General features: G+C 67.5%; 42 protein-coding genes and 1 tRNA gene (1 of these 43 cut by a window edge). 32 read left to right on the top strand and 11 right to left on the bottom strand.

Translation table 11 applies throughout. The features are described 5' to 3' along the window. Positions 1-572, bottom strand: the 5' portion of a protein-coding gene (locus G6N27_RS07130) for a hypothetical protein (protein WP_163775708.1). The gene continues 358 nt to the left of window position 1, outside the view; 572 of the gene's 930 nt are visible here — the first part of the coding sequence; the start codon lies at positions 570-572; the stop codon falls past the left edge of the window. 204 nt (positions 573-776) lie between these two features. Here G6N27_RS07130 and G6N27_RS07125 point away from each other — a divergent pair, with 204 nt between their 5' ends. The 11 genes from G6N27_RS07125 to G6N27_RS07075 all read left to right on the top strand — a co-directional run bounded on the left by G6N27_RS07125 (position 777) and on the right by G6N27_RS07075 (position 26,575). Further along, positions 777-4,283 carry a non-ribosomal peptide synthetase gene (locus G6N27_RS07125; RefSeq protein ID WP_232064907.1) on the top strand — a complete coding sequence of 1,169 codons (3,507 nt, stop codon included), beginning with the start codon at positions 777-779 and terminating at the stop codon, positions 4,281-4,283. Further along, the gene (locus tag G6N27_RS07120) at positions 4,280-5,047 is read left to right on the top strand and encodes a thioesterase II family protein (protein ID WP_163775707.1); all 768 of its coding nucleotides are present in this window, start codon (positions 4,280-4,282) and stop codon (positions 5,045-5,047) included. The genes G6N27_RS07125 and G6N27_RS07120 overlap by 4 nt, the downstream gene beginning before the upstream one ends. A 37-nt stretch (positions 5,048-5,084) precedes the next feature. After that, entirely contained in the window at positions 5,085-6,350 is a 1,266-nt protein-coding gene (locus tag G6N27_RS07115) for a beta-ketoacyl [acyl carrier protein] synthase domain-containing protein (protein WP_408632613.1), read from the top strand. Beyond that, complete coding sequence (mbtD, locus tag G6N27_RS07110) at positions 6,350-9,295, top strand: mycobactin polyketide synthase MbtD (protein ID WP_163775705.1); 2,946 nt, start codon at positions 6,350-6,352, stop codon at positions 9,293-9,295. Before G6N27_RS07115 ends, mbtD begins: the two co-directional genes overlap by 1 nt. Then, complete coding sequence (locus tag G6N27_RS07105) at positions 9,288-15,785, top strand: non-ribosomal peptide synthetase (RefSeq protein ID WP_163775704.1); 6,498 nt, start codon at positions 9,288-9,290, stop codon at positions 15,783-15,785. Before mbtD ends, G6N27_RS07105 begins: the two co-directional genes overlap by 8 nt. Then, positions 15,782-20,188 carry a non-ribosomal peptide synthetase gene (locus G6N27_RS07100; RefSeq protein ID WP_163775703.1) on the top strand — a complete coding sequence of 1,469 codons (4,407 nt, stop codon included), beginning with the start codon at positions 15,782-15,784 and terminating at the stop codon, positions 20,186-20,188. The genes G6N27_RS07105 and G6N27_RS07100 overlap by 4 nt, the downstream gene beginning before the upstream one ends. Further along, on the top strand, positions 20,185-21,471 hold the full coding sequence (gene mbtG / locus G6N27_RS07095) for an NADPH-dependent L-lysine N(6)-monooxygenase MbtG (protein ID WP_163775702.1): 1,287 nt from the start codon (positions 20,185-20,187) through the stop codon (positions 21,469-21,471). The genes G6N27_RS07100 and mbtG overlap by 4 nt, the downstream gene beginning before the upstream one ends. Continuing rightward, positions 21,452-21,664, top strand: a complete 213-nt coding sequence (locus tag G6N27_RS07090; RefSeq protein WP_163775701.1) for an MbtH family protein — start codon at positions 21,452-21,454, stop codon at positions 21,662-21,664. Before mbtG ends, G6N27_RS07090 begins: the two co-directional genes overlap by 20 nt. Then, entirely contained in the window at positions 21,664-24,231 is a 2,568-nt protein-coding gene (locus tag G6N27_RS07085; protein ID WP_163775700.1) for an ABC transporter ATP-binding protein/permease, read from the top strand. The genes G6N27_RS07090 and G6N27_RS07085 overlap by 1 nt, the downstream gene beginning before the upstream one ends. After that, positions 24,228-25,964, top strand: coding sequence for an ABC transporter ATP-binding protein (locus G6N27_RS07080; RefSeq protein ID WP_163775699.1), 1,737 nt, complete (start codon positions 24,228-24,230; stop codon positions 25,962-25,964). Before G6N27_RS07085 ends, G6N27_RS07080 begins: the two co-directional genes overlap by 4 nt. 95 nt (positions 25,965-26,059) lie before the next feature. Further along, the gene (locus G6N27_RS07075; RefSeq protein WP_163775698.1) at positions 26,060-26,575 is read left to right on the top strand and encodes a hypothetical protein; all 516 of its coding nucleotides are present in this window, start codon (positions 26,060-26,062) and stop codon (positions 26,573-26,575) included. 7 nt (positions 26,576-26,582) lie between these two features. Here G6N27_RS07075 and G6N27_RS07070 read toward each other — a convergent pair whose 3' ends face one another. Continuing rightward, complete coding sequence (locus G6N27_RS07070) at positions 26,583-26,894, bottom strand: type II toxin-antitoxin system VapB family antitoxin (protein ID WP_163775697.1); 312 nt, start codon at positions 26,892-26,894, stop codon at positions 26,583-26,585. Positions 26,895-27,134: 240 nt separating this feature from the next. Between G6N27_RS07070 and hrcA the strand changes: the two genes are divergently transcribed. The 7 genes from hrcA to era all read left to right on the top strand — a co-directional run bounded on the left by hrcA (position 27,135) and on the right by era (position 34,067). Beyond that, entirely contained in the window at positions 27,135-28,178 is a 1,044-nt protein-coding gene (hrcA, locus tag G6N27_RS07065; protein ID WP_163775696.1) for a heat-inducible transcriptional repressor HrcA, read from the top strand. 79 nt (positions 28,179-28,257) lie between these two features. Beyond that, a complete protein-coding gene (gene dnaJ, locus G6N27_RS07060) occupies positions 28,258-29,400 on the top strand; it encodes a molecular chaperone DnaJ (protein WP_163775695.1) in 1,143 nt (380 codons plus the stop codon). Positions 29,401-29,409: 9 nt separating this feature from the next. Next, complete coding sequence (locus tag G6N27_RS07055) at positions 29,410-30,168, top strand: 16S rRNA (uracil(1498)-N(3))-methyltransferase (RefSeq protein ID WP_163775694.1); 759 nt, start codon at positions 29,410-29,412, stop codon at positions 30,166-30,168. Between the two features lie 86 nt (positions 30,169-30,254). Beyond that, positions 30,255-31,295, top strand: coding sequence for a PhoH family protein (locus G6N27_RS07050; protein WP_163775693.1), 1,041 nt, complete (start codon positions 30,255-30,257; stop codon positions 31,293-31,295). 63 nt (positions 31,296-31,358) lie between these two features. Beyond that, the gene (ybeY, locus tag G6N27_RS07045; protein WP_163775692.1) at positions 31,359-31,892 is read left to right on the top strand and encodes an rRNA maturation RNase YbeY; all 534 of its coding nucleotides are present in this window, start codon (positions 31,359-31,361) and stop codon (positions 31,890-31,892) included. Further along, positions 31,889-33,178, top strand: coding sequence for a hemolysin family protein (locus G6N27_RS07040; RefSeq protein ID WP_163775691.1), 1,290 nt, complete (start codon positions 31,889-31,891; stop codon positions 33,176-33,178). Before ybeY ends, G6N27_RS07040 begins: the two co-directional genes overlap by 4 nt. Next, positions 33,171-34,067: a GTPase Era gene (gene era / locus G6N27_RS07035; RefSeq protein WP_163775690.1), complete on the top strand. Its 897-nt coding sequence runs from the start codon at positions 33,171-33,173 to the stop codon at positions 34,065-34,067. Before G6N27_RS07040 ends, era begins: the two co-directional genes overlap by 8 nt. Here the strand turns inward: era and G6N27_RS07030 are convergent. Further along, entirely contained in the window at positions 34,056-35,525 is a 1,470-nt protein-coding gene (locus tag G6N27_RS07030; RefSeq protein WP_163775689.1) for an amidase, read from the bottom strand. The two genes, era and G6N27_RS07030, sit on opposite strands and share 12 nt — an antisense overlap. Before the next feature lie 51 nt (positions 35,526-35,576). On the opposite strand from G6N27_RS07030, the gene recO reads away from it, so the two are divergent. Genes recO through G6N27_RS07015 form a run of 3 tightly spaced genes read left to right on the top strand, consistent with a single transcriptional unit; the run spans position 35,577 to position 37,723 of the window. Next, complete coding sequence (gene recO / locus G6N27_RS07025) at positions 35,577-36,416, top strand: DNA repair protein RecO (RefSeq protein WP_163775688.1); 840 nt, start codon at positions 35,577-35,579, stop codon at positions 36,414-36,416. Then, positions 36,376-37,290 (top strand): decaprenyl diphosphate synthase, encoded by a 915-nt coding sequence (locus G6N27_RS07020; RefSeq protein ID WP_163775687.1) that lies wholly within the window; start codon positions 36,376-36,378, stop codon positions 37,288-37,290. Before recO ends, G6N27_RS07020 begins: the two co-directional genes overlap by 41 nt. A gap of 16 nt (positions 37,291-37,306) precedes the next feature. After that, complete coding sequence (locus tag G6N27_RS07015; RefSeq protein ID WP_163775686.1) at positions 37,307-37,723, top strand: hypothetical protein; 417 nt, start codon at positions 37,307-37,309, stop codon at positions 37,721-37,723. Position 37,724: 1 nt separating this feature from the next. Here the strand turns inward: G6N27_RS07015 and G6N27_RS07010 are convergent, their stop codons facing one another. Beyond that, positions 37,725-38,126: a Fur family transcriptional regulator gene (locus G6N27_RS07010; RefSeq protein ID WP_163775685.1), complete on the bottom strand. Its 402-nt coding sequence runs from the start codon at positions 38,124-38,126 to the stop codon at positions 37,725-37,727. Then, positions 38,123-38,533 (bottom strand): ArsR/SmtB family transcription factor, encoded by a 411-nt coding sequence (locus G6N27_RS07005; protein WP_372512932.1) that lies wholly within the window; start codon positions 38,531-38,533, stop codon positions 38,123-38,125. The genes G6N27_RS07010 and G6N27_RS07005 overlap by 4 nt, the downstream gene beginning before the upstream one ends. Positions 38,534-38,587: 54 nt before the next feature. On the opposite strand from G6N27_RS07005, the gene G6N27_RS07000 reads away from it, so the two are divergent. Then, positions 38,588-39,988 carry a glycine--tRNA ligase gene (locus G6N27_RS07000; RefSeq protein WP_372512936.1) on the top strand — a complete coding sequence of 467 codons (1,401 nt, stop codon included), beginning with the start codon at positions 38,588-38,590 and terminating at the stop codon, positions 39,986-39,988. A gap of 161 nt (positions 39,989-40,149) precedes the next feature. On the opposite strand, the gene G6N27_RS06995 is transcribed toward G6N27_RS07000, so the two are convergent. Next, positions 40,150-42,135, bottom strand: coding sequence for a TPM domain-containing protein (locus G6N27_RS06995; RefSeq protein WP_163775682.1), 1,986 nt, complete (start codon positions 42,133-42,135; stop codon positions 40,150-40,152). A 114-nt stretch (positions 42,136-42,249) separates the two neighbouring features. Between G6N27_RS06995 and G6N27_RS06990 the strand changes: the two genes are divergently transcribed. Next, positions 42,250-43,503, top strand: coding sequence for a deoxyguanosinetriphosphate triphosphohydrolase (locus G6N27_RS06990; RefSeq protein ID WP_163775681.1), 1,254 nt, complete (start codon positions 42,250-42,252; stop codon positions 43,501-43,503). A 20-nt stretch (positions 43,504-43,523) separates the two neighbouring features. After that, the gene (gene dnaG, locus G6N27_RS06985; RefSeq protein WP_163775680.1) at positions 43,524-45,428 is read left to right on the top strand and encodes a DNA primase; all 1,905 of its coding nucleotides are present in this window, start codon (positions 43,524-43,526) and stop codon (positions 45,426-45,428) included. Here the strand turns inward: dnaG and G6N27_RS06980 are convergent. Then, positions 45,425-45,673, bottom strand: coding sequence for a hypothetical protein (locus G6N27_RS06980; protein WP_163781466.1), 249 nt, complete (start codon positions 45,671-45,673; stop codon positions 45,425-45,427). The two genes, dnaG and G6N27_RS06980, sit on opposite strands and share 4 nt — an antisense overlap. A 135-nt stretch (positions 45,674-45,808) precedes the next feature. Between G6N27_RS06980 and G6N27_RS06975 the strand changes: the two genes are divergently transcribed. Both G6N27_RS06975 and G6N27_RS06970 read left to right on the top strand, forming a co-directional pair. Beyond that, positions 45,809-45,881 (top strand) — tRNA-Asn (locus G6N27_RS06975). Between the two features lie 45 nt (positions 45,882-45,926). Beyond that, a complete protein-coding gene (locus tag G6N27_RS06970) occupies positions 45,927-46,484 on the top strand; it encodes an NUDIX domain-containing protein (RefSeq protein WP_163775679.1) in 558 nt (185 codons plus the stop codon). On the opposite strand, the gene G6N27_RS06965 is transcribed toward G6N27_RS06970, so the two are convergent. Beyond that, complete coding sequence (locus G6N27_RS06965) at positions 46,449-46,838, bottom strand: DUF732 domain-containing protein (protein WP_163775678.1); 390 nt, start codon at positions 46,836-46,838, stop codon at positions 46,449-46,451. The genes G6N27_RS06970 and G6N27_RS06965 overlap by 36 nt on opposite strands. Before the next feature lie 103 nt (positions 46,839-46,941). Here G6N27_RS06965 and mtnA point away from each other — a divergent pair, with 103 nt between their 5' ends. The 4 genes from mtnA (at position 46,942) to G6N27_RS06945 (ending at position 51,303) form a co-directional block, all read left to right on the top strand. Then, entirely contained in the window at positions 46,942-48,534 is a 1,593-nt protein-coding gene (gene mtnA / locus G6N27_RS06960) for an S-methyl-5-thioribose-1-phosphate isomerase (protein WP_163775677.1), read from the top strand. After that, positions 48,535-49,110, top strand: a complete 576-nt coding sequence (locus G6N27_RS06955) for a 1,2-dihydroxy-3-keto-5-methylthiopentene dioxygenase (RefSeq protein WP_163775676.1) — start codon at positions 48,535-48,537, stop codon at positions 49,108-49,110. Next, complete coding sequence (gene mtnC / locus G6N27_RS06950; RefSeq protein ID WP_163775675.1) at positions 49,107-49,796, top strand: acireductone synthase; 690 nt, start codon at positions 49,107-49,109, stop codon at positions 49,794-49,796. Before G6N27_RS06955 ends, mtnC begins: the two co-directional genes overlap by 4 nt. Before the next feature lie 127 nt (positions 49,797-49,923). Beyond that, positions 49,924-51,303 carry an MBL fold metallo-hydrolase gene (locus tag G6N27_RS06945; RefSeq protein WP_163775674.1) on the top strand — a complete coding sequence of 460 codons (1,380 nt, stop codon included), beginning with the start codon at positions 49,924-49,926 and terminating at the stop codon, positions 51,301-51,303. Here G6N27_RS06945 and cysE read toward each other — a convergent pair. From cysE to G6N27_RS06930, 3 genes are read right to left on the bottom strand one after another with little or no spacing between them, the layout of a single operon-like run. Further along, positions 51,296-51,979 carry a serine O-acetyltransferase gene (cysE, locus tag G6N27_RS06940; RefSeq protein WP_163775673.1) on the bottom strand — a complete coding sequence of 228 codons (684 nt, stop codon included), beginning with the start codon at positions 51,977-51,979 and terminating at the stop codon, positions 51,296-51,298. The genes G6N27_RS06945 and cysE overlap by 8 nt on opposite strands. A gap of 2 nt (positions 51,980-51,981) precedes the next feature. After that, the gene (gene cysK, locus G6N27_RS06935; protein ID WP_163775672.1) at positions 51,982-52,911 is read right to left on the bottom strand and encodes a cysteine synthase A; all 930 of its coding nucleotides are present in this window, start codon (positions 52,909-52,911) and stop codon (positions 51,982-51,984) included. 4 nt (positions 52,912-52,915) lie between these two features. Then, a complete protein-coding gene (locus G6N27_RS06930; protein WP_163775671.1) occupies positions 52,916-54,160 on the bottom strand; it encodes a TQXA domain-containing protein in 1,245 nt (414 codons plus the stop codon). A 365-nt stretch (positions 54,161-54,525) separates the two neighbouring features. Between G6N27_RS06930 and G6N27_RS06925 the strand changes: the two genes are divergently transcribed. After that, positions 54,526-55,449, top strand: coding sequence for a family 2A encapsulin nanocompartment shell protein (locus G6N27_RS06925; RefSeq protein WP_163775670.1), 924 nt, complete (start codon positions 54,526-54,528; stop codon positions 55,447-55,449). Continuing rightward, the gene (locus tag G6N27_RS06920; protein ID WP_163775669.1) at positions 55,436-57,322 is read left to right on the top strand and encodes a family 2A encapsulin nanocompartment cargo protein cysteine desulfurase; all 1,887 of its coding nucleotides are present in this window, start codon (positions 55,436-55,438) and stop codon (positions 57,320-57,322) included. Before G6N27_RS06925 ends, G6N27_RS06920 begins: the two co-directional genes overlap by 14 nt. The last annotated feature ends 349 nt before the right edge of the window (positions 57,323-57,671 follow it).

The raw sequence follows: 57,671 nt of genomic DNA, 5'->3' as shown, positions 1-57,671 counted from the left end.
GACAGCGTGGTCGCTCCCTTGCTGGTCTCGTCGAGAAGCGGGCTCAGCAGTGGTTTCAGCGTGTGGTCCACCGACTCCAACGACCACGCGTCGAAGTAGCTGAAGGCGTTGAGCAGGTTGCCTTGTTCCAGCGCGGCCGAGATCTCCTGCAGCGTGCTGCCGGTCTCGATACCGTCCGGACCCGACACCGATCCGCCGAACAGCCCGAAGACGTAGCCGTCGTCGCTGCCGTACCACCCGCCGTCGAGCGAGTTCTGGATGCCGGACTCGACGCCGGTCAGCGCGCTGCTGAACTGGCCGCCGAACTCCGTCGACAGCGCGCTGAACGCCGACGACAGGTCGGAACTCGACGCTGTCGCGTTGGCTTCCAGGGTCTGCACGTTGGCTTCCGCTGCCGCGACGACCTGTGACCAGGTTTCTTCGCCGGCGACCAGCCTGACTGTCCGGTGCTCGACGTTGGACATCCCGGTGCCCGGGTTGAGCGCCAAGAGGCCGACGCCTATCGCTGAGAAGCCGGCGAACAGCAGCCGGTTCTTGTGAAAGATGTTCTGCGGCGGGGGGATTGACTGCACGGCTGCTCCTTGTGTGACCGTCGATGAAATGTGGCGCCATCGCCAGGCGCGACGGGACGCTACCTGAGATTTGACTGAGTGACAATAGGTAAGCCTAACCTAATTAAGGCGTGGAGCCGCAGCGCGGTAGCGTCCCGGGTACCCAGCAATTAAAGTAGCCAGCAATTTAGGCTAGCCTCCACTAAGTAGTAGGAGGGTTGGGTTGTGTTGACCGGTGGAGTCGGGGCTTCCGTTGCAGGCAGCCCGGGTGCGGTGCGCGCTGAGGTTGCCGACTTGCTCGGCGTCAGCGCTGACGCTGTCGACCCCGGCGGCAACCTGATCAGCCAGGGTCTCGACTCGATACGGATGATGTCGCTGGCCGGGCGATGGCGTCGCCGCGGTATCGACGTCGACTTCGCCGCACTGGCCGCGGACCCGACGATCGAGGCGTGGTCGATGCTCGTGTCCGCGGGCGAAGCGTGCGCTGCGCATTCCGATGACGCGCCGGCGTCGACGAGTGAGCCCGACGATGCCTTTCCGCTCGCCCCGATGCAGCACGCCATGTGGGTGGGGCGCCACGACAGTCAACCTCTCGGCGGTGTTGCCGGCCATCTCTACGTCGAATTCGACGGCGGGGCAATCGATCCCGAGCGTTTGCGGCGGGCGGCCACGGACCTGGCCGCGCGGCACCCGATGCTGCGAGTCCGGTTCCTGTCCGACGGGACCCAGCAGATCGACTCTCCGCAAGAACAATCGGACTTCCCCGTCACGGTTCACGACTTCCGGAATGTCGCCGAATCCACCGTCGACGAACGCCTCAACGAGCTTCGGGAAGCCAAATCGCACCAACAACTCGACGGCCAGGTGCTGGAGCTGACGCTCTCGATGCTGCCCGGCGAACGCACGCGCCTGCACGTCGATTTGGACATGCAAGCCGCCGACGCGATGAGCTATCGCACGCTGATGACCGATCTGGCGAAGTTGTACCGCGGCGAGACGCTTCCGGAATTGCGGTACAGCTACCGGCAATACCGCCGAGAGATTGTGCGGCGTGAAGCCGGACCGCAACCGGCTGTCGACGCCGACCGGGACTGGTGGTCGCGGCGCATCCCAGAATTGCCGGACCCGCCCAAGCTGCCGTATGTCAACCGAAAAATGATGTCCCGCAAGAGTACTCGGCGTTGGCAGTGGTTTGACCCAGATACCCGCGATGCGCTGTTCGGCAACGCCCGCGTCCGAGGTGTCACTCCCGCGATGATGTTCGCCGCGGCGTTCGCCCACACCCTGGCGTGCTGGTCGGGCACCTCGCGATTCCTGCTCAACCTGCCGCTGTTCGGCCGCGAGGCCTTCCATCCCGACGTGGACAGCCTCGTCGGTGATTTCACCTCGTCGCTGCTGCTCGACATCGATCTGTCCGGCACCACCGATGCCGCATCGCGGGCGTGGGCGGTCCAAGACGCCATGCGGACCGCGGCGGCGCACTCGAAATATTCGGGCCTGTCAGTACTTCGCGACCTCGGCCGCCACCGCGGCACCCCGGTGCTGGCACCGGTCGTATTCACCAGCGCGCTCGGACTCGGCGAGCTGTTCTGTGACCAGGTCACCGAAGCGTTCGGCACGCCAAGCTGGATCATCTCGCAAGGACCGCAGGTTGCGCTCGACGCGCAGATCACCGAATTCGATGGTGGCGTCCTGGTGAACTGGGATGTCCGCGAAGACGCGTTTGCTCCCGGCGTCATCGACGCCATGTTCGCGCACTGCGTCGACGAATTGCTGCGGCTGGCCGCCGGCGACGACGGCTGGGACCGGCGGAGCGTTGCTCCGCTGCCCGCGGCCCAGCGGGCGGTGCGGGATGGGGTCAACGGCCGCAGCGCCGAGCCGGGCGGAGAGGCGTTGCACGACGGGTTCTTCCGCTGCGCCGAGGCGCGGCCCGACGCGCCCGCGGTCTATGCCAGCTCGGGCGATCTCAGCTACCGGCAGCTGCGTGATCAGGTATGTGCGGTGGCGGCGGCGTTGCGTGACAACGGTGTCGGCGCCGGCGACACGGTCGCGGTGATGGGACCCAAGTGTGCCGAGCAAATCCCGGCGCTGCTCGCCATCCTGGCGGTCGGCGGCGTCTACCTGCCGATCGGTGTCGACCAGCCCGATGACCGCGCCGAGCGCATCCTCCAGACCGGCCAGGTAGGTCTGGCCCTGGTGGGCGGCGGGCAGCCGCTCGCGTTACCGGTGCCGGCGCTGGCCATCGCGGACGTGCTGCGCGATGCGCCCATCGATGCCGAGATTCGGCCCGCGACAACACATCCCGGCGAGCTGGCCTACGTGCTGTTCACGTCGGGCTCCACCGGTGAACCGAAGGGTGTCGAAGTCACCCACGACGCCGCGATGAACACGGTGGAATTTCTCACCCGGCACTTCGAGATCGGTGCTCGCGACCGGTGCCTGGCGTTGTCGACGCTGGAGTGCGACATGTCAGTGCTGGACATCTTCGCCACGCTGCGGGCCGGCGGGGCGATCGTTGTCGTGGACGAGGCCCACCGTCGCGACCCAGACGTCTGGGCACGGCTGATCGAGACCCACGCGGTGACGGTGCTGAACTTCCTGCCGGGCTGGCTCGAGATGCTCGTCGAGGTGGGCGCCGACCGGCTGTCGTCGCTGCGCGTGGTACCCACCGGCGGCGACTGGGTACGACCGCAACTGGCCAGCCTGCTCAAAGCCCAAGCGCCGCAACTGCGTTTCGCCGGTCTCGGTGGTGCCACCGAGACCGCCGTTCACGCGACGATCTGCGAGCCGACCGAGTTGCCGTCAGACTGGACCGCCGTGCCGTACGGCACACCGTTTCCCAACAACGCCTGCCGGGTGGTCGACGACATGGGCGGCGATTGTCCCGACTGGGTCGTCGGCGAGTTGTGGATTTCTGGACGCGGTATCGCCCGGGGCTACCGTGGACGTCCGGATCTGACGGCCCAGCGTTTTGTCGAGCACGATGGCCGTACTTGGTATCGCACCGGCGATTTGGCCCGGTATTGGCCGGACGGCACGCTGGAGTTCGCCGGACGCGCCGACCACCGCGTCAAACTCAGTGGCTACCGTGTCGAGCTCGGTGAGGTTGAAGCCGCGCTGCGTCAGATACCCGGTGTGGCAATGGGTGTCGCGGCCCTTGTGCCGACGCCGGGCGGTGCCGAGATGCTGGCCGCAGCCGTCCAGGCGGACAACCGCGAGCTGACCGCCGCCGGCGTGCGGGAAGCGATGGCCGAATCGGTTCCAGAGCACATGATCCCGCGTCGGGTGGCACTGGTCGACCAGATTCCGTTCACGGTCGGCGGCAAGATCGACCGGCGTGCCGTCGCACGCGAACTGGCGGCCGGCGTCGCCGAGTCGGCCGAGCCGGATCGGCGCGCCCCGTCGACTCCACTGGAATCCGCTCTGGTGGCGATCGTCGGCGACGTGCTCGGGGAGTCGGTCGGTGTCGACGACGACTTCTTCGTACTCGGCGGGGACTCCGTGCTGGCAACGCAGACCATTGCCCGCATCAGGGCCTGGCTGGACACCCCCGGCGCGATGGTCGCCGACATTTTCGCGACTCGAACGGTTTGCGCGCTTGCCGATCTGCTCAGCCGCCGCGAGGGCGACCCCTGTCGGCTCGATCAGGTCGCCGAGCTCTACCTCGAAGTCATCCAGATGGAGGCCGGCAACGTCGCGGCGGCTATTGCTGAAACCGAAGCGGTGCAATGATTTTCAATAATCTCACGACGGTGGCCAAGCAGGAATTCCCGGCCTGGATCAAACGGGTACCCGGTCGAGACGGCGGGGGACGGGTCGGCGCCACGGTGGTGTTCCCGCACGCGGGTGGAGCCGCTGTGGGCTACCGGAAATTCGCGACCGCGCTGGCCGCGGGCGGCGACACGTACATCGTGCAGTACCCGCAGCGCGCCGACCGGCTCGCTGACCCTGCCCCGGGCACCGTCCACGATCTGGCTCGCGGATTGTTCGTGTCCGCTCCGTGGCGTCGGGTGGCGCCGCTTCGGCTCTTCGGCCACAGCATGGGCGCCGTCGTCGCGTTCGAGTTCGCCCGAATCGCCGAATCACGCGGTGCCGCAGTGGAGCGGCTGTGGGCGTCGGCGGCCCCGGCGCCATCGGCGGTCGCCGAGATGCCCGAGCTGCCCACCAGCCACGACGACCTCCTCCTCGACGTCGCCGAACTCGGTGGCACCGACGCCGATCTGCTTGCCGACCCCGAATTCGCCGAGTTGCTGGTGACCGCGATCCGGTCCGACTACCAGGCGATCAACCGGTACAACTGCGACGCCGACGTCCGCATCCGCGCCGATATCTCCGCGCTCGGCGCCCGCGGCGATCACCGGGTGAGCGCTGCCAATCTGGAGTTGTGGGGTGAGCACACCGCGGGCTCATTCGACCTGTCCTGGTATGACGGCGGGCACTTTTACCTCGACGACCACATCGATGCGATTGCCGCACGGGTGAATGCCGGTGGTTGACAACACATCCGACGTCGATCCGATCGTCATCGTCGGAATGGCGATCGAAGCGCCCGGCGGCATCGACACCGCCGAGGCATATTGGGAGTTGTTGTCTGCTGGCCGCGAGGCGCTGAGCCCGTTTCCTGACGACCGCGGCTGGGCGGTTCACGAGCTGTTCGCTGGGTCACGGCGTAACGGCTTCAAAGAGATTCACGACCGAGGGGGCTTCCTCACCGGCGCGACGACGTTCGACCCGGAATTCTTCGGGATCTCGCCGCGGGAAGCCATCGCGATGGATCCCCAGCAGCGCGTTGCACTTCGGGTGTGCTGGCGGGCCCTGGAAAACAGTGGCATCAACCCCGACGACATGGCCGGCCATGACATGGGCTGCTATCTGGGCGCGTCTGCGACCGGATACGGGCCGTCGATGGCCGAGTTCTCGCAATACAGCGGACATCTGCTCGCCGGGACCGCCCTGAGTGTGATCTCCGGCCGGATCGCCTACACCCTCGGGTCGATGGGGCCGGCGGTGACCGTCGACTCGTCCTGCGCGTCGGCGCTGGTCGCCTTCCACGCCGCCGTGCGCGCCGTGCAGGACGGGGACTGCGACGTGGCGCTGGCCGGTGGCGTCAACGTGCTGGGCTCGCCCGGCTTCTTCGTGGAATTCTCCAAACAGCACGCCCTGTCCGATGACGGGCACTGCCGCGCCTACAGCGCGCAGGCCAGCGGCACCGTCTGGGCCGAGGGGGCGGCGGTCTTTGTGCTGCAACGAAAGTCGGCGGCACTACGCGACGACCGGCAAATTCTCGCCGAGGTGCTCGGCAGCGCCGTCAACCACGATGGCCGCAGCGCGGGGCTGAGCGCACCCAGCGGCGACGCCCAGGTGAGATTGTTCCGAAGAGCAATGAGCCAGGCCGGAATCCAGCCCGCCGATGTCGGCATGGTCGAGGGGCACGGCACCGGAACCCGGCTCGGTGACCGCACCGAATTGCAGTCGCTGGCACAGACCTACGGCGACACGGGACCCGGGGGCGGAGCGCTGCTGGGCTCGGTGAAATCCAACCTGGGACATGCGTTGGCCGCCAGCGGCGCGCTGGGGCTCGCGAAAATTCTGGTCGCCGCCGAACACGGTGCAATACCCGCGACGCTGCACGCCACCGACCCCAGCCCCGAGATCGACTGGGACAAGCAGGGTTTGCGCCTCGCGACGGTCCTGACGCCGTGGCCCGCGCTCGACGGGCGACGGGTCGCGGCCACCTCGGCGTTCGGTATCGCCGGCACCAATGCGCACGTCATCGTCGCACTTCCCGAGGTCGCGTGATGCTGGCCCAACCACTGCCCGACGGCCGGATTCCGGTGCTGCTTTCGGCCTATGACGAGAAACTGATCGGCCAAGATGCGCAGGCGATCCTGCAGTTTCTGGATCGGCTCGCTGATCAGCACGATCCGACCGCCGACGTCGCCTTTACGCTGTTGCGGCTGCGCCGGGTGCGGCGGCACCGCGCGGTGGTGCGAGCCGCGGATCGGACCGAACTGGTAGCCGGCCTGTCCGCATTGGTCCGCGGCGAAGACCATCCGCTGGTAACCCGGTCGTCGAAAAGTGGTGCGCCGACGATCGCGTTCGTCTTCCCCGGGCAGGGCAATCAGTGGCAAGCGATGGGTGTGGCGGCGTACCAACGGCTGGCCGGGTACCGCGCCGAGGCCGACCGCTGCGCGGAGGCGTTCGTCGTGGCCGGGTTGCCGTCACCGCTGCCGTACCTGTGCGGCGACGGCGACCGGGACTGGGCGAGAACCGAGATTCAGGGCGCCCAGTTCGTCCACGCGGTCAGCCTGGCTCAGCAGTGGCGCCTGTGCGGCGTGCGTCCAGACATCACCGTCGGGCACAGCCTCGGGGAGATCGCCGCGGCCTATGTCGCCGAAAGGATCTCGCTGTGCGACGCGGTCGCCCTGGTGGGTGCGCGCGTCGCGGTCGTCGACCGGCTGACCGGTCGATACGCGATGGCGGCGCTCGGCGTCGGCATTGACGACGCCCGCATCCTGGTCGACGAGGCGCCGGGCTGGTTGGAGGTCTCCGCGGTCAACGGGCCGTCGTCGACGGTGGTGTCGGGCGACCGCGACGCCGTCGTCGCGCTGACCGAGTCGGCGCAGCGACGCGGCGTGTTCACTCACCTCCTCACGGTGGACTATCCGGGTCACACCAGCGCGCTGCGACCGCCGGCCGCGCAATGGGCTGAGTTGCTGCCCGAGTCGACGTTCCGCGACGGGCCGGACGCTTTCATCGGCTCCGCGACCGGTGCCGAAGTGACCGCCGACACGGATTTTTCCCGGTACTGGTATGAAAGCCTCTGCAGCACAGTGCGGTTCGACGAAGCCGTGATCGCAGCCCAGAAATGCGGCGCCGATACCTTTGTCGAGATGTCCGCGCACCCCGCGCTGCTGTACCCGCTGGTCGAATCCGTCGATGACGAGTCAGTGGTGATCGTGGGCTCGGGTCGTCGCGATCAATCGATCGTGGACACGTTGGCGGCGAACGTCGCGGCCGTCGCGGCAGCCGACCCGGGCTATCACTGGGCGGAGACGCTTTCCCGGGGTGCCCGACTCCCGTTGCGCGGTTTCCCGAATGCGCCCATGCGTGCGGTGCACCTGTGGCTCGCGCCGCAGCTACCGACCACGGCGACCTCGCTGACCGTGGCCGTCGAAGATTGGCAGCAGGTCGCGTCGCGGTCCTCGATCACCGAAACGCGTTGCAGTGTCGCGATCGTGGGCGATACCGACGGCGCATTGGCCCGGCTGCTCAAACACGCCGGTTGTGACGAGGTGTCGCCGGAGGACGCGGAGATCGTCGCGGTGATCGCCCCTCCGATCGACACGCTTGACGTCACCGCGGCCGTCGATGCGCTTGCCGGCCGGGTCGGGGCGGGGCTGCCGGACTACGCCGCGATCATCGGCCCACGATGCCGGACGGTCTGGCTGCTGACCACCGACGGCGAGCGGGTCGGGCCCGACGACACCGTCACGCCCGCGCACGCCGCTCTGGCCGCGATGCACCGCAGCGTCGGCTTCGAGTTCCCCGACCAGACCTTCGGCAGCCTCGACATCCGCTCCGGCGAAGTCGACGAGCGGAACGCGACCGCCATCGTCGACGTACTGCTCGGTGAGCCCGGCGTGATGGCGCTGCGCACCAACGCGATCGACGCAACGCCGCGACGTTACGTCCGGACCCTGCGAGATGCCCGCGTCGTTGATTCGCCGGCCCGCGGCGCGCTGGACAATGTGGTGATCACCGGTGGCAGCGGGGCCATCGGCCTGCGCTACGCGCAGTACTGCATCGAGCGTGGTGCCCGCAGGATCGTGTTGTTGAGCCGCAACGGCGTCGACGCGGAGACGCTAAAGAAGCTCGCCGGACAACACCCGGTCGAAGTGTCTGCGCCGCAATGCGATATCACCGACCGAGCCGCACTGGCGGACCTCGCCGCCGATTACGCCGGTGACGGGGCAACGCTGCTGATCCACACCGCGGGCATTGCGACGGTTCGGATGCATGCCGATCTCACCGGAGCGGACGTGGCCGCAGTGAGCGGGGCGAAGGTGGCGGGGCTGACGGCGATGGCCGACGTGTGGCCGCTGCGGCCCGAATGTCGAATCCTGGCGTGCTCGTCGGTGTTCGGGGTGTGGGGCGGTCACGGCCACGCCGCCTACGCCGCGTCGAACCGGATGCTCGACGTGCTGGCCGCCCAGCTTCGATCTCGTGGAGTGGACTGCACGGCGATCCGCTGGGGGCTGTGGCAGGACGCCGGAGTCGTCGAAGGAGCCGAGATCGCCCGCACCGAGCGCTCCGGTCTGTCGGCGATGCGACCTGACGCAGCGGTGGCGGCCAGCCTGAGTCGCTATGGTGACGACCCGCTGATCTTCGAGGCGGACTTCGACCGGCTCCGGGTCTTCGTCGAAAGCCAGGGAATTGCCGCGTCGTTCGGTGCTCCTTCGGCAGCCGGTAATGATCGGCGGCACAACCACTTCGACGGTCGCCCGCTTGCCGATGTGGTGCGCACCGAACTCGCCGCGACCCTGCACTTGGACGGGTCGGTGCCGATGGATCCGACCGCCTCGCTCATCGACCTCGGTCTGGATTCGCTGTTGGCACTCGACCTGCGCAAGCGGCTACGCCGAGCCGTCGGACATGCGGCTCCGGTGGCGCAGATGCTGGCGGGCATCTCCGTCAACGAATTGGTCGACATCGTGGGAAGTTTGGAGTGCACGGGTGACTGACACCACCGGCATAGGCACACTTGACGCGCAACGCCTGGAGTTGTTGCGCCGCAGGATCACCGAGCGTGGCCTGGCTCGACCGGTAGCAGACGAGGCTGCCGACATTCAGGTGCCGGCGATGTCCGACGGCCAGCGCCGGATGTGGTTCGTGCAGTCGGTCGACCCGGACAGCGCGCTGCTCAACGTCTGCACCTCCTATCGTGTGACCGGCACTGTCGACGTGTCGCAGCTGCATCGTGCGGTGGACGCCGTCGCGCTGCGGCATCCGATGCTGCGCACCACCTATCAGACCGACGGTGACGGCGTTCCGTACCCGGTGATCGTCGACGAGCTGCGACCCGAGTGGGCCGAGTACGACCTGACCGGACTCGCCGAGCAGGCCCGTAGGCTGCGGCTGGAAGTGTTGGCGCAGCGCCAGTTTCAGCAGCCGTTCGACCTGACCAGTGATTCGCCGCTGCGGGTCGCGGCCGCGCGGGTGAGCGCCGACGAGCTGATCCTGATCCTGACCGCGCATCACATCGCCTGGGACGACGGGTCGTGGGCGCCGTTCTTCACCGACCTCACCGCCGCTTACGCCGACCCGGACAGCATCGCCGGGCGGCCGCTGCCGATCGTGACGGATGCGGTGCCAAACGTCGATGAGGACTTGGACTACTGGCGCTCGTTGATGACGAAGCTGCCCGAACCGCTGGAGCTTCCCGGTGCAAACGGCTCGGTGGTGCCGAGCAGCTGGCGTGCGCAGCGCGCGACGGCGCGGTTGTCGGCGCAGACGATGGACCGGGTTGCGCTGCTCGCCAGGCAAACCGGTGCCACCCCGTACATGGTGCTGATGGCCGCGTTCGGCGCGCTGATTCACCGCTATACCCACGCCTCCGACTTCCTGGTCGCCACACCGGTGCTGAACCGCGGCCCCGGCACCGAGGGTGCGATCGGCTACTACGGCAATACCCTGGTGATGCGGATGGGCCCGCAGCCACGAATGACGTTCCGCGAATTGCTGATACAGACCCGTGACAGCGCCGTGGGCGCGATGGCGCACTCCCACGTCGACCTGGAGTGGTTGGTACGGACCTCCAATCCGGACCGACGGCACGGCGCCGAGCGGATGACCCGGGTCAGCTTCGGGCTGCGTGAGCCCGACGGCGGTGGGTTCAGCCCGCCGGGAGTGCACTGCGCGCGCGCTGAGTTGCGCAGCCACCTCAATCAACTGCCGCTGGGGCTGATGATTGAGTCAGCTTCCGACGGTAGTGCGCTCGTCGAGGCCGAATACCTGGTCGAGGTCTTGGATCGACCGCTGGTGGATCAGCTGCTGCGGCACTACGGCGTCCTGCTGGACAACGCGCTCACCGACCCGGACACCAGCCTGTCCGCCTGCGGACTGCTCAGCGACGCGGATGCCGACTGGCTGCGCCGGGTCTCGACCGGTGCGGACTTCGCCACCCCGGCCAGCACGCTGCCGGGCCTGGTGGCTCGGCGCGCGGAACTCACCCCGGATGCCGTCGCCGTCGTGTACGAAGGCCGCCAGTACAGCTATCGCGAGATCAACGCCGCAGCAAACCGGCTCGCGCACTGGCTGATCGAGCGAGGTATCGGCACCGAGGACCGCGTCGCGGTGCTGATCGACAAGTCGCCCGAACTGGTCACGACGGCGCTGGGCATCCTCAAAGCCGGGGCGGTCTACCTGCCTGTCGACCCGACCTATCCGGAAGACCGGTTGACCTTCATCCTCGGGGACGCCGACGCGAAACTGGTTCTGCACGAGCCTGTTACGGGTCTCGCGGATTATCCGGAGACCGACCCGGCCGCCGACGAGTTGGTCCGTCCGCTGGGCCCGGAGAACACGGCGTACCTGATCTACACCTCAGGTTCGACCGGGCTACCCAAAGGTGTCCCGGTGCCGCACGCGCCGATCGCCGAATACTTCGTCTGGTTCGGCGACGAGTACCGAGTCGACGAAACCGACCGGCTGCTGCAGGTCGCCTCGCCGAGCTTCGACGTGTCCATCGGCGAGATCTTCGGGACGCTGATCTGCGGTGCCCGGCTGGTGATTCCGCGACCGGACGGGCTGCGCGACATCGCATACCTGACCGAGCTGCTACGTCATGAGGGCATCACCTCGATGCACTTCGTCCCGGCGCTGCTCGGACTGTTCTTGTCGTTGCCCGGCGTCAACCAGTGGCGCACACTTCGCCGGGTGCCCATCGGTGGTGAGCCGCTGCCCGGCGAGATCGCCGACAAGTTCCACGCCACCTTCGACGCGCTGCTGTACAACTTCTACGGGCCCACCGAGACCGTCGTCAACGCCACCAGCTATCCGGTGGAGGGCGCCCAAGGTACTCGGGTGGTGCCGATCGGCCGGCCCAAGATCAACACCCAGGTCCACCTGCTCGACGATGCGCTGCAACCGGTTCCGGTCGGCGTCATCGGCGAGATCTACATCGGTGGAACGCATGTCGCACGCGGCTACCACCGAAGGCCGGCTCTGACCGCGGAGCGTTTCGTCGCCGACCCGTTCACCCCGGGCGGGCGGCTGTACCGTTCCGGTGACCTGGCGCGGCGAAACGCCGACGGGGACATCGAGTTCGTCGGCCGCGCCGACGAGCAGGTCAAGATCCGCGGTTTCCGCATCGAACTCGGCGAGGTCGCGGCCGCGATCTCGGTCGACCCCAGCGTCGGGCAGGCCGTCGTGGTGGCCTCGGACCTGCCGCAACTGGGTAAAAGCCTGGTGGGCTACATAACTCCGCTCGGCGGCGCCGGCCACGAGACCGTCGACCTCGGCCGGATCCGCGCCAGGGTGGCCGCTGCGCTGCCGGAGTACATGACCCCGGCGGCATACGTCGTGCTAGACGAGATCCCGATCACCGCGCACGGAAAGATCGATCGCACGTCGCTGCCGCAGCCGGCGATCCAGGCGAAAGCGGAATATCGCGACCCCGCCACCGCGACCGAACGCCGTATCGCGACAATGTTTTCCGGGCTGCTCGGCCACGACCGGGTCGGCGTCGACGACTCGTTCTTCGACCTGGGCGGCCATTCCCTGGTCGCCACCAAGCTCGTCACCGCGATCCGCTCGGAATGCGATGTGGAACTGGGCATCCGCGACATTTTCGAGTTGGGCACCGTCGGCCTGCTCGCGCAGCGGGTCGACGAGCTGCGCTCGGGCGAGCGGGCGCCATCACGGCCCAAGCTGATCGCGACCGCCCACGACGAGCCGTTACCGCTGTCGGCCTCGCAGCTGCGCAGCTGGTTCGCCTACCGCGTCGACGGGCCGAGCCCGGTCAACAACATCCCGTTCGCGGCCCGGCTGACCGGACCTTGGGACATCGACGCGTTGGTCGCCGCGGTCGGCGACGTCATCACCCGTCACGAAATCCTGCGCACCACCTACATCGACGCCGACGGCGTGCCCTATCAGGTGATCAACGACGCCGCCGAGCCGACGGTGCACCGCGCCGACGGCGACGGTGAGGCCTGGCTACATGAGCGGCTGGAAGCCGAACGGCGACACTGCTTCGAGCTCGACCGGGAGTGGCCGATCCGAGTCGCCGTGTTGCGGGCCGGCGCGGAACACGTGCTGTCACTGGTGGTTCATCACATCGCATCCGACCATTGGTCCGCCGGCGTGCTGTTCGCCGACGTGATCACGGCATACCGGGCACGCCGTGCCGGTGATGCCCCGTCGTGGGCGCCGCTACGCGTGCAATACGCCGATTACGCTGCCTGGCAACGAACTTTCCTGGGCGAGCCGGGCGGACAGGAAACCCCGGTCGCCGCCGCGGAACGGGACTACTGGACACGCCGGCTATCCGGCCTGCCCGAGGACAGTGGGCTGCGACCCGACTTCCCGCGCCCGCCGCTGCCCAGCGGCGACGGCGAATCGGTGACGTTCAGCATCGACGCGGCGACGCGTGCGAAGCTCGCCGACCGGTGCCGCGAATTGGGCGTCACCGAATTCATGGCGCTGCAGGCCGCCGTCGCTGTCGTGTTGCACAAAGCGGGCGGCGGCACCGACATCCCGCTGGGCACGCCGGTGGCCGGCCGCACCGAGGCCGAATTGGACCAATTGATCGGCTTTTTCGTGAACATCCTGGTGCTGCGCAACGACGTGAGCGGCAACCCGACACTGCGGGAGGTGTTGGCTCGGGCGCGGGAAACGGCGCTGGCCGCTTACGCACACCAAGACCTGCCGTTCGACCGGGTGGTCGACAGTGTCAGCCCGGTGCGATCGCTGTCGCGTAATCCGCTGTTCCAGGTCGTCGTGCATGTGCGGGATCACCTGCCGGCCACGCGCATCATCGAGCAGGACACCATCTGCGAATCGCTGGACCCGGCGTTCGACATGGCCCACGCGGACCTGAGCGTCAACTTCTTCGGCACCGACGGGTCCGACGGGATCGGGTACAACGGCCATCTCGTATTTCGCACCGAACTGTACGAGCGGAGCACGATCGAACGGGTGGCCGGTTGGCTGACCCGGGTGGTGACCGAATTCGCCGATGACATCGACCAGAGCGTGCGTGATGTGGTGCTGACCGATGTCGACGAGCAGCAGCGCATCCTGACCGACTGGAGCCGAGGCGAACAGCCGCCATCCGATCGGCCCCGCACGGTACCGGAGCTCCTCGAGCCGAGCCGGGCGCTACCGGCCGGGCGAATCGCTGTTCGTTGCGCCGGCGAGGAACTCGACTACGTTGCCCTGCATCGCCGTTCGGACAACCTCGCGGCGCTTCTCACCGATTATGGCGTGCGGCCTGGCTCATTCGTCGGGCTGTCGATGCGACGGAGCATCGACATGGTCGTGGCACTGGTGGCCATCGTGAAGGCCGGCGGCGCATACTTCCCGATAGACCCCAACTACCCGCTGGCACGCAAGCAGTTCATGCTCGACGACGTGCGGCCACCGGTCGTGGTGGCGACGATCGAAGCGGTCGACACCATGCCGGAAGACTATGCGGGCGTCGTGCTTTCGCTGGACGACGCGGCGGTGCGTGCCGCTGTGGACGGCCCCGACCGCGCTGCCGCATACCGGTTGCCGCATCCCGACGATCCGATGTACCTGGTCTTCACCTCCGGATCGACCGGAAAACCCAAGGGCGCCGTAGGTACTCAACGTGCGATGGCGGCCCGCCTGGACTGGCAGCTGCGGAATTACCCGCCGCGGACCGCCGATGACATCCGCCTGTCGCAGGCCTCGATGACGTTCCTGGAGGGCGGCATGGAACTGCTCGCCGGTCTGGCCGCGGGCGCCACCATGATCCTGGCCGACGACGCCGAGCACCGCGACGCCGAAGCCCTTGCGGCGCTGATGAAACGCGAATCGGTCGCACAGATCACCGCAGTGCCCAGCCTGGTGTCCGCACTCGTCGACAGCTCTCCGGATGCGGTCGGCTCGCTCGCGAGGCTGGTGTGCGGCGGAGAGCCGGTGAGCAGTTCGCTGTTGCAACGGCTGACAGCCGCGTGCGCGGGCGGCCCCGAACTGTTGAACAACATCGGCTCGACCGAGACATCCGGCGCCGTGTCCCGGGGTCGGCTGGGACCACCCAAGCCGCTCGTCGGTTCGCCGGTGGCCGGAGCGTCGGCGTATCTGCTCGACGACGGCATGCGGCCGGTGCCGGTCGGTGTTGTCGGCGAGTTGTATTACGCCGGTGACCAGTTGGCTCGCGGCTACTGGAAGCGTCCCGCGCTGACCGTGACACGATTTGTGGCCAATCCTTTCGGCGGCGACCCCGGTAGCCGGTTGTACCGCAGTGGCGATCTCGCGAGATGGACCGAGGACGGTCAACTCGAGTTCGCCGGTCGCGCCGACCATCAGGTGCAGGTGCGCGGATTCCGGGTCGAGCTCGCCGAAGTCGAGGCCGCGCTGACAGCGGCCGACGGGGTGGCGGCCGCCGCCGCCCGCACCTGGGACCTGCACGACGGCACCAGCCTGGCCGGATACGTTGTGCCGCAACGGCCGATCGCGGACGAGGCGGTTAAGGCGTCGTTCGCGGCCACGGTGCGGGCCGCGGTCAGCAACGCATTGCCGGGATACATGGTGCCGTCGTCGCTGACCGTGCTGGACGCGTTGCCCAAGACCGAGTCGGGCAAGCTGAACCGGCCGGGGCTGCCGCGGCCGGCGGTCAGCACCGGCGGCCGGACCGATCCGGCGCGCACCGCGACCGAGCGCGCGCTGGCCGCGGTGTTCGCCGACCTGTTGTCGACCGCCGACGTCGGGCGGTCCGACGACTTCTTCGCACTCGGTGGCGACAGCATCCTGTCGGTCCAGTTGGCCTCTCGCGCAAGGGCGGTCGGCTTGAACGTCAACCCCCGCATGGTGTTCGAAAACCCCACGGTCGAGCAACTGGCCGCCGCCGTCGACGCATTCGAAGCGGGTGACGCGGGTGAGCCGATCGAGACCCGATTCGAGCCGATGAGCACCTCGGGACTCTCACCGGCCGACCTGGCCGCGGTGACCCAACTGTGGTCGGCATCGCGCGACGGAACATCATGACAGCCGCCGACACTCAGGCTGACGTCACCTCCGACATCGAGGACGTGATGGCGCTGAGCCCGCTGCAGGAGGGGCTGTATTCGCTGACTGCACTGGCGGAATTCAGCGAAGGCCAACCCGCCGACGATCCGTACGTGATCGGCATGGCCGCCGACATCTTCGGCGCACTGGACGTCGCGTTGCTTCGCGACTGCGCGTCGACGATGCTGATCCGCCACCCCAACTTGCGGGCCAGCTTCTTCAGCCGGGGCATCCCGCGGCCGGTGCAGATCGTCCCGTCCCGGGTCGAGTTGCCCTGGCGGGACGTCACCGCCGCCGCGGCGGACCTCGGGGAATTGGAAGCCGACGAGCGGCGACGCCCGTTCGACCTCGAACGGCGACCGGCAATCCGCTTCCTGCTCATCGAATTGCCCGATGCGCGTTGGCGGTTGGTGATCACCGCACACCATATCGTCATCGACGGCTGGTCGCTGCCGGTGTTCGTGACCGAGATGATGATTCTCTACCGGGCCGGCGGGGATCCCGCCGCGTTGCCGGTGGCGCCACGGCCATACCGGGACTACATCGGCTGGCTCGCGGGCCGCGATCAGCAAGCCAGCCAACGGGTGTGGCGCGAGCATCTGGCCGGCATGCCGGGCCCGACAATGCTGGCGGCCGCGTTCGGCGGCTCCGACGCCGCGCGCAAGGCCGCCGGTCTGCCGCGGCGCACCGAACTGCAGCTCGGCGCCCAGGCGACCAAGCGACTGGTCGACGGCGCCCGCTCGCGCGGAGTCACGCTGAACACCGTGCTGCAGACGGCATGGGCATTGATCGTGTCGCGGCTGACCGACCGCACCGACGTGGTCTTCGGGGTCACCGTGTCCGGCCGGCCGGCCGAGTTGACCGGCGTCGAGACCATGGTCGGCCTGTTCATCAACACCGTCCCGTTACGCGTGCAGCTCGATCCCGGCACCCCTGCCGGTGAGCAATGCCTGGCGGTGCAACGTGACTCGGCGATGCTGCGTGAGCACAGCTACCTCGGGCACGCGCAGCTGCGCGCGCTGGGCAGTGTCGGCGAAATGTACGACTCGCTGCTGGTCTACGAGAACTTTCCGACCGGCGGCTTGGCCGCAGGCGACGAATTGGTCGGCACCGGAGTGACATTCCGGCCGGCCGCAGTGGAAAGCCTGACCCATTTCCCGATCGTGCTCGCGGCGCACATGGCCGACGATGGGCTGGTTCTGATGGTCGAGGTGATCGACAGCGCGCTGGGCAACACCACCGCGCAGATGCTGGGCGACCGGTTGCTGAGCACCGCCGAGCGGCTGCTGGACAGCTGGGACCGCCCGCTGCGCGACGTCAGCATCCTGACTGCCGACGAGTCGGCGCCGCTGGTTGGTTCACCAACGAAATCCGCTACGAAGCAGGGGATTCACACGCGGTTCGCAGCGGCCGCCGCACGGACGCCGGACAGCTCGGCGATCACCTGGGCGGGTGGCGCCCTGAGCTACCGCGAACTCGATACGGCGGCCAACCGGCTGGCGGGCGCGCTGTCCGCCCGCGGTGCATGTGCCGAAAGCCCAGTCGCGATCACGCTGCCCCGCGGACCGGACTACATCGTCGCGATCCTGGCGGTGCTCAAGACCGGCGCGATGTACGTCCCGCTGGAACCGGCAATGCCCGCAGAACGGGTGAACTCGATCCTGCGGCAAAGCGGCGCGGCCATCGTGATCGACGACGACGTCGTCCGTGACGTCGACGGCTCCGACGATTTCCGGCCCGTCGACGTCAGCCCGGACCAGGCCGCGTATGTGGTGTTCACCTCGGGGACGACGGGAGAACCGAAGGGCGTCATCGGAACTCACGCCGCCGTCGGCGCATACGCCGATGACCACGTCGACCATGTGCTCCGGCCGGCGGCGAAGCGGCTGGGCCGCCCGCTGTGCATCGCGCACGCGTGGTCCTTCGCGTTCGATGCGGCCTGGCAGCCGCTGGTCGCGCTGCTCGACGGTCACGCCGTCCATGTCGTCGACGAGCGCACGCAGACCGACGCCGAAGCGTTGGTCGCGGCCATCGCCGAGCACGGCGTCGACATGATCGACACCACCCCGTCGATGTTCGCCCAACTGCGGTCGGCCGGCCTGCTGACCCGCGTCCCGCTGGCGGTGCTGGCGCTGGGTGGCGAAGCCTTGGGCGGCGCTTCCTGGTCGTTCATTCGCGCGGCGTGCCGTCGCACCGGGATGACCGCCTTCAATTGTTACGGCCCAACCGAAACCACGGTGGAAGCGGTGGTGGCCGCGATCGACGACTACGACGAACCGTCGATCGGGCGTCCGACGACATCCACCCGCGGCTACGTGCTGGACTCCGCGCTGCGGCCGGTGGCGTACGGGGTGGCGGGGGAGTTGTATCTCGGCGGCGCGCAGTTGGCCCGCGGCTACCTGGGCCGTGCACCCGAGACCGTCCAGCGGTTTGTGGCCGATCCGTTCGGCACCGGCGAACGGATGTACCGGACCGGCGATCTGGTCCGACGGCAGCCCGACGGATCGCTGCACTACGTCGGCCGGGCTGACGCTCAGGTGAAGATCCGCGGCCACCGCGTCGAACCCGCGGAGATTGCCGTCGTCCTCGAATCACACCCCGGCGTGCGGCAGGCCTGCGTGGTGGTACACGAGCACCGCGGTGTTCCGCGGTTGACTGCCTATGTGGCGGTGGGTGATTCGACCTCGTTACCGGAGCTTCGCCGCATGCTGGTCGGTCGGCTGCCCCGCTACATGGTTCCGCAGCGCATCGTCATCGTCGACGAGATTCCGCTGACCGCGAACGGCAAATTGGACGAAGCCGCCTTGGCGGCAATCGAGTCGGCCGACACGGCGGAGCCCGCCGGAGGCGAGCCGCAGACCGCCACCGAGTCGACGCTGCTCGACGTGCTCGCCGAGATACTTCAGGTCAACAGGATTGAGCCCGACGCCGGCTTCCTGGAACTGGGCCTGGACAGCATCGTGGCACTGTCGGTCGTCCAGTCGGCCCGTCGCCGCGGCCTCGCGCTGCGGGCTCGGCTGGTGCTGGAATGCGGCAGCGTTCGCGAACTCGCCGCCGCCATAGACGCCGAGGCCCTCTACGGGCATGACACCTCGCTCGAAGCCGACGACGCGACCGGGCCAATACCGTTGCTGCCCAACGCTCACTGGCTCTACGAGTTCGGCGAGCCGCGCAGATTGGCGCAGGCCGAGGCGATCCGGCTGCCCGACGGCGTGACCGGGGACCAGTTGCGCGCGGCGCTGGCGATCATCGTCGACGGACACGAAGTGCTGCGCAGTCGGCTGGACCGCGCCACCATGACGTTGCACGCCGGTTCGGCCGGCGAGTTCCTGACCGAGGTATCGGTGGCCGACGACCTGCAGGCCGCCGTCCGCGAACACACCGCGCGCGCGATCGACGGCCTGGACCCCGAGCGTGGAAAGCTCGTCGCGGCGACATGGCTGCGGCCCCCGACCGGGCAGAGTGTGCTGGTGCTGGCCGCCCATGTGCTGGCCATGGACCCGGTGTCCTGGCAAGTGGTGCTCGGCGAACTCGACGCCACCCTGCACGCCCTGCTCGCCGGCATGACACCCGCGCCGGTGCGTGAGCACACCAGCTACCGGCGTTGGGTTCGGGCGATGGCCGGGCGCGCCGAAACCCTTGACAGCGAGCCGTATTGGGCCGCGCAGCTCGCCGGCGACGACCCAGACCTCGGACAGCGACGGCTGCGGCCGGCCACCGACCGTGCGCGCGATCTGCTGGTGTCGACCGCGATGCTCGACACCGCGACCACCGCCCGGCTGATGCGGTCGGGCCTGCCGGTGTTCGAGGTGCTCGTCGCGGCGGCGGCGCAGGTGATCACCCGATGGCGGCAGAGTCGCGGCCAGCCGACGCCGCCGCCGTTGCTCGCGCTGGAGACCCACGGCCGCGCCGATGCCCTGTTCGACGGCGGCATCGACAGCACCGAGACCGTGGGACTGCTCAGCGCGATCTACCCGCTGCGAGTGGACACCGAGGACCCGCGACGGGTGCACGAACTGTTGACCGCAATCCCCGGCGACGGTGTCGATTACGGGTTGCTGCGCTACCTTCGCCGGGACACCGCGAATCGGCTCGCTGAGTTCGACGGGCCGCAGCTGCTGCTGAACTACCTCGGTCACGCCGACGTCAGTGGTACCAACGGGCTGTGGCTGGACCGTAGCCTGCTGAACGGAGTGTCGCCGCTGCCCGAGCCGGATCTGGCGGTGCGCTATGAGCTGAGCCTGGTCGCAACCGTGCTGGGCAGTGGCGAGCATCAGGTGTTGGTGACGCAGTGGCGTTCGCTTCCCGACATTCTCGGGCAGTCGGATATCACCGAATTGCAAGGACTTTGGCGGCAGGCGCTCGAGGAGATGGTGACATGAGCACACTGGGCGTGCTCGGCGGCGGAGTGAAAGCGGTGGCCGTTGCTGCCAAGGCGCACGTGCTGGCCGAGATGGGCGTCGACGCGCCGCACGTCGTCGCCGTCGAGCGGATCGGAGTCGGTGCCAACTGGCAGGCCAGCGGCGGCTGGACCGACGGCGCGCAACGACTGGGAACCAGCCCGGAGAAAGACGTCGGCTTTCCGTACCGCTCGTCGTTGGTGCCGCGTCGCAACGCCGAACTCGACGAGCGGATGATGCGCTACAGCTGGCAGTCGTATCTGATTGCCACCAGCGAGTTCGCGCAGTGGATCGACCGCGGCAGACCCGCGCCCACACACCGGCGGTGGAGCCAGTACCTGCGCTGGGTCGCCGACCAGATCGGCATGACCGTGATCTACGGTGACGTCGAGAAGCTCGCGGTGGACGGTGAGCAGTGGGCGCTGCACACCGATGAAACCACAGTTCACGCAGACGGTTTGATGATCACCGGGCCCGGACAAGCCGAGCGGTCACTGCTGCCGGGCAATCCGCGGGTGTTGTCGATCGCACAGTTCTGGCATCGCGCCGGTCAGCACGAACGGATCAGCGCGGAGCGGGTGGCGGTGATCGGCGGCGGCGAGACAGCCGCTGCGATGCTCAACGAGCTGTTCCGGCACCGGGTTTCGACGATCACGGTCATCTCGCCGCAGGTGACGTTGTTCACCCGCGGTGAGAGCTTCTTCGAAAACGCGCTGTTCTCCGACCCCAGCGACTGGACGGCGCTGACGGTAGACGAGCGGCGCGATGCGATCGCCCGGACCGACCGCGGGGTGTTCTCGTCCAATGTCCAGGATGCGCTGCTGGCCGACGATCGCATCCGCCACCTACGCGGACGGGTGGCGCACGCGGTGGGCCGCGACGAGCAGATCCGGCTCACGCTGTCGACCAACCGCGGCAGTGAAAACCTGGAAACGGTCCATGGTTTCGACCTGGTCATCGACGGATCGGGCGCCGACCCGCTGTGGTTCACCACGCTGTTCAGTCAGGACGCGCTCGACCTGCTCGAGCTGGGGCTGGGCGGTCCGCTGAGCGGCGACCGCGTCCAGGAAGCGATCGGACACGACCTCGCGGTCATCGACGTCGCACCGAAGTTGTTCTTGCCCAACCTCGCCGGGCTCAATCAGGGTCCCGGCTTCCCCAACCTCAGCTGTCTCGGGCTGCTGTCCGACCGGGTGCTGGGCGCCGAGTTGAGCACCGGTACCGATTCTTTGACCAGGAGAGATGATGAGCACCAACCCCTTTGACGACGAGGCCGGCACGTTCGTCGTGCTGGTCAACGACGAGGACCAGCACAGCTTGTGGCCGACCTTCGCCGACGTTCCCGCCGGCTGGCACAAGGTCTTCGGCGAAGCCAGCCGTGAACAGTGTCTGGCCTACGTCGAGGAGAGCTGGACCGACATACGGCCGAAGAGCCTGCGCGAGGCGATGGATCGCTGATGGCACGCGGGTTCCAGGGTGCCATGCTGCGGGGCTTCGGTGCCCGCGACCACACCGCGTCCGTCCTCGAAACCATCTGGATTGCACCACATTTCGTGCGGATTCGGATGGAGTCGCCGACCCTGTTCGAGGACGCTCAGGCCGAGCCGGCGGCCTGGCTGCGGTTCTGGTTCCCTGACCCCGAAGGCTCGAGCACCGAATTCCAGCGCGCGTACACCATTTCCGAAGCCGACGTGCCCGCCGGCCGCTTCGCCGTCGACGTGGTGCTGCACGACCCGGCCGGTCCGGCGTCGTTGTGGGCCCGCACCGTCGAGCCCGGCGCGACGATCGCCGTGATGTCGCTGATGGGTTCGTCGCGTTTCGACACACCTGCCGAACCGCCCGCGGGCTATCTGCTGATCGGTGACTCGGCGTCGATCCCGGGGATCAACGGGATCATCGGCGTTGTACCCGAAGAGGTTCCGATCGAGGTGTATCTCGAGCAGCACGACGACAACGACACGCTGATCCCGCTCACCCGGCATCCGCGATTGCGGGTGCACTGGGTGACCCGACGCGACGAGAAATCGTTGGCGGCGGCGATCGAGAACCGCGACTGGTCGGACTGGTACGCCTGGGCGACACCGGAAGCGACCGCGCTCAAACATGTTCGGAGCCGGCTGCGCGACGACTTCGGGTTCCCCAAGTCCGAAATCCACGCGCAGGCGTATTGGAGCGCCGGACGTGCGATGGGCACCCGCCGCGGTGACGAACCGCCGGCTGATGCCGTTACCGTCGTCCAACCGGAACAAGCTGTGGTGCAACAGGAATTAACGACGCCGCGCGGAAGCTGGCGCGCGCAGGCCTCTGGCCGCCTGCTGGCACCGCTGCGCTCGGCGCTGATCGCCTCCGGGGTGCTGCAGGCGGTGATCACGTTGGTGCAGCTGGCGCCGTTCGTCCTGCTCGTCGAGCTGGCTCGGCTGCTGCTGTCCGGTGTCGATTCGGCCCGCCTCCGCGAGGTCGGGTTCGCGGCGGTGGCGCTACTCGGCTTCGGCACCGTGCTCGGTGCCGGGCTGACGCTGTGGCTGCACGTCGTCGACGCGCGGTTCGCCAGCGAGCTGCGCTCGCGGTTGCTGCGCAAGCTGTCGCGGTTGCCGTTGGGCTGGTTCACCGCCCGCGGGTCGGGTTCGATCAAGCAGCTCATCGCCGACGACACATTGTCGCTGCACTACTTGGTGACCCACGCGATTCCCGATGCCGTCGCTGCGATCATCGCGCCGCTCGCCGTGTTGGTCTACCTGTTCGTCGTCGACTGGCGGGTGGCGCTGGTGTTGTTCCTGCCGGTGCTGTTCTATCTGGTGCTGACCTCGTCGATGACGATCCAGTCCGGCCCGAAAATCCCGCAGTCGCAACGCTGGGCGGAGCGGATGAGCGGCGAGGCCGGCGCCTACCTCGAGGGTCAGCCGGTGATCCGCGTCTTCGGTGGTGCCGCTGCGTCGAGTTTCCGCCGTCGCCTCGAGGAGTACGTCGGCTTCCTCGTCGACTGGCAGCGTCCGCTGGCCGGCAAGAAGACGATGATGGATTTGGCCACGCGGCCAACGACTTTCCTCTGGCTGATCGCCGCATCGGGCACACTACTGGTGGTCGGCGGGCAGATGAATCCGGTCGACCTGCTGCCGTTCCTGCTGCTGGGCACCACCTTCGGCGCCCGACTGCTCAACATCGCCTACGGGCTCGGCGGTATCCGTGCCGGTCTGCTGGCCGCCCGGCGCCTTCAGGTCACGCTCGACGAGCCGGATCTCGCGGTGCGTGACGATCCGGACCGGGCATCGGACAAGGCCACCGTGGTGTTCGACAAGATCAGCTTCGGCTACCGCCCCGACGTCCCGGTGATCCAGGATGTGTCGCTCACGCTGCGGCCCGGCACGGTCACCGCGCTGGTCGGGCCGTCCGGATCCGGCAAGTCGACACTGGCCGCGCTGCTGGCCCGCTTCTACGACGTGCAGCAGGGCGCGATTCGCGTTGCCGGCCAAGACATCCGCTCGATGACGGCCGACGAGCTCTACACCCGCGTCGGATTCGTCCTGCAGGAGACCCAGCTCGTGCGCGGGACGGTCAGCCAGAACATCGCGCTCGCGGTGCCCGATGCCACACCAGGACAGGTCGAGGCCGCGGCCCGCGAGGCACAGATCCACGATCGGATCATGCGACTGCCGCACTGCTACGACACCATGCTCGGCGCGGCCAGCGGCCTGTCCGGCGGGGAACGCCAGCGACTGTCGATTGCCCGCGCCATCCTCGCCGACACCGGCGTTCTCATCCTCGACGAGGCCACGGCGTTCGCCGACCCCGAGTCGGAATACCTTGTGCAGCAGGCGTTGAACCGGTTGACCCGGGAGCGGACGGTGCTGGTGATCGCACATCGACTGCACACCATCGCCGGAGCGGACCAGATCGTGGTGCTCGACCACGGGCGGATCGCCGAACAGGGCACCCACGACGAGTTGCTGGCCGCCGGCGGACGGTATCGACGACTGTGGGACAGCGGCCACCGCGACCCGGTCACCGCGACCGAGGCCGTCCGATGATCCGCACCTGGATAAGCCTGGTCCCCGCGGACCGTCGCCGCAACGTCGTTGCCTACGCCGTGCTCGCGATCGTCTCGGTGGCGGTTCGCGCGGTCGGCACCGTGCTGCTGGTTCCGTTGGTCGGAGCGTTGTTCAGCGACGCGCCGCATCGGGCGCTCGGATGGCTGGGCTGGCTTACCGTCGCGACAGCGGCCGGATGGGTGATCGACTTCATCACGGCGCGAATCGGTTTCGATCTCGGGTTCGCCGTCCTTGACCACACCCAGCACGACGTCGCCGACCGGCTGCCGGATGTGCGGATGGAATGGTTCACTTCGGACAACACCGCGACGGCGCGGCAGGCCATCGCCGCGACCGGACCCGAACTGGTCGGCCTCGCGGTCAACCTGTTGACGCCACTGCTGACTGCGGTGCTGTTACCCGCCGCGATCGGCGTGGCGCTGCTGCCGGTGTCCTGGCAGCTCGGGTTGGCCGCGCTGGGTGGTGTGCCGGTGATGTTGGGTGCGCTGTGGGCGTCGGCCCGGCTCGCCCGGCGCGCCGATCAGGTTGCGGCCCAAGCTAATACCGCGCTTACCGAGCGGATCATCGAATTCGCCCGCACCCAGCAGGCGTTGCGCGCCGCGCGCCGCGTCGAGCCGGCCAGAAGCCTGGTGGGTGATGCGTTGGCCGCGCAGCACGGCGCGACGATGCGGTTGCTGGGCATGCAGGTTCCCGGCCAGCTGCTGTTCAGTCTGGCGAGCCAGCTGGCGCTGATCCTGTTCGCGGGTGCGACCACCGCGCTGACGCTGTCCGGCACGTTGACTGTCCCCGAGTCGATCGCCCTGATCGTCGTGATCGCCCGCTACCTCGAACCGTTCACCTCGATCAGCGAACTGGCGCCCGCGTTGGAGAGCACCCGCGCCACACTCGACGGAATCCGCTCGGTGCTCAATGCGCCGATCATGGCGACCGGTACCGCGACAGGCCCTCGTCACGACGCGCCACGCATCGAGTTCGACGACGTGACGTTCGGCTATGACGGCGCAAGCGCGCCGGTGCTGGACCGGGTGAGTTTTGCTCTCGACCCCGGAACCACGACAGCGATCGTCGGGCCGTCCGGCTCGGGCAAGAGCACCATCCTGGCGTTGATCGCCGGGCTGTATCAGCCCACCCGGGGGCGTGTCCTGGTGGACGGCGTCGACGTCGCGTCGCTGGATGCCGAGGCGCGCCGCGCCGCGACCAGCGTGGTGTTCCAGCATCCCTACCTGTTCCACGGGACGATCCGGGAGAACGTGGCCGCCGGTGACCCCGCCGCCGGCGACGATCAGTTCGCCCGCGCGGTGGCGCTGGCCAGGGTCGACGAGCTCACCGGCAGGCTGCCCGCCGGCGTCGAGACCGTCGTCGGCGAAGCCGGTTCGGCGCTGTCCGGGGGTGAGCGCCAGCGGGTCAGCATCGCGCGTGCGCTACTCAAACCGGCACCGATATTGCTGGTCGACGAGGCGACGAGCGCTCTGGACACCGAGAACGAGGCCGCCGTGGTCGACGCCCTCACCGCGGACCCGCGGCCGCGGACCCGGGTGATCGTCGCGCACCGGCTGGCCAGCATCCGGCACGCCGACCGAGTTTTGTTCCTCGATGCCGGAAACATCGTCGAAGACGGTGCGATCGACGAGTTGCTCACCGCCGGTGGACGTTTCGACGAATTCTGGAGCCAGCAACGCGATGCGGCGCAGTGGCGGATACACGCCGGCTAGGGCGCGTTGCTTGCCAGCGCCACTCGCAAGTGGCTTGATGTACGACAACAGGGGGTACGACACCCCGTGTTCTGGTGTAAATCGAAGGGACAACGATGACCGTGAAATTGCTCGCCACCGGGGTGGCGGCCGTGGCCACCATAGGAGCCGCCGCAGCCGGCGTGACGTCACTGGCCAGCGGCGACACCTCCGCGCTGCAGGTGCGGCCCGTCGTGCTCAGCGCACCACTCGACCCGCCGCCCGCGCCGGGCCAGCCCGCGCTGCCCAGCCCCCAGACGCTCACCGACCTGGCGAACCGCGTCACCGACCCGGGCGTGTCGTACGAGACCAAGTTCGGTCTGGTCGAGAACGGCATCAGCGCAGAGGAGGGCCACGTCGCCGACCATGATCTGCGTAAGGCGTATCGCAACGGGAACTTCCCGGAACAGTTCGCCTTCAGCAATATCGCGCCGATCGGCCCGAATGGAGCCAGCGCCGACGTCTCCATCACGGGGCCGAAGTTCGCCGGGCCGGTGGAGAAGAAGCTGGCGTTCGTCGATCAAGGTGGCACCTGGGTGCTGCAACACGAGGCCGCGATTGCGCTGATCCAGGCGGCCAGCGCGGTCAACTGACACCCCGCTAAGCCTGCTGGGTCACCGCGTCCAGATCGAGTAGCCGCGCGTGCAGGACGGTGCGATTTCGCAGTGCCGCCCGCACCGCGCGGTGCAGGCCGTCTTCCAGATAGACGACGCCCTTCCACTTGACCGCGTGCGGGAACAGATCGCCGTAGAAGGTGGAGTCTTCGGATAACAGGCGATCCAGCGCCAGCACTGTGGTGGTGGTGACGATTTCGTCGAGGCGCAGCTGACACGGCGGAATCCGCGACCAGTCCCGGTAGGAGAGGCCGTGCTCCGGGTACGGCTTGCCTTCGCGCACACCTTTGAAGATCATCCGCGGCTGGTCTTCGGCGTAGCCGTGCCCGACGTGGCCATTGAGACAGGCTAGCGCGGCGACGATGCCGTCCGGCGCGGACGGAGAAGGAGCCGCGCCATCAGCTAGCGCGGCGACGATGCCGTCCGGCGCGGACGGAGAAGGAGCCGCGCCATCAGCTAGCGCGGCGACGATGCGGCGACGAAACCGTAGTTGCTGGTGATCCCCGTAAACTGGACCGGGTTAGGAGGGCGAATACCGATGGGGACTGCCGACGAGCGCCGCTTCGAGGTGCTGCGCGCGATCGTCGCCGACTTCGTCGCCACCCAGGAACCGATCGGGTCGAAGTCGCTGGTGGAGCGGCATAACCTTGGGGTTTCCTCCGCGACGGTGCGTAACGACATGGCGGTGCTGGAAGCCGAGGGTTACATCACCCAGCCGCACACCAGTTCCGGTCGGGTGCCCACCGAGAAGGGCTACCGCGAATTCGTCGACCGGCTCGACGACGTCAAGCCGCTGTCCTCGGCCGAGCGGCGCGCCATTCAGGGTTTCCTGGAGTCCGGGGTCGACCTCGACGACGTGCTTCGCCGCGCGGTGCGGCTACTGGCCCAGCTGACCCGCCAGGTGGCCGTCGTGCAGTACCCGACGCTGTCGACGTCGACCGTGCGGCACCTCGAAGTCATCGCGCTGACCCCGGCGCGCCTGCTGATGGTCGTGATCACCGACACCGGCCGGGTGGACCAGCGCGTCGTCGAACTCGGCGACGTCATCGACGACCATCAGCTCTCGCAGCTTCGCGAGATGCTCGGCCAGGCGCTGGACGGCAAAAAACTCTCCGCGGCATCGATCGCCGTCGCTGAGCTTGCCGCTCAACTCGACGGTCGGGGCGGACAGTCGAAAAGCCTGAGCGACGCGGTCGGTCGCTCGGCGACGGTGCTGCTCGAGTCGTTGGTCGAGCACAGCGAGGAGCGGCTGTTGTTAGGCGGCACCGCCAACCTGACGCGCAATACCGCCGACTTCGGTGGCTCACTGCGGTCGATCCTGGAAGCGCTCGAGGAGCAGGTCGTGGTGCTGCGATTGCTGGCCGCCCAACAGGAAGCCGGCAAGATCACCGTCCGCATCGGGCACGAAACCGAGGCCGAGCAGATGGCAGGCACCTCGGTGGTGTCCACCACGTATGGCACCCTCGACACCGTCTACGGCGGGATGGGTGTGCTCGGTCCCACCCGAATGGACTATCCGGGAACTATCGCCAGTGTCGCCGCGGTTGCTATGTACATCGGCGAAGTGCTGGGTACGCGATGAACCCGCAATGCATGCACAATCTATTGATGGCCGCTCATCAGTTGCTGAACAAGGCCTGAGGGTCTAAGGAAGGTCAAGCGTGGCACGCGACTATTACGGTCTGCTCGGCGTGGGTAAGAACGCGAGCGATTCGGAGATCAAGCGCGCGTATCGCAAGCTGGCGCGCGAGCTGCACCCCGACGTGAACCCCGACGAGGGCGCCCAGGCGAAGTTCAAAGAGATCAGCGCCGCCTACGAGGTGCTGTCGGACCCGGAGAAGCGGCGCATTGTCGACTTGGGCGGCGACCCGCTGGAAAGCGCTGCGTCAGCTGGAAACGGATTCGGCGGATTCGGCGGTCTGGGTGACGTGTTCGAAGCGTTCTTCGGTGGCGGAGCGACGTCGCGCGGCCCGATCGGACGCGTCCGGCCCGGCTCGGACTCGCTGCTGCGGATGCGGCTGGACCTCACCGAATGCGCGACCGGCGTGAGCAAACAGGTCACCGTGGACACTGCGGTGCTGTGCGACCGCTGCCAAGGTCGCGGCACCAATGGGAACTCGTCGCCGATGACCTGTGACACCTGTGGCGGTCACGGCGAGGTGCAAACCGTGCAGCGTTCGTTGCTGGGACAGGTCATGACGGCCCGGCCGTGCCCGACCTGCCGCGGCGTCGGCGAAGTGATTCCCGACCCGTGCAACCAGTGCGGCGGCGACGGCCGGGTACAGGCCCGTCGCGACATCACTGTCAAGATCCCCGCCGGTGTCGGCGACGGCATGCGGGTCCGGCTGGCGGCCCAGGGTGAGGTCGGACCCGGGGGAGGACCGGCCGGCGACCTCTACGTCGAGATCCACGAACAACCCCACGACATCTTCGTGCGCGACGGCGACAACCTGCACTGCACGATTTCGGTGCCGATGGTCGACGCCGCGCTGGGCACCACGGTGACCGTCGACGCGATCATCGACGGCCTGACCGAGATCACCATTCCCGCGGGGACCCAGCCCGGCTCGGTGACCACCCGGCGTGGTCACGGGATGCCGCACCTGCGGTCCGGTGCGCGCGGTGACCTGCTTGTGCACGTCGAGGTTGTCGTGCCGGAGCGGCTCGACCACCAGGACGCCGACCTGCTGCGCGAGTTCAAGAGCCGACGCGTGCGCGATGTCGCCGAGGTTCGGTCGACCCACAGCCACGCATCCAACGGCGGGCTGTTCAGCCGGCTGCGTGAAACCTTCACGGGGCGCTAGCCGCCAGGCATGGCTGGACTGTTCTACATCGACGCGCTCCCCGAGACCGGTGAGCTGGCCGTCGTCGACGGCGACGCCGGATTCCACGCCGCCACCGTCCGACGCATCCGCCGCGGCGAGACGTTGATCCTGGGCGATGGCACCGGTGGTCTGGCCCGCTGTGCGGTCGAGGACACCGACCGCGACGGGCTGCACGCCCGGGTGCTGGACCGTTGGCACATCCCGTCGGTTCAGCCGCCGGTGACGGTGGTTCAGGCGCTGCCGAAGACCGAGCGTTCCGAGCTGGCGATCGAGTTGGCCACCGAGGCCGGCGCGGATTCTTTCGTGGCGTGGCGGGCTGCGCGTTGCGTGGCCCGCTGGGAAGGGCCCCGCGCCGAGAAGGGTTTGCGACGCTGGCGTGCGGTCGCCAGGGCCGCCGCGCAGCAGTCCCGCCGCGCGCACATTCCATCGGTGGAGGGCGTGCTGTCGACCGAGGCGCTGACCCAGCGGGTCAGCGACGCGGTGGCATCAGGCGCGACGGTGTTGGTTTTGCACGAGTCGGCCGGCGAGCGGCTCGCGGATCTGTCCCTGGCGCAGGCAAAGTCACTGGTGCTGGTCGTGGGCCCCGAAGGCGGAATTGCCCGCGACGAGCTTGCCGCGCTGGCCGATGCCGGCGCCGTCGCCGTCCGGCTGGGCCCGACCGTGCTGCGCACGTCGACGGCGGCGGCCGTCGCGTTGGGCGCCCTGGGGGTGCTGACGCCGCGGTGGGAGCTGCCCGACGGCGGCTAACCATTGGGTTTGCCAACTGCCCGGCGGTAGACTGAGTCGTCCGAGCCCACCACGCCACATCGCAGAAAGCAGGCAGTAGTACCCACGTGACGCCCCGCGAGACCAACGCTGCTGATACGTCGACATCTCAAGTCCGCAGCAGCATCGACGTTCCGCCCGACCTCGTCATGGGCCTGCTCGGCTCCGCTGACGAAAACCTGCGTGCACTCGAGCGCATTCTGGCCGCAGACATGCATGTGCGCGGCAACTCGGTGACGCTGACCGGCGAGCCCGCCGACGTCGCGCTCGCCGAAAGAGTGCTCTCTGAACTCGTCGCGATCGTCGCCGGCGGCCAGTCGCTGACCCCCGAGGCGGTACGCCACAGCGTCGCCATGCTCACCGGCACGGGCAACGAATCGCCGGCCGAGGTGCTCAGCCTCGACATCCTGGCGCGCCGTGGCAAGACGATTCGGCCCAAAACGCTGAACCAGAAGCGCTACGTCGACGCGATCGACGCCCACACCATCGTGTTCGGGATCGGGCCGGCCGGGACCGGAAAGACCTACCTGGCAATGGCCAAGGCGGTCAGAGCGCTGCAGAGCAAACAGGTCTCGCGGATCATCTTGACCCGGCCCGCCGTGGAAGCGGGTGAGCGCCTTGGCTTTCTGCCCGGAACGCTGAGCGAGAAGATCGACCCGTATCTTCGCCCGCTATATGACGCGTTGCACGACATGATGGATCCCGAGCTGATCCCGAAGCTGATGGCGTCCGGGGTGATCGAGGTGGCGCCGCTGGCGTACATGCGGGGCCGGACCCTCAATGACGCGTTCATCATCCTCGACGAAGCTCAGAACACCACCGCCGAGCAGATGAAGATGTTTCTCACCCGGCTCGGCTTCGGCTCGAAAGTCGTTGTCACCGGCGATGTTACGCAGATCGACCTGCCCGGTGTAGCCAGGTCGGGTCTACGCGCGGCGGTCGACATTCTCGACGGCATCGACGACATTCACATCGCGGAGTTGACCAGTGCCGACGTGGTCCGGCATCGGCTGGTCTCGGAAATCGTGGACGCCTACGCGCGGTACGAAGAGCCCGGCTTGGCGATGAACCGGGCAGCGCGGCGGGCCTCGAGCGCTCGCCGCCGGTGACGGAGCGCCATTGACTCGCGCCGGCGACGATGCAGAGCGAAGCGATGGGGAGGAGCGGCGCCATTGACTATCGAGGTTGCGAACGAGTCGGGCATCGACGTTTCCGAATCCGAATTGGTCAGCGTCGCAAGGTTTGTCATCGCCCAGATGGACGTCAATCCGGCCGCTGAGCTGTCGATGGTGCTGCTGGACACCGCGGCGATGGCCGACCTGCACATGCGCTGGATGGACCTACCCGGCCCGACCGACGTGATGAGCTTTCCGATGGACGAGCTCGAACCGGGCGGCCGCCCCGATGCTCCCGAACCCGGACCGGCGATGCTCGGCGACATCGTGCTCTGCCCCGAGTTCGCCGCCGAGCAGGCCGCTGCCGCCGGTCACACGCTGGGCCACGAGTTGGCGTTGCTGACGATCCACGGCGTGCTGCACCTGCTCGGCTACGACCACGCCGAGCCGGACGAAGAGAAAGAGATGTTCACCTTGCAGCGGCGGCTGCTCGAGGAGTGGGTCGCCGACCAGGTCGAGTTCTACCGCAAGGAACGCCAGATCGAACGCGATCGGCGATTACTCGACAAGTCAAGGCATTTCGACAATTGAACAGCCCCGCTCCACTGCTCGGCGCGATCGTGCTGATCTGTCTGGGCAGCCTGTTCGCCGCCATCGACGCCGCGCTCGCCACGGTGTCGATGGCGCGGGTGCAGGAGCTGGTCCGCGACGATCGCCCAGGTGCGGTACGGCTGGCCAAGGTGATGACCGACCGTCCTCGCTACGTCAATCTGGTCGTGTTGTTGCGGATCGTCTGCGAGGTCACTGCGACCGTGCTGCTGGCGGCCTACTTCTACCGCAACGTGAGCCGCGATTGGGCGCTGTTCGCCACCGCGGCGATCATGGTGGTGACCAGCTTCGTCGTGATCGGTGTCGGCCCGAGAACGCTCGGGCGGCAGAACGCCTACTCGATCTCACTGGTGTCAGCACTACCGCTGCAAGCGATCTCGGTGCTGCTGGCCCCCCTCACTCGGCTCCTGGTGGTGCTGGGAAACATGCTGACGCCGGGTCGCGGCTTCCGCAACGGGCCGTTCGCGTCGGAAATCGAACTCCGCGAGGTCGTCGACCTGGCACAGCAGCGCGGCGTGGTGGCCGCCGATGAGCGCCGAATGATCCAGTCCGTGTTCGAACTCGGCGATACGCCGGCCCGCGAGGTGATGGTGCCGCGCACCGAGATGATCTGGATCGAGAGCGACAAATCCGCCGACCAGGCGACGTCGGTCGCGGTGCGCAGCGGGCACTCCCGCATTCCCGTGATCGGTGAGAACGTCGACGACATCGTCGGCGTCGTGTACCTGAAAGACTGTGTCCAGCAAGCGTATTACTCATCCGCCGGTGGGCGTGACACACCCGTCGCGAAGGTGATGCGCCAGGCGGTGTTCGTGCCGGACTCCAAGCCCCTGGATGCGCTGCTGCGAGAAATGCAGCGCGACCGCAACCACATGGCGTTGCTGGTCGACGAATACGGGGCGATCGCCGGGCTGGTGACAATCGAGGACGTGCTGGAGGAGATCGTCGGTGAGATCGCCGACGAGTACGACGCAGGCGAGGTCGCGCCGGTAGAAGACCTGGGCGACAACCAGTTCCGGGTATCGGCGCGACTGCCGATCGAAGATGTCGGTGAGCTGTTCGATGTGGAATTCGAAGAGGACCTCGACGTCGATACGGTCGGCGGGCTGCTGGCCCTGGAGTTGGGCCGTGTGCCGCTACCCGGCTCAGAGGTGATCTCGCATGGGCTGTTGCTGCATGCCGAGGGTGGACCCGACCACCGCGGGCGAATCAGAATCGGTACTGTTTTGCTGCGCCGGGCGGAAGTGGTGACTGCGGACCATGACTGAATTCCGTTCCGGTTTCGTATGTTTCGTCGGCCGGCCGAACACCGGAAAATCGACGCTGACGAACGCGCTGGTCGGCTCGAAGGTGGCGATCACATCGAGCCGTCCGCAGACCACCCGGCACACGATCCGCGGGATCGTGCACCGCGACGACTTCCAGATCATCCTCGTCGACACCCCTGGGCTGCACCGGCCGCGCACCTTGCTGGGCAAGCGGCTGAACGACTTGGTGCGCGACACCTACAGCGAAGTCGACGCGATCGGCTTGTGCATTCCCGCCGACGAGGCGATCGGACCGGGGGACAGGTGGATCGTCGAGCAGATCCGTTCGACCGCGCCCAGAACGACATTGATCGGCGTCGTCACCAAGATCGACAAGATAGCCAAGGACAAGGTCGCTGCCCAGCTCGTCGCGGTGAGCGAACTCCTCGGTGATGCCGAGATCGTGCCGGTGTCGGCAGTTGCCGGTGAGCAGATCGACCTGCTGACAAATGTTTTGGCCGCCGCGCTGCCGGTCGGACCACCCTATTACCCCGACGGCGAGCTGACCGACGAACCCGAGGAGGTCCTGATGGCCGAGTTCATCCGGGAGGCTGCCTTGGAAGGCGTGCGGGACGAGTTGCCGCATTCGCTGGCGGTGGTGATCGACGAGGTCACTCCGCGTGAGGGTCGTGACGACCTGATCGACGTGTACGCACTGCTGTATGTCGAGCGGGAAAGCCAGAAGGGCATCGTGATCGGCAAAGGCGGGGCACGGCTGCGCGAGGTGGGCACCGCAGCGCGCAGTCAGATCGAGAAATTGTTGGGCACCAAGGTCTTTCTGGATCTGCGTGTCAAAGTAGCCAAGAATTGGCAGCGTGACCCCAAACAGCTTGGCAGACTAGGTTTTTGACGCCGTAACGGGCGGGATGTCGTAGCCGGTGTTCCACCAGGCCGTCGGCTGCTTGGCCGACCAGCCGCACACCGCCTCCAGCTCGGCGGCCAGCGAGATCAGCAACGGCTCGCTGTTGGCCGGGCCCATCAACTGCACGCCGATCGGCAAACCGTCGGAGGTGAAGCCGGCCGGGACGTTGATCGACGGCCAGCCCAGCACATTCCACGGCCAGGTCACCGGGCAGGCGGCGATCATGGTCCGGTCGGTGCCCAGACCGCTCAACTTGTCGAAGGCGTGCGCCGGCGGTGGCGGCTGCGCGGTGGTCGGCGCGAGCACGACGTCCACGATGCGGAAGATCGAGCCGACCCGGCGTTGATCGGCCGCCTCCTGCGCGCGGGCCTTGCGCAGAATCGACTGCGAGAGCACCCGGCCGACGCGCATGTTCGCCTGCGTCCGGGAATCCCACTCCACACCGTCGCCCAGCCGGTCAGCCCAGTCCAGCAGCCCGGAGGTGGACCGGGACAAGAAGTTCCACGACAACCGCAGGCCGTAATCGGGGTTGCCCGACACCACGCTGTGGCCCAGCAGCCGCAGCTGGTCGCCGACGGACTCCAGTGCGGCCTTGATCTCCGGATGCAGCCGGGCGCCGAAAAAGGTGAACGGGAACCGCGTCGACAACGCGATCCGCAGCGGGCCCGGTGCGATGCCGACGTGTTCGGACACCGTGACCGGCCGCGGCTTGTGCAGGTCGCCGTCGACGTTGCCGGACGCCGCGTCGAGCACCAGCGCCGCGTCGGCGACCGTGCGGGCCAGCACACCGTTGACGGTGATGCCGTTGAACGCTTCGCGCAGCGGCCACGTCGAGATGCGTCCACGCTGCGGCTTGATGCCGACCAGGTGGGTCCACGCCGCCGGGATGCGCACGCTGCCCGCCCCGTCAGAGCCGATCGCGGCGGTTACCAGCCCGGCGGCCACTGCGGCCGCGCTACCACCCGACGATCCGCCCGGGGTGTGCTTGCGCGACCACGGATTGCGGGTGTGGCCGAATCCGGGTCCGCTGGTGAACGGCCACTGGCCCAGCTCGCAGGTGTTGGTCTTGCCGACGATCACCGCACCGGCCGCCTTCAGCCGGCGGACCACTTCGGCGTCCTCGGTGGCCGGCCGGACGTTACCGGTGGTGCCGAACCAGGTCGGCGACCCGGCGACGTCGACGTCGTCTTTGACCGCGATCGGCACACCGAGCAGCGGGGCGAGGTCCCCGGCGGCGCGTCGCCGGTCCGCCGCGGCGGCGTCGGCCAGCGCCGACTCGGTGAGCACGACGCGAAAGGCGTTGAGCGTGGACTGGCTGTGGCCGATGGCGCGCAGCGAGCGGCGAACCAGCTCGTCCGAGGTCACTTCTCCGCTGGCCAGTTGATAAAGCTGGTCGGTCAGCGTGGGGAAGCGGGATAGCTGCGAGTTACTCATCGGTACAGACATTATCGGCGCGGGTACAAGGCGCCGTCGCAGTGCGGTGACAAACTGATATCCATGCGGCTGTACCGAGATCGAGCGGTGGTGCTGCGCCAGCACAAGCTCGGCGAAGCCGACCGGATCGTCACCCTGCTCACCCGCGACCACGGGCTGGTCCGCGCGGTGGCCAAGGGCGTCCGTCGTACCCGCAGCAAGTTCGGCGCGCGGCTGGAGCCGTTCGCACACATCGATGTGCAACTGCACCCGGGCCGCAACCTCGACATCGTCACGCAGGTCGTCTCGCTGGACGCGTTCGCCACCGACATCGTCAGCGACTACGGCCGGTACACCTCGGCGTGCGCCATGCTGGAAACCGCCGAGCGACTCGCCGGCGAGGAGCGGGCGCCGGCGCCGGAACTGCACCGGCTCACGGTGGGCGCGCTGCGGGCGGTGGCCGACGGCAGCCGGCCCCGCGAGCTGGTGTTGGACGCCTACCTGCTGCGCGCGATGAGCATCGCCGGGTGGGCCCCGGCGCTGACCGAATGCGCACGCTGCGCCACACCGGGCCCGCACCGGGCGTTTCACGTCGCCGCGGGCGGCAGCGTCTGCGGCTACTGCCGCCCCGCCGGTGCGACGACGCCACCGATGGGCGTGCTGGATCTGATGTCGGCGCTGCGCGACGGCGACTGGGAAGGTGCCGAAGCCATCCCGCAATCGGCCCGCAGTCACGTCAGCGGATTGGTGGCCGCTCACCTGCAATGGCACTTGGAGCGGCAGCTGAGAACACTGCCGCTCGTCGAGCGGATGCGACGGGTGGATGTGCTGGATCAGAGCCTGCTGGACCGCCGCATAGCGTTGGTCAGGCAGGATGTGGCGCATGGGGACGAGCCGGGTGAGCCGCTCAGAGCGGAGGGCTGAGCGCAAGCGGAAGCTCGACTTCCCGCAGCTCGCCCCGGCGCCAGACGATTATCCGGTCTTCCCCGACACGTCGACGTGGCCGGTGGTTTTCCCGGCATTGCCGCCGTCGCCGGACGGCGGGCCGCGCCGCCCACCGCAACACATCTCCAAGGCGTCCGCTCCGCGCATCGTGGCCGACCAATTGCCCAATCACATCGCGATCGTGATGGACGGCAACGGCCGCTGGGCCACCCAGCGCGGGCTGCCCCGCGTCGAGGGCCACAAGATGGGCGAGGCGGTCGTCATCGACATCGTCTGCGGTGCAATAGAAATCGGTATCAAATGGCTGAGCCTGTACGCGTTCTCCACGGAGAACTGGAAGCGTTCCGCCGACGAGGTCCGTTTCCTGATGGGGTTCAACCGCGATGTCGTGCGTCGACGGCGGGTGAACCTCAACGAGATGGGTGTCAAGATCCGCTGGGTGGGCTCGCGGCCACGGCTGTGGCGCAGCGTCATCAACGAACTGGCGGTGGCCGAGGAATTGACCAGGAACAATGAGGTGATCACCGTCAACTACTGCGTGAACTACGGCGGCCGGACTGAAATCGCCGAAGCCGCAAAGGATATCGCGCGCGAAGCGGCCGCGGGCAGGCTTGACCCTGAGCGCGTCACCGAGGCGACCGTGGCCCGGCACCTGCATCGCCCCGACATCCCCGACGTCGACCTGCTGCTGCGGACCTCAGGTGAGCAGCGGACCAGCAACTTCATGCTGTGGCAAGCGGCATATGCCGAATTCATCTTCCAGGACACGCTGTGGCCGGACTACGACCGTCGGCATCTTTGGGCCGCGTGCGAAGAATACGCATCGCGTAACCGACGGTTCGGGACGGCCTGATGGGGGATCAACGCTGATGCCGTCGTTGCAGGAGCAGTTGCTCACGGTGCTCTCCGAGGTGTTGCCCGTCGACGAAGAATCCGACGGCGCCTTGACGGTGCATCAAGGCGGCACCATCGCGTCGCTGCGGGTGGTGTCGATCACCGACGGCCTGGACCTGGTGTCGCTGACGCAAATCGTGGCGTGGGATCTGTTGCTGACCAAGAAGATTCGCGACATCGCGGCCGAACAGTCGCGCGGTATCCTGCTGGGATCGATCTCGCTGGTGGAGAAGCCGACCGACCCCGCCACCAAACGCAATTCGAGCAAGTCCGCAGATGTGTTGTTGCGCTACAACTTTCCCGGCGGCGGCCTCAGTGATGACGCGCTGCAAACGCTGATTCTGATGGTGCTCGACAAGGGCGCGGACATCCGCCGGGCGTTGACCGGTTAGCTCAGCTGCGGCAGTTCGAGCAGGTGCCGGAGATCTCGATGGTGTGGCTGACGTCGGAGTATCCGTGCTTGGCTGCGACCTCCGCCGCCCACGTCTCGACTTCGTGGTCGCCGACTTCGACGGTCGACCCGCACACTCGGCACACCAGGTGGTGGTGATGGTGGTCAGAGCAACGCCGATAGACCGATTCGCCGGTGTCGTTGCGCAGCGTGTCGAGCATGCCGGCCGAGGCCATCGATTGCAGCGTCCGGTAAACGGTGGTCAGGCCGATGTTCTCGCCGCGCTGGCGCAGCTCGTCGTGCAGCTCCTGGGCGGAACGGAATTCGTCGAGGGTGTCCAGCAGGCCCGCGATGGCCGCCCGTTGCCGGGTGGCCCGGACGCCGGCCTGGGCCTGAGACGTCACGGCTTTTCCTCGCCGGCGTGCGCGACGGCGTCGACCACGATGTGCGCCAGGTGGTGATCGGCCAGCCGGTACAGCACCTCGCGTCCGGACCGCTCTCCGGCGACCACGCCCGCGGCCTTCAGGATCTTCAGGTGCTGGCTGACCAGCGGCTGCGGCACGCCCAGCGCGTCGACCAGCTCGTGCACGCAGCGTTGCGACTCGTGCAGCTGCAGGACGATCGCGATCCGCACCGGCGCGGCCAGCGCGCGCAGCAGTTCGCCGGCGGCCTCGAGGATTTCCCGCGGCGGCGGCGCCGGCAGCTCTGCGGCAGCGCTGTGCTGGTGCTCGCCGACCAGCTCGTCGCTGTCAGCTGCGGCCGGAATTGAGGGAGACATACTGCATCCACTGTCACATGCATAATCACGCATGTCAAAAAGCGCGCGGTTGATCGCTACGATGACGGATCGTCCGCATTTCACAACATCAGGAGTCAGCACCTCGTGGCGTCCGTCATCGACACCGTCGTCAACCTCGCCAAACGGCGCGGCCTGGTCTATCCCGCCGGCGAAATCTACGGCGGCACCAAATCGGCGTGGGATTACGGGCCGCTGGGCGTGGAGCTCAAGGAGAACATCAAGCGGCAGTGGTGGCGCTCGGTGGTCACCGGCCGCGACGACGTCGTCGGCCTGGACTCCTCGATCATCCTGCCGCGCGAAGTGTGGGTCGCCTCCGGGCACGTCGAAGTGTTCAACGACCCGCTGGTGGAGTGTTTGAACTGCCACCACCGGCATCGCCAGGACCACATGCAGGAGGCCTACGCCCTCAAAAAGGGTGGAGATCCAGACTCGGTGCCGATGTCGGAGATCGTGTGCCCGGACTGCGGCACCAAGGGCGAGTGGACCGAGCCGCGCGAGTTCAACATGATGCTCAAGACCTATCTGGGCCCGATCGAGACCGAGGAGGGCCTGCACTATCTCCGGCCCGAAACCGCTCAGGGCATCTTCGTCAACTTCGCCAACGTGGTGACGACGTCACGCCGCAAGCCGCCGTTCGGCATCGGTCAGATCGGCAAGAGCTTCCGCAACGAAATCACGCCGGGCAACTTCATTTTCCGCACCCGCGAATTCGAGCAGATGGAGATGGAGTTCTTCGTCGAGCCGTCCACCGCCCGCGAGTGGCATCAATACTGGATCGACACCCGGCTGGCCTGGTACGTCGAACTCGGCATCGATGCGGAGAACCTGCGGCTCTACGAGCACCCGAAGGACAAGCTGTCGCACTACTCCGACCGCACCGTCGACATCGAGTACAAGTTCGGCTTCTCGGGCAACCCGTGGGGTGAGCTCGAGGGGGTCGCGAACCGCACCGACTTCGACTTGTCCACGCATTCAAAGCATTCCGGCGTCGACCTGTCGTACTACGACCAAGTCAACGACACCCGCTACACGCCCTATGTCATCGAACCCGCGGCCGGTCTGACACGCTCGTTCATGGCGTTCCTGATCGACGCCTATCACGAGGACGAAGCGCCCAACGCCAAAGGCGGCGTTGACAAACGGACCGTGTTGCGGCTCGACCCGCGGCTGGCGCCGGTCAAAGCCGCGGTGCTGCCGTTGTCCCGGCACGCCGACCTGAGCCCCAAGGCCCGCGATCTGGCCGCCGAATTGCGCAAGTACTGGAGCGTCGACTTCGACGACGCCGGCGCCATCGGCCGGCGCTACCGCCGTCAGGACGAAATCGGCACCCCGTATTGCGTGACGGTGGATTTCGACTCGCTCGACGACCACGCCGTCACGATCCGGGAGCGGGACGCGATGACGCAGGAGCGGGTCGGTATCGACGCGGTGACCGATTATCTGGGTGCCCGACTGCGCGGTTGCTAGCCGCTGGTCGCGTCAAGCATCAAAGTTTTGAAGAATTTTCGCGATCTTCTTCACTATTCGGCACGCGACCAATACTATCGGTGAACGCGGTTAACCTATCGAGACTTGGCGCGGCAGCACACTAGGGCGTGGTGAGCTGCCGCGCCGTTCTCTGTCCGGCTTCAGAACCGCCCGCCACCACCCATGAAGCCGCCGTCGAAGGAACCCGACGAGCCGCCGAACGACGTCGGACCCCAGCCGCCGCCGAACCCGCCTCGCATGCCACCACTGAGCATGTCGCCGATGATGATCCCGCCCATCATCGCGCCCATGTTGTCGCCTCCGCCGTAGCGCCCGGCGTACGCGCGCTGGGCGGACTGCACATCGCCCTCGGCCAGTGACTGGGCCTGCGCGGCCAGCCTGGCGGCGTTGTTGGCGTGGGTGATCGCTTCGCTCACCGCATCGGATCGCTTGTCCTGCGCGGCTTCCAGTTGTCGATTCGCTTCGGCCAGACGGGTGCGGGCTTCGGGTCCGATGCTGCCGCGGCGGTTGTCGATGTACTCCGACACCGCATGCACCCGCGACTGCGCGGTGAACAACGCCTGCTCCAGTGTCCGGTTGAGGCGCTCGGCGGTGGCCTGCTCCTCGGCGACTATGGCGAGCAGCCGATTCAATTCGGCGTTGGCGTTGGTCAACGCGGTGAACGAGCCGAGCGGATCGGCCGAGCCGCTGCTACGTGCGGTGTCGAGGGCACGGGCCGCCGCGTCGCGGGCGGCGACCAGGTCACGCAGATTCGGTGTCTTCGTCTTCTTCCCGTCCTGCAACGTGGCGTCGGCGTGGCCGAGGCCGGCGTGGATGTCGGCGATCAGTGTCGGCAGCGTGGCCACCGCGTGCCGAATGTCGTTGGCGGCGCCGTCAACCGCGTCGAGCAGCGAGCGGGCCTGCCCCAGCGCCGATTCTGCGGCATGCACCGCGTCGACCAGGGCGCTCTGCTCACCGCCGACCGGCTTGGCCGCCAGATCGCGTGCGCGGCTGAGGTTTTGGTCCGCGAACGCCAGGCGATCTTTGGCGGTCGTGACGTTGGTGGCGACCGAGGCCAGCGCGGCGGAGTCGAATTCGTTGTGCAGCTCGGTCATTCGCTGTTCCGAGGGCTCGATACGCGCGGTCAGGTCGACAATCTGCTGGGTCAGGGCGTCGAGACGCGACGGTGCGTTGACCACCAGGTCGCGCATCTCCTCGAATGCCTCACGCTGCGACTCGAGTTCGCGATCGGCCCGCGCCGCGGAGACGATGACCTCGGTCAGCAGTTCACGGCGCTGCTCCCGCGTCTCCGGTATCGCGTCGTCGAGTTGCTGACGGACGGTGAAAGCCTGCGCCAGCGCAGCTTTGGCGCTGTCAACGGCGCTGCTGAACGGCTGGGTGCGCTGCTGGCCGAACTCCTCGACCGCCAGCGCCAGCTCGTTGGCGCTGGTGCGCACCGCATTGTCGACATCGACGACTTTCCAGCGGGACAGGTCGTCGAGAGCGCCCAGCGACAGCGCCGCCAGCGCGTCGGCGTCGGTGGCGTCGACCCGTTTGGCCGCGGCCAGCTCGGCCGCCCGTCGCCGACGGTGCCGGTAGCGCATGACCACGTACAAGGCGATCACCGCGGCCAGGATCACGCCCAACCCGATCAGCAGCGGCGCCGAGCTCGTCGGCGCCGGACCCCGGTCGAGCCCGTTGGCCGCCGCCACCGCCGCTCCGCTCCAGTCACCGCGTCGCAGCGCGGGTTCGATCTGGTTGCGCCGCAGGTCGTCCACCTGCCCGGCGCTGATCGTCTTCACCCGGTTCGGCACCAGGAATGCATAGGAGTGGTCGACCGTCGCCACCGCGAGCACGGCGTCGAAGTCGCCCAAGTCGCTGGCGCTGCGGGTGTTCTGTGCCCAGCTGACTGCCGGCTGTCCGGAGAAGTCGTCGACGAAGACCACCCACAACTGGACGCGGCGATCGGAGTAGAGCTTGCCGGTGGCCGAAGCGATGGCGGCACGGCCGGCGCCGTTCAGCGCTCCGGCGTCGTCGGTGATGTAGGTGGACAGCCGGAACGGCGGCTGTGCTGCCGCCGACGGTGCCACCAGTAACGCGGTGATCAGCATTGCGACGAACACGGCGACCGAGCGGACAGTGCGCATGCTCGACAATGTAGTCCCGGCGACGATCCCGGCCCTAGGGCCGAAGGACAGGCCGGACAATCCGGCTCATCCACTGCATGGCGGTCACGAACAGTCCTGGCAGACTAGGCGTCGATGACTGCGCGCGACCCCTACGACGATTTCGACCGCCAACGGGTGGTGGCCGAACCGCCGAAGACGGCGGGCCTGCCGGGGACCGAAGGTCAGCATCGCAGCGACTTCACCCGTGACCGCGCCAGGGTCCTGCACAGTGCCGCGCTGCGCCGCCTGGCCGACAAGACGCAGGTCGTCGGGCCGCGCGAAGGCGATACCCCCCGCACGCGGCTGACCCATTCGCTGGAGGTCGCCCAGATCGGGCGGGGGATGGCGATCGGGTTGGGCTGCGACCCCGACCTGGTCGACATGGCCGGGCTGGCCCACGACATCGGCCACCCGCCGTACGGGCACAACGGCGAGCAGGCTCTCGACGAGTTCGCGGCGGCGCACGGTGGCTTCGAGGGCAACGCGCAGAACTTCCGGATACTCACCGTGCTGGAGCCCAAAGTCCTTGACGGTCAAGGACGTAGCGTCGGTTTGAACCTGACCCGGGCGGCGCTGGATGCGGTCACGAAATACCCGTGGACCCGCGACCGGCATCGCCGCAAGTTCGGCTTCTACGACATCGACAGTGCGGCCGCGAGCTGGGTCCGGGACCGCGCACCGGCAGATCGGCCCTGCCTGGAGGCTCAAGTGATGGACTGGGCCGACGACGTCGCCTACTCGGTGCACGACGTGGACGACGGCGTCGTCTCCGGGCGGATCGACCTGCGCGTGCTCGCCGACGACGACGATGCCGCCGCGCTGGCCAAGCTCGGTGAACGCGACTTCGCCGGGATGCGGGCCGACGACCTGGCCGCGGCCGCGCATCGGCTGTCGGGGCTCCCGGCGGTCGTCGCAGTCGGCAAGTACGACGCGACGCTGACGGCGGCGGTCGCGCTCAAGCGGCTGACCAGTGAGCTGGTCGGCCGGTTCGCCTCGGCGGCGATCGCGGCCACCCAGGCGGTCGCCGGCCCCGGACCGCTGGCCCGCTACCAGGCCGAGCTGTCGGTGCCGGCGGTGGTGCGCGCCGAGGTCGCGGTGCTCAAGACTCTCGCGCTGCAGTTCATCATGTCCGACCCGCGACACCAGAACATCCAGGCCGGCCAACGCGAACGCATCCACCGGGTCGCGAACGCGCTACTGGCCGCGGCACCCAACAGCCTCGACCCGATCTTCGTGCCGGCGTTCAACGCCGCGTCCGACGACGGCGCGCGCCTGCGCGTCATCGTCGATCAGATTGCGTCCTACACCGAGGGACGCTTGGAGCGCATCGAGGCCACTCAGTCCTGAAGCGGCTCTAGACTGTGCCGATGGCCGGCCGCATCTCCGATCGCGATATCGCCGCCATCCGTGAACGAGTCAGCATCGAGGACGTCGTCGGCGACTATGTCCAGCTGCGGCGGGCTGGCGCGGATTCGCTGAAGGGCCTCTGCCCGTTTCACGACGAGAAGTCGCCGTCATTTCACGTGCGGCCCAACCACGGCCACTTCCACTGCTTCGGCTGCGGCGAAGGCGGCGACGTCTATGCCTTCGTGCAGAAGATCGAACACATCAGCTTCGTCGAGGCCGTCGAAGTGCTGGCCGACCGGGTCGGCCACACCATCACCTACACCGGGGCAACCAGCAGTGTGCAGCGCGACCGCGGCAGTCGCAGCCGGCTGATCGCGGCCAACGCCGAGGCCCAGGCTTTCTATGCGGCCGCGCTGGAATCCCCGGAGGCGCAGCCGGCCCGGAAGTACCTGACCGAGCGGAATTTCGACGGCGACACCGCCCATCGCTTCGGCTGCGGCTTCGCGCCGTCGGGCTGGGATTCGCTGACAAAGCATCTGCTGCGCAAGGGTTTTGAGTTCAAAGAGCTCGAGGCCGCCGGCTTGTCGCGGGAGGGCCGCCGCGGTCCGATGGACCGGTTCCACCGCAGGTTGCTCTGGCCGATTCGCTCGTCGGCCGGCGAGGTGATCGGGTTCGGTGCGCGCCGACTGTTCGACGACGACCCGATGGAAGCCAAGTACGTCAACACTCCGGAGACGTTGCTGTACAAGAAATCTGCGGTGCTGTTCGGCATCGACCTGGCCAAACGCGACATCGCCAAGGGCCATCAGGCCGTCGTCGTCGAGGGCTATACCGACGTGATGGCGATGCATGTGGCCGGCGTGACGACCGCGGTCGCATCGTGCGGCACCGCGTTCGGCGACGAGCACCTGGCGATGCTGCGTCGACTCATGATGGACGACAACTTCTTTCGCGGCGAGCTTATCTACGTGTTCGACGGCGACGAGGCGGGCAAGGCGGCGGCGCTCAAGGCGTTCGGCGGCGAACAGCAGCTGGCCGGCCAGTCGTTCGTCGCGGTCGCGGCCGACGGGATGGACCCGTGCGATCTGCGGCTGGCGTCCGGCGACGGTGCACTGCGCGACCTGGTGGCACGACGAACTCCGTTGTTCGAGTTCGCGATTCGTGCCACCCTGAACGACCTGGACTTGGACAGCGCCGAAGGCCGGGTGTCCGCGCTGCGGCGGTGCGTGCCGATCGTTTCCCAGATCAAGGACCCGACCCTGCGGGACGAGTACGCGCGACAGCTGGCGGGCTGGGTCGGCTGGTCGGATGTCGCTCAGGTCATCGGCCGGGTGCGGGAAGAAGCCAAACACCCGACGGCGCAGGGCCGCCCCAGTCCCCGTCGCGCGGCCGCCGCGGACGCCAGTGCGCAGTACGCCGCCGCGCCACGGCCGAACCCCAACGACCCCACCCTGTGGCCACAGCGCGAGGCGCTCAAGTCTGCGCTGCAGTACCCCGCGCTGGCCGGGCCGGTGTTCGACGCCCTGACCGTGGACAGCTTCACCCATCCCGGGTACGCCGCGGTACGCACGGCGATCGATGCGGCCGGCGGCACCGGAACCGGCGTCGGTGGGGCCGAATGGCTCGATGCCGTGCGTCAGAAGGCGCTGTCGCCCGCGGCCGCCGGGCTGGTCAACGAGCTCGGCGTCGAGGCCGTCAAGGTCGACGACGACGAGAAGCTACCGCGCTACATCGCCGGCGTCCTGGCCCGTCTGCAGGAGGTGTGGGTCGGCAGGCAGATCGCGGAGGTCAAGTCCAAGCTGCAGCGGATGTCGCCGGTGGAGCAGGGCGACGAGTATCACGCGCTGTTCGGCGATCTGGTCGCGATGGAGGCCTACCGGCGCAGTCTGCTGCAGCAGGCCAGCGGCGACGATCTGACCGCTTAACGCCCGGCGCTCGGCCGTTGCGGCTCGACCACGGTGGTCTCGTCGTCGATCTCGGTCAGCGTCACCATCCGCGCGTCGGGTGACACCCGATTCGCCACCTTGCGCCGTCCCGCCTCGATCATCGACTTGGTGGCAGGGCTGCCGGTCAGGGCGCGATAGGTGCCGACGATCTGCTCATAGCGACGACGTCCGGCCTTGGCGCCCAACACGTAGCCCAGTCCCAGCATGACGACGTAGCGGATCAAAGCGGTCCCTTCCCAGATTGGTGCTGATCCATCCATCCTGCCCCATACCCGCGACCGGCCGCCCTGCGGCGGGCCATCGGTCTGGTTGGGGGTGCGGACGTCGGTACGCTAGAGTCATCGAGCGTTCCGCGCCAGTCCCCTGTAGCTCAATTGGCAGAGCATTCGGCTGTTAACCGAAGGGTTGGTGGTTCGAGTCCACCCGGGGGAGCAGCTACCTTTCCATCCGTCGGCTCGTCACCGTGATACTGGGCCGATGCAGCACATTGTTCGCGTTGCGTCGCGTGAGGTGTACCGAAGCCGCTGGGTGACGATTCGGGAGGACCAGATCCGCCGCCTCGACGGCAGCTCCGGGACCTACGCCGTGATCGACAAACCGGACTACGCGTTGGTGATCGCGCAAGATGGCGACCGGTTTTGCCTGGTCGAGCAGTTCCGCTATCCGCTGGGGCTGCGGCGGTGGGAGTTCCCGCAGGGGACTGCACCGGACCTCGTCGACGTCGAACCTGCCGCGCTGGCCGAGCGGGAACTACGCGAGGAGACTGGACTGCGCGCGGAGTCGCTTGCTTTTCTCGGTCTGCTCGATGTCGCGGCCGGAATCAGTAGCCAGCGCGGCCGGGTGTTCCTGGCGACAGGGATCACCGAGGGTCAGCACGAACGGGAGCACGAGGAGCAGGACATGCACAGCGCCTGGTTCTCCCGCGCCGAGCTGGAGCAGATGATTATCGATGGCGAAATCACCGATGCCCAGTCGCTCGCGGCGTGGACACTGTTCTTGCTAGCGGCCCATCCCGCCGAAGCCGCCGAACGGTGAATTGCTCTTGGTCGGCGCGCTCGACTTGTTCAGGTAATCCGGGCAGTAGGCGCTCGACGCCAGCGCCGCGAATTTCATGGCACCGCCGGAGTTCAAGCCGGGGTTGAGCATGCTCAACTTGTCGACGACGTCCTTCTCCGACGTACCCGCGTTCATCATGTCGCAGGCCATCTTGCCGGCCGCGATGACGCTGGATTGACTGGTGTACGTCATTCCCGCGGTCTTGAGCGAGTCGAGGAAGGTTGTGTCCGCGGCCGGATTGTCCGGCACGCTCGGCGGGGGCGGGTCGGCCATCGCCGGCGCGGCCACGCCCACCATCACGGCAAAGCTGGCTGAGGCAAGAAGCAAACGCATCGGTCCATCATCGTCCAAATCGGCGAGGTTGTCCTGTCGAATTCGTCGTACCTGCAGGTCGGGTCGAATCAAGGGCTGGAAGCGGGGCTGAAGTGAGGGTTGGATGGAGCCTGTGACAACGGTCGCGGACAGTTCCATCGCCTGGAATGACGGCACCCTGCTGGCCATCGACCAGCGCGCGCTGCCCCACGATCTGCGCTGGTTGCGCATCACGACCGTCGACTACGTCATCGACGCGATCAAGACCCTGGCCATCAGGGGTGCGCCGGCGCTCGGGGTCGCTGGCGGGTTCGGTGTGGCCCTGGCCGCGTACGCGCACGTCGGCGACGTCGACAAGACGACTTTGGAAGCCCAGCGCATCGCCTCGGCCCGGCCCACGGCGGTGAATCTGGCGTGGGGTGTGCGGCGCGCGTTGGCGGCACTGCCCGCGGGTCCGGACGCCGTGCTCGCCGAAGCCCGGCAGATGCTGGCCGAGGACGCCGAGGTCAACCGGGCGTGCGCCACGCATGCGGCCGACCTGATGCAGCGGCTGTGTCCCGATCGGCCGCTGCGCGTGCTCACCCACTGCAACACCGGCCGCCTGGCCACCACCGCGTTCGGCACCGCGCTGGGCGCGCTGCGCGTGCTGCACGCCCGCGGCAAGGTTGCCGACGTCTTGGTCGACGAAACCCGGCCGCTGTTGCAGGGCGCCAGGCTCACCGCGTGGGAGCTAGCCGAGGCCGGCATCCCGCACCGGCTGACGATCGACTCCGCCGCGGCGTGGGCGATGGCCACCGGTCAGGTCGACTGCGTCGTCGTCGGTGCGGACCGCATCGCCGCGGACGGCTCGGTCGCCAACAAGATCGGCACGTATGCGCTGGCCGTGGCCGCACACCGGCACGGCATCCCGTTCGTCGTGGTGGCTCCCGAATCGACCCGCGACGCCGCGACGGCCACCGGACACGAGATCGTCGTCGAACAGCGCGCCGCGGCCGAGATCACCCACGTCGGCGGTATCGCCACCGCACCCGAACGCACCGAGGTGTTCAATCCCGCCTTCGATGTGACGCCGCCCGAGCTGGTCACGGCTATCGTCACCGAGAACGGCCGGGTCGGGCCGAAAACAGCTGTGGGACAGCAGATCGCCGAGATGGCACGCAGCCTCTACGCCCGCGGGTGGATGCCGGGCACGGCGGGCAACATCTCGGTGCGCGCCGGGCAGACCGCGACGATCACCGGCAGCGGACTGTCCAAGGGTGACCTTGCCGCCGACGACATGGTGACGGTGAACATCATTGACTCGCAACGGGTCTCGGGAAGCCGCCGGCCATCCGCGGAGACCGCGATCCACACCGCCATCTACCGCGCCACCGACGCCGACGCTGTGATCCACGTGCATGCCCCGCACGCGACCTCCCAATCCGTCGGCGCGGCGGGGGCTTTGACATTCATCGGTTACGAGCTGATCAAGGGATTGGGAGCAACACAGACCATCAGCGTCCCGGTCTTCGTCAACCACGCCGACGTCGCGCACATCGGTGCGGACATCGAGCAGCACCTCACCGAACACCCGGACGCTCCGCCGATTCTGTTCATCGCCGGTCACGGAATCACCGCATGGGGAGCCGATCTCGCGCAGGCCCGCGACCGAACGGAGTGTCTGGAGGCGATGTGCGAGCTGGCGACGCTGACCGGTCGCCGCGAGATAGGAACGTAGATGACGCTGTTGCAGGTGATGGCCGATGTCGATGCCGCCGATGTGCGGCTGCGTACTGACAAGGCAGACCTGATCGCTGACGAACTCGTCGCGCGCGGAATCGCTTTCGACCACTGGCCGGTCGCCGCCGACCTCGATGCCGACCGTCCTGCCGAGCAGATCCTGGCCGAGTGCGCTCAGCCGATCGCGGCCATCAACCGCGACGGCCGGTACCGGCACGTCGACGTCACCGGGCTGCGCCCCGATGACCGCGACCCGGACTGGCAGGCGACGGCGAGCACCGCCCGCTCGAAGTTCCTCGCCGAACACCGGCACGCCGAGGACGAGGTGCGATTCTTCGTCGCGGGCCGCGGCTGTTTCTACCTGCACCTCGAGCCGGAAGTGCTTGCGGTGGTGTGTGAGAGCGGCGATGTGCTGTCGGTGCCCGCGGGCACCCGGCACTGGTTCGACATGGGTTCGCGGCCCGATTTCGCGGCGATCCGATTCTTCGAGCGCGAGGACGGTTGGATCGGCTACTTCACCGGTGACGTTATCGGACAACGCTTTCCGACGCTCGATCAGCTCGTCACGACGTGATCGCCGCGATCGTCGTCGACATCGAGGGCACCACCAGCCCGACCAGTTCGGTACGCGAGGGCCTGTACGACTACACCCGTGCGCATCTGGCGCAGTGGCTGGCCGACAACGTCGGCGGCGACGCGGATCCGGTCATCGCTGAAACGCGCGCGCTGGCTGGCCGGCCTGACGCGGGTCCGGCCGACGTGGCGAAAATCCTCTGCGATTGGCTGAACTCCGACGTCAAGGCCGAGCCGTTGAAGGCCGCCCAAGGGTTGATCTGCGCCGAGGGCTTCCGCAGCGGCGAGTTGCACGGCGAATTCTTCGACGACGTGCCGGCGGCGTTGCAGGCCTGGCATCGCGCCGGAGTGGTGCTGCACGTCTTCTCGTCGGGTTCGGTTCGTAATCAACAGGATTGGTTCGCTTACGCTCGAGGCGGTGAACTGGCGTCGTTGATCAGCGGTTGGTTCGATCTGACCATCGCCGGGCCCAAGCGGGAAAGCTCTTCGTATAGAACAATTTCCGAGGCGATCGGCGCGGCGGGCGACGAGATTCTCTTTCTGTCCGACCATCCCGACGAGCTCGACGCCGCGGCTGCCGCCGGTTGGTCGGTGCTCGGTGTGCACCGGCCGGGTGAACCGAATTCCCCGCGGCCGCCGCACCAGTGGATCGAAACTTTCACCGACGCCGACCTGCCGATCAGCTGACCGCCCAGGCGATTCTCAAACTCAGGGTGATTTCAACTCGCCGTAGACCGTCATCGACGGGAAACTCTTAATCAGGCCGCTCGATCGTGTAGGAAAAGGGTCTGAACGACCCAGGGAGGCGACGTAGATGATTTTCACGCAGCACTACCTGGACTGCTTGTCGCAAGGCTCGTATCTCATCGGGGACGAGAGCACCCGACGAGCGGTAGTGGTCGATCCTCGCCGTGACGTCGAGGCCTACGTGGCCGAAGCCGACGAGCACGGTTTGCATATCGAGCGCGTCATCGAGACCCATATCCACGCCGACTTCCTCACCGGTCATCTGGAACTGGCGGCCGCCACCGGGGCCCAGATCTGCTACAGCGAAGAAGCCGACATCGAGTTCCCGTTTGTGCCGTTGCGGGATGGCCAGCGGATCTCGCTCGGCGAGGTGACACTGGAGATTCTCGCGACGCCCGGGCACACGCCGGAGTCGATTTCCATCGTGGTGTACGAGCACTCCGACGACGAGGTGCCCTACGGCGTCCTCACCGGCGACACCTTGTTCGTCGGTGATGTGGGCCGCCCGGATCTGCTCGCCGGCACCGGACTGTCCTCGGAAACATTGGCGCGCAGGCTCTATGACTCGCTGCACGACAAGCTGCTGAAGTTGCCCGATGCGACGCGCGTCTTCCCCGCGCATGGCGCGGGATCGGCATGCGGTAAGCAGATGTCCAGCGAGACGAGTTCGACGATCGGGGAGCAGCGCCGGGACAATTACGCGCTGCAATTCACCGACGTCGACGACTTCGTCGCCGCCGTCACCGCAGGCCAGTCGCCGCGGCCGCACTACTTCGAGTTCGACTCGCTGCGCAACCGGGAGCTGCGTCCGCTGCTGGACGACAACCCGCCGCCGCTGCTCAATGTGTTCGAGGTCTACGAGCGCGCCGATTCCGGAGCGATCCTGCTCGACACCCGGGAGGCGGACGCGTATGCGTCCGGTCACCTGCGCGGCGCGGTCAACATCGGCCTGAAGGGACGCTTCGCCGAAGGTGCCGGTCAGGTTATCCCGCCCGATCGCGATATCGTCCTGGTCGGTGACGCCGAACTCGCGGAGGAATCCAAGACCCGCCTCTCCCGTGTGGGCTTCGACCGGGTCGTGGGTCAATTACGAGACCTGCCAAGTGTTCTCGCAGAACGTCCCGATGTGGTGGTGACCGCGTCGCGTTACACCGCCGAGCAGCTCGCCGAATTGCTCAGGGCACGACCAGGCCTGCAATTGGTAGACGTGCGAAACCCGGGGGAGACCGAAAAAGGGATAATCCCCGGCGCGCAAGAGATTCCACTCGCGTCGCTCACCGATTCGCTGGGAAGCCTGGACAGGACGGCCCCGGTCGTCACGTACTGCGCCAGCGGCTACCGGTCGCTGGTGGCGGCCAGCCTGCTGCGGGCAGCGGGGTTCGGGAATGTGTCGGACCTGTTCGGCGGATTTGGTGCGTGGCAGAAAGCCGATCTGGCCCTCAGATAGAGAAGTCCTCGCCGTGCCATACCCCGGCCTCGGGTGGCCGGATGACGCGGCCGCTTCGTGACTCGCCGTTGGTCTGGCCTTCCAGCTTGGCGACTCTGGTCAGCAGCGACTGCAAGCTGATGCCGACAAGGTCGGGCAGGGAGGCGTCGCCGCGGTCTCCACCGTGCCGGCTGATGGCCTGCCCGGGCACACCGACGACCACGGCGCTGCTCGGCACCTCTTTGACCACCACGGCGTTGGCGCCGATTCGGCTGTCGTCGCCGACTTTGATCGGCCCGAGAACCTTTGCCCCAGCGCCGATCACGACGCGGTCCCCGATGGTGGGATGGCGCTTGCCGGTGTCTCCGCCGGTGCCGCCGAGCGTGACGCCGTGATAGATCATCACATCGTCGCCGACTTCGGCGGTCTCGCCGATCACCACGCCGGTCGCGTGGTCGATGAACAGCCTTCTGCCGAGAGTGGCCCCCGGATGGATGTCGACTCCGGTCAGGATCCGGGTGATCTCGCCCAGCGTGCGTGCGGCCACCTTTGCGCCGCGCTTCCACAGCCATCGGCTGGCGCGATGCCCCCAGATGGCGTGCACGCCCGGATAGGCGAAGACGACCTGCAGCGTGCTCGGAACAGCCGGATCGCGCTCCTTAGCCGCCCGTATGTCGTCCCGGTAGGCCTCGAGCATGACTAGTCGGCGTCCGCGAACAGTGGGGTGCTCAGATACCGCTCGCCGAAGGACGGGAACACGACGACGATCAGCTTGCCGGCGTTCTCGGGACGCCGGGCGACCTGCAGGGCAGCCACCGTCGCAGCGCCCGAGGAGATGCCGACCAGCAGTCCTTCCTCACGGGCAAGCCGCCGGGTCACGTTGATCGCGTCGTCGTTGCCGACGGCGATGACCTCGTCGACCAGGTCCATGTCGAGTATCTGCGGGACGAAGCCGGCGCCGATGCCCTGGATCGGGTGCGGGCCCTTCTTGCCGCCGGACAGCACCGGTGAGGCGGCCGGTTCGACCGCGACGATCTGCACCGAGGGCTTGCGTTCCTTGATGACCTGCGCGACGCCGGTGATGGTGCCGCCGGTGCCCACGCCCGCGACGAAGATGTCAACCTTGCCGTCGGTGTCCTTCCACACCTCTTCGGCGGTGGTCTTACGGTGGATCGCCGGGTTGGCCGGGTTCTCGAACTGCTGAGGGACGAAATAGCGTTGGTCGGTCTTGGCCAGTTCCTCGGCCTTGGCGATCGCACCGGGCATGCCCTCGGCGCCCGGGGTCAGGATGAGTTCGGCGCCGTAGGCGAGGAGCAGCTTGCGTCGTTCGACGCTCATCGTTTCCGGCATGGTCAGCGTGAGCTTGTAGCCGCGGGCGGCGGCCACCATCGCCAGCGCGATGCCGGTGTTCCCGCTCGTCGGCTCGAGGATGATGGTGTCGGGCTTGAGCAGGCCCGCCTCTTCGGCCGCATCGATGAGGGCCACGCCGAGGCGGTCCTTGACGCTGGCTGCCGGGTTGAAGGACTCCAGCTTGGCGACAACCTGCGCGCCGACGCCGTCGGTGACCCGATTCAGCCGGACCAGTGGCGTGTGCCCGATCAGTTGGGTGATGTTGTCAGCGATAGTCACGACTTCAATCCCAGTCGATATCGAAGTGAATTGCAACGTCGGTGGGCACCGCCAGGGCGACCGGGGTGAATCGCTGTGGCGCATTGTCGGCGGCCACTCCGGTCAACACCCGGCCGGCAATCGGCCGCGGCGTCGCAGCGATCAAGGTCGTCCTCGAGCAGCCCTCCGCAGGTCGAATGTAGAAGTCGTGTCCCGGCTGGACGGGCACCTCGATCGCGACACCATCCGCGTCGACCAACTCATGTCCGTCGGTGACGTTGAGTGCCAACGGAGTTCGGACGTAGAACGGGCCCACCAGGCCATCCTCGGCGACCGCGTGCCTCGTGATCAGTTGCGGCTCAACGGTTTCGCGCAGGGCGGCAATCGCTCCGGCGAGCAGATAGTTGTAGAGGTGCACGACCCGGTCCGCGTTGCGGTAATGCGTTGTGCCAGTGAGCCAGAAGCTGACGTGACCGACATTGGGTGCGTCGGCGGGCGGTGTCGTGATGAGTCGGTAGAAGCGGAAGCCACGACCGCGCCGGCCGTGGCTGCTCGACGACACGGTGCTTCCGACGCCCAGTCCGCGTTGGTAGCGGGCTCTCGCCGGCCCGGTGGTCATCTGCGAACCCGAAACATCGTGCCAGTCAACGCCGTTGGCCGACTTCTGCAGGCGCAGGTTTACCGGCGCGTCCGTGGTGGTCCACACCGAATAGCCGCCGAGCTGGGGTTCATCGTCGAATTCGTAGGTGATGACCGGCCCCGGGCCACGCCGCACGGTGACCGGAACGTTGAGCGGCTGGGTGTCCAGCGCCAGGCCGTTGGTGAAGTACCAGATCGCGGCTTGCGTCGCCGCAATGGCTTCGTGGTCGGCGATGTTGGCCGCTCCCAACGGATATCCGGCAGCGCGCAGCTGTCGGCTCAATTCGGCGATCGAGATGATCGGGAAGGAATGCCGCAGAATCCAGCCGATCTGCGCTTCACGGCCGCGGGCACGCAAGTGCGGCAGTGCCGACCAGGTCCCCAGTTGATATCTGGACGGCAGCCGCGGCGCGATGCCAGTGAAATCCAGCGAGTACGCATCGAGGTTGGGGTTGAGCCTGATCAGGTCGGTGCGCGCGGTGCTGCCATCGGCGAACACGATCCGGTCGACGGTGTGCGAGTAGGTCCCGCCGCGATAGCGCGTCATCTGGGGCAACTCGCGGGCCGGCCGGACGACGAGCCGTCGGCCGGTGGTCACCTGCGTCGGTGCAGGCATCGATAGCAGAGTCATGGCAGTGGTTGATCTTCCTGAGGAGTTGCAACCCCGCGCGGTTGCGCCTCACCGCAACAGCCGACGGAGCCGCCGGCTTGCGGGATAAATGCGCGAGGATTTGAACGTCAGATGGGCGTCAGGAAATCAACAACAACAACAGCAACGCACGTCAAGGCAGCGCGAAGGAATGAAGCGCAGTTGAGCGGCCTGTTGCATGCAATTCACTATAGGGCATGATTCTTTGCGGGCTCCTCCTCGACGATTTTTTCCCCCGCGTTGATAAAATCTCGGTGAGTTTTATGCTTGCCTAGGCTCAACGCGTCGCTCTTGGTGGGCCGATTTTGCCGACATGCTCACCTTTAGACCAAGACGGAAGGACCACGATGACCTCGGCCCAAAACGAGTCTCAGACGCTTGGTGATCTCGGTGCCCGCCAACTCGCTAACGCGACCAAGACGGTTCCCCAGCTCTCCACGATCACGCCACGCTGGCTGCTGCACCTGCTCAGCTGGGTGCCGGTGGAAGCCGGGCTCTACCGAGTGAACCGCGTGGTCAACCCGGAGCAGGTGGCCATCCACTCCGACGAGGGCGCCGGCACGGACGACCCGTTGCCCGAGACCTACGTCGACTACGAGACCAGCCCGCGCGAATACACGCTGCGCACCATCTCCACGCTGCTCGACGTCCACACCCGGGTGTCCGATCTCTACTCCAGCCCGCACGACCAGATCGCTCAGCAGCTGCGGTTGACCATCGAGACGATCAAAGAGCGGCAAGAGTCCGAGTTGATCAACAACCTCGAGTACGGCTTGCTGGCCCAGGCGACTCCCGAGCAGACCATTCAGACGCTCGGCGGTGCTCCCACGCCGGACGACCTCGACGCACTGATCACCAAGGTGTGGAAGACGCCGAGCTTCATCTTGACCCACCCGCTGGGCGTCGCCGCGTTCGGCCGAGAGGCCACCTTCCGGGGCGTGCCGCCAGTCGTGGTGAGTTTGTTTGGGGCGCAGTTCATCACCTGGCGCGGCATCCCGCTGATCCCGTCGGACAAGGTGCCCGTCGAGGACGGCAAGACCAAATTCATCCTGGTGCGCACCGGTGAGGAGCGCCAAGGTGTGGTGGGCCTGTTCCAGCCCGGCCTGGTCGGCGAACAAGCGCCGGGCCTGTCGGTGCGGTTCACCGGCATCAACGCATCAGCGATCGCCCGTTACCTGGTGACGCTGTACACGTCGCTGGCCGTGCTCACCGACGACGCGCTCGCTGTTCTCGATGGCGCAGCCGTGGACCAGTTCCATGAGTACAAGTGAGCACCGAGCAGTAGACGCCGAAAGCGACTTGCCTATCAGCGCAACGGAACTCGCGGCAATGGCCAGCCAGTTGTACGCGGCCAGCATCCGGCCGGGATTCGACAGTCCGCCGCAGTCGGCACCGGTTGCCCCCCGGGGCAACGTGCCGGACGTGACGACGGCGACCTCGGCGGGTCAGACCACGGCGGGCTCTGCGACTCAGTACCCGGCACCGATTCCGTTGCTCGGTGTCTCCGACGTCTACCTTCCGGCTCCGACGTCGCCGGAACCGGAACTGCCACCACAGGCGGTGCCGGTGGCACCGCGGGGCAGTGTCCCGGACACCACGGCAGCGCCCTCCGCCGCGGCGACGACCGGCGGGATCGCAGATCCCTACCTGCCGCCGACCGACCTCAGCGCGTTCGCGGTGCCCACCGAAGGCATCGTGCCGACGGTTCCCGGTGTGCTGGCCGGATCACCGGCCACCGTTCCGGTGGCGCCGCGCGGTTCGGCGCCCACCTGGTTGTCGGGGGCGCCGTCGGTTCCCGATCTGGGATGGACGGGACGCGTGCCCGCCGGCTCCCCGGACGCGCCGCTCGGCGACGAGGGTGACTACCACTTCCTGACGGTCGCCGACCCGGTCCCGCAGCTGCCGGACGACCACGAGGTGTTCGACGTCAATGCGGTGCGGGCGGATTTCCCGATCCTCAAAGAGGTCGTCCACGGAAAGCCGCTGATCTGGTTCGACAATGCGGCGACCACCCAGAAGCCGCAAGTGGTGATCGACCGGCTGTCGCACTTCTACGCGCACGAGAACTCCAACATCCACCGCGCCGCGCACGAGTTGGCGGCCCGGGCCACCGATGCCTACGAGGAGGCTCGCGACACCGTCGCCGAATTCATCGGCGCGCCGTCGGCCGACAACATCGTGTTCGTCCGCGGCACCACCGAGGCCATCAACCTGGTGGCGCACGCGTGGGGCGGCAAGCATCTGCAGCCCGGCGACGAGATCGTCATCACCCACTTGGAGCACCACGCGAATATCGTTCCGTGGCAGCTGATTTCGCAGAAAACCGGAGCGATCCTCAAGGTTGCCCCGATCGACGATGCGGGCAATCTGCTGCTGAACGAGTTCGAGCAGTTATTGGGCCCGCGCACCAAGCTGGTCGCGGCGACCCAGGTCTCCAACGCGTTGGGCACCGTGGTGCCGGCGGACAAAATCGTCGAGCTGGGTCATCGCTATGGCGCCAAGGTCCTGATCGACGGCGCTCAGTCGATCCAGCACATGCCGGTCAACGTCGCCGAACTCGGCGCCGACTTCTTCGTGTTCTCTGGTCACAAGATCTACGGCCCCACCGGAATCGGTGCGTTGTATGGCACCGAGGAAGCGCTGACCGAGACGCCGCCGTGGCAAGGCGGTGGCCACATGATCGCCGACGTCACGCTGGAACGGTCGATCTATCAGGGCCCGCCGACAAAGTTCGAAGCCGGCACCGGCAACATCGCCGACGCCGTCGGGCTGACCGAGGCGCTGCGTTACGTGCAGCGGCTGGGAATCGACCGCATCGCGGCCTACGAGCACGAACTCCTCGAATACGCGACGCCCAGGCTGGCTGACATCCCCGGCGTTCGTCTGGTCGGCACCGCGACGGAGAAGGCCAGCGTGCTGTCGTTCGTGCTGGCCGGCCACGAGCCGCTCGAGGTGGGCAAGGCGCTCAATGCCGAAGGCATCGCGGTGCGCGCCGGTCATCACTGCGCGCAACCGACGCTGCGGCGATTGGGGCTGGAGGCGACGGTGCGTCCGTCGTTTGCCTTCTACAACACTCATGAGGAAATCGACGTCTTCCTCAGGGCCGTGCGGCGGATTGCCGAAGGCGGCGCAGGGGTCGGCTGACCCTCGCCGGACGCCGCAGCGCCGATAGTCGCGCGGCGGCGTTTGCGCAGTTCATCGCGCTATGCGCGGTGTCAGCCGACATTATCTCTGGTTGATTCCAAACCTCCCGCGACAGATAACACGTCCGTAAATTACCGACGTGGTCTGTGTGCGCAGTGAACCGGCGATCGTCTGGTCGTGTGGGTGCGCGCACGCTTACCCGCAGACGTAGGTTGAATCCCCAAGCCCTTCCCTTCCGCAGAGGAGCGCGATGAGTCGCATCGGCGATCGGTACAGCGAGCAAACCAAATGAGCATCGCTGTTCTCGAACCTCTGTCGAATAGCAGAGTGGACTTTTCCCATCTCATCA

Source organism: Mycobacterium cookii, from assembly GCF_010727945.1.
Classification (GTDB): domain Bacteria; phylum Actinomycetota; class Actinomycetes; order Mycobacteriales; family Mycobacteriaceae; genus Mycobacterium; species Mycobacterium cookii.
This window is presented reverse-complemented; position numbering and strand designations above follow the sequence as displayed.

Bases quoted from the DNA above. Each gene is read 5' to 3' on its own strand.
- mbtG (WP_163775702.1), top strand. From the start codon at position 20,185: ATGAGCACACTGGGCGTGCTCGGCGGCGGAGTGAAAGCGGTGGCCGTT.
- G6N27_RS06990 (WP_163775681.1), top strand. From the start codon at position 42,250: ATGACTGCGCGCGACCCCTACGACGATTTCGACCGCCAACGGGTGGTG.
- G6N27_RS06965 (WP_163775678.1), bottom strand. From the start codon at position 46,838: ATGCGTTTGCTTCTTGCCTCAGCCAGCTTTGCCGTGATGGTGGGCGTG.
- G6N27_RS06955 (WP_163775676.1), top strand. From the start codon at position 48,535: ATGACGCTGTTGCAGGTGATGGCCGATGTCGATGCCGCCGATGTGCGG.
- G6N27_RS07080 (WP_163775699.1), top strand. From the start codon at position 24,228: ATGATCCGCACCTGGATAAGCCTGGTCCCCGCGGACCGTCGCCGCAAC.
- G6N27_RS07085 (WP_163775700.1), top strand. From the start codon at position 21,664: ATGGCACGCGGGTTCCAGGGTGCCATGCTGCGGGGCTTCGGTGCCCGC.
- G6N27_RS06925 (WP_163775670.1), top strand. From the start codon at position 54,526: ATGACCTCGGCCCAAAACGAGTCTCAGACGCTTGGTGATCTCGGTGCC.
- G6N27_RS07120 (WP_163775707.1), top strand. From the start codon at position 4,280: ATGATTTTCAATAATCTCACGACGGTGGCCAAGCAGGAATTCCCGGCC.
- era (WP_163775690.1), top strand. From the start codon at position 33,171: ATGACTGAATTCCGTTCCGGTTTCGTATGTTTCGTCGGCCGGCCGAAC.
- G6N27_RS07015 (WP_163775686.1), top strand. From the start codon at position 37,307: ATGCCGTCGTTGCAGGAGCAGTTGCTCACGGTGCTCTCCGAGGTGTTG.
- dnaG (WP_163775680.1), top strand. From the start codon at position 43,524: ATGGCCGGCCGCATCTCCGATCGCGATATCGCCGCCATCCGTGAACGA.
- G6N27_RS06995 (WP_163775682.1), bottom strand. From the start codon at position 42,135: ATGCGCACTGTCCGCTCGGTCGCCGTGTTCGTCGCAATGCTGATCACC.
- hrcA (WP_163775696.1), top strand. From the start codon at position 27,135: ATGGGGACTGCCGACGAGCGCCGCTTCGAGGTGCTGCGCGCGATCGTC.
- mbtD (WP_163775705.1), top strand. From the start codon at position 6,350: ATGCTGGCCCAACCACTGCCCGACGGCCGGATTCCGGTGCTGCTTTCG.
- G6N27_RS06920 (WP_163775669.1), top strand. From the start codon at position 55,436: ATGAGTACAAGTGAGCACCGAGCAGTAGACGCCGAAAGCGACTTGCCT.
- G6N27_RS07020 (WP_163775687.1), top strand. From the start codon at position 36,376: ATGGGGACGAGCCGGGTGAGCCGCTCAGAGCGGAGGGCTGAGCGCAAG.
- G6N27_RS07075 (WP_163775698.1), top strand. From the start codon at position 26,060: ATGACCGTGAAATTGCTCGCCACCGGGGTGGCGGCCGTGGCCACCATA.
- G6N27_RS06970 (WP_163775679.1), top strand. From the start codon at position 45,927: ATGCAGCACATTGTTCGCGTTGCGTCGCGTGAGGTGTACCGAAGCCGC.
- G6N27_RS07030 (WP_163775689.1), bottom strand. From the start codon at position 35,525: ATGTCTGTACCGATGAGTAACTCGCAGCTATCCCGCTTCCCCACGCTG.
- G6N27_RS07090 (WP_163775701.1), top strand. From the start codon at position 21,452: ATGAGCACCAACCCCTTTGACGACGAGGCCGGCACGTTCGTCGTGCTG.
- G6N27_RS06945 (WP_163775674.1), top strand. From the start codon at position 49,924: ATGATTTTCACGCAGCACTACCTGGACTGCTTGTCGCAAGGCTCGTAT.
- G6N27_RS07005 (WP_372512932.1), bottom strand. From the start codon at position 38,533: ATGCGTGATTATGCATGTGACAGTGGATGCAGTATGTCTCCCTCAATT.
- G6N27_RS07100 (WP_163775703.1), top strand. From the start codon at position 15,782: ATGACAGCCGCCGACACTCAGGCTGACGTCACCTCCGACATCGAGGAC.
- mtnA (WP_163775677.1), top strand. From the start codon at position 46,942: ATGGAGCCTGTGACAACGGTCGCGGACAGTTCCATCGCCTGGAATGAC.
- G6N27_RS07055 (WP_163775694.1), top strand. From the start codon at position 29,410: ATGGCTGGACTGTTCTACATCGACGCGCTCCCCGAGACCGGTGAGCTG.
- G6N27_RS07070 (WP_163775697.1), bottom strand. From the start codon at position 26,894: ATGATCTTCAAAGGTGTGCGCGAAGGCAAGCCGTACCCGGAGCACGGC.
- cysE (WP_163775673.1), bottom strand. From the start codon at position 51,979: ATGCTCGAGGCCTACCGGGACGACATACGGGCGGCTAAGGAGCGCGAT.
- recO (WP_163775688.1), top strand. From the start codon at position 35,577: ATGCGGCTGTACCGAGATCGAGCGGTGGTGCTGCGCCAGCACAAGCTC.
- G6N27_RS06930 (WP_163775671.1), bottom strand. From the start codon at position 54,160: ATGACTCTGCTATCGATGCCTGCACCGACGCAGGTGACCACCGGCCGA.
- G6N27_RS07115 (WP_408632613.1), top strand. From the start codon at position 5,085: ATGGCGATCGAAGCGCCCGGCGGCATCGACACCGCCGAGGCATATTGG.